Here is a 57671-nt window from a genome sequence, read left to right on the forward strand (position 1 = left end):
CGAAATTTGGGCAAGGGGTTTGGAACGAACCTCTTTAGTCGTCGATGGGTCTAGCTCTACTTCCTGCGGAAGCATGAAGCAACTAGCCCAAGCGAAGCGACAGAAACTCCGGGCTCAACGAAGTAGCGCGGAGTAGTTCATCCAGCGATGTCAAAGAAAAGCCGCTACTCATGGCCCAAGCCCTCCAAGAACTGCCCCCAGCCATCGAGACCTGGATGGTTGGCGATACCGAGGCAGATATTGTGGCGGCTCAAACCTATGGAGTTAAGGTGATGGCTGTCCTCAGTGGCATTCGCGATCGCGCCCAGCTAGAGCGATACCAGCCTAACTTAATTGTCAACAATCTAAGTGAAGCCGTAGAAGTGATTCTGGATCAGTTTTGGCAGCAAACGGGACACATGAGCATTGCTTAGCGCAAAAAGCTGCTGATCAGCCACAGTAGCACCAAAGTAATCCAAGACGCAAAAGCATTGCCATCAATGTTGAGCGGGATTAGTTGAGCTTGTAAGAAGGGGAAAAGTTGCAAGCCTAGAACAATGCCTAAAGTAGAGCCAACCAGTGCCAGGAGGAAAACCCGGAAAAACTTATGCTCCTTGCGGTTGAGGAAGTACAAACTCACGCCAACGCCCAGTGCTATTGCTAATCCAGGGCTATACAGACTCAACCCACCCAAACCCAAAAATAAGGTAGCAGGCCACAGCACATCCGAGCGGCTGGGAGTATCTAAAACCAGAATATTCCGCAACCAAGCTGGAGCTTTAGATGCAGGTGCAGGCGTTGCCGCAGGTGGAGCGGGCACAATTTTCTCAGGAAACCGAATCCGATCGGGCACTTTGATCCGACCTTCTTGGCGCATCCGTAAGCGATCCATCAAAATCGCATCGTAGGCCGCCTCAATCATTTCTACTTGCTTGCGATCGCTGGCATGTTCTTCTACCAAGCGATTACGAGCATCTTGGATTTCATCAAACGAAGCGCTCTCATTCAACCCAAGCGTTTCGTAGGAATTGTGATCACTCATCTCAAACCTCCGAGACCCCCACTATACTCAATTATGATTGGCAATAGGAAAAATAAAATTAGCGAGCAGACAGTGCAAGCCCCGATTGCCCCCGTAGGAACTCCCTAGAAACAAGTGTAACCGCCAATCCCTATTCTCTGGCTAGAGTCCCCCCGGATAGCACTGACAAATCGTCAGTTTAACTTTATTAATAGAGACAGAGTCACTCGTAGACTTAAACAAGTAGCAAAAACATCCCCCAAAAATGTCACAAATTAAAACATGAACCCCAGAAGGCAAAAAGATCAGTTAATTTGAGGTGTCCTCATGACTGCTGATTTAGCTCAAATGATTGGCAGCCAGCCATTCCCTTTAGATAATTGTCTAAGAATGCTAGTTGCATGATCTACTGTGAGTTGATGTCAGTCCCATGTCTTGAGTAGTTCCTTAATTCCTATCCTAATTGCTCCGGTAATTTGTTCTCTGTAGATCTACAGTTTTAGTGCAAAGTTATGGCAATGGCCCCAGCCAACAAAATTCTGGTTGTTGATGATGATCCTGCGGTTCGTAATTTAATTCACCGCTTCTTGGCAAAACAAAACTACCAAATGGAATCGGCAGAAGATGGTAAGACTGCCCTCACTCTCTTTGAACAGTTTGACCCAGACTTAGTCATCCTAGATGTCAATCTGCCTGATGCAAATGGCTACAACCTTTGCCAGGAGATGCAGGGCCGAACGAATGTGTTTGTTTTAATGCTAACAAGTCGTACGGATGAAGCGGATAAAATTAGAGGCTTTTCTCAAGGAGCCGACGACTACATCACTAAACCCTTCAGTTTGGGTGAGCTAGGAGTCCGAGTCGAGGCACTTTTGCGGCGAATTCGGGAGCGCACTCCAGCAGAACAGCAGTGTCTCGTGTTTGACAAACTCATGATTGACCCTGTACGGCGCGAAGTCACGCTCAATAGCGATATTGTGCCTCTGACTGCTTTGGAATTTGACTTGCTACATTTTTTAGCCAGTCATCCGGGTCGAGTTTGGCGGCGGGCAGAACTGATCCAAGAAGTTTGGGACTATGAATATGTAGGAGACCAACGGGTTGTGGATGTCCATATTGGTCAAATTCGCAAAAAGATTGAAGTGGACACCAGCCAACCTAATCTGATTCAGACGGTGCGGGGTGTAGGCTACAAGTTTGAAGCACCATTGGCTGAAAAAGCGGGAAGCGCTTAACCTGTTGTCCAAACATGAATCAGGGTGTATCCCTCCTAATCTCTATCACCTGACATCACCCCTGCCTCTGAAGCAAACGGCTGAGGCAGTTCTTCTGGTAAGTGGAGGGTAAAACAACTACCTTGGCCCAATTCAGACTGTAGCGTAATGTCCCCTTCATGTAATTGCGCCAACTTTCTAGATAAGGCGAGACCCAGACCTGTGCCTTCGTATTTACGGTTCAACCCTGCATCTAATTGTCGAAAGGGTTGAAAGAGGAGAGCTTGATCTGCGGCTGAAATACCAATTCCTGTATCAATCACGGAAAACTGGAGCATCACGCGATCGCCCGCCTCCGTTGCTGTTAGTTCCTTCGTCACTTGCAAGGTAATAGAGCCTGCTTCGGTAAACTTGACGGCATTGGCAAGCAGATTAAATAAAATTTGCTTCAGGCGGCGGTGGTCGGCCACACAGGTACTTACATCTGGAGCGATCGCTAAGATCAACTGCAACTGCCGATTGTAGGCTCGTTCTCGAATTAGAGACAGACAAGCTTGGCAAACATCTTCAACCACCAATGTTTCTAAGACTAATTCTTCTTTTCCAGCTTCAATTTTTGACAAATCTAGCAAATCGTTAATCAGTTCCAACAGGTGCTCACCACAAGAGGCGATCCCCGTAATGTACTGTTGTTGCCTCTCATTCAAAGGACCAAAAATTTCTTTGATTAAAAGATTGGAGAACCCCAAAATTCCGGTTAAAGGTGTGCGGAGTTCATGACTCATGGTGGCAAGAAACTCGCTTTTAGCACGGTTAGCTGCCTCCGAAATCAGTTTTTCTGCCTCTAGCTCCTGAGTACGTACTTGCACCAATTGTTCTAGGCGCTCATAGCTCTGGGCATTGTAGAGAGCGATCGCGCATTGGTCAGCAATTGCTTGTACCAAAGCCACTTCATTGGGGGTCCAGGAACGTTCGCGATCGCACTGGTGTAGAGCAATTGCCCCTAAACATTCCTGTTGATAAATCAGCGGCATCATCAACAGCGATCGAATTCCAAATTGTTCTGCTAAAGCACAAGCCTCAGGCAGCGCAATTTGAGCTAGGGAATTGGCTTGCAGCAGTTGTCCCTGCAAAAAAGACTCCCGATAAGACCAAGAAATCGGACAGGTATAACCTAAAATCTCTTCTCTATGGACCGTCGCAGTGCTGACATATTGCGCCGTCATGACACCATTAGAGTCAGGTTGCACGATTAAACAACGATCGGCCTGGAGGGCTGTGTGCAATTGATCTGCCGTCGTTTGCAGCACTTCTGACAAGACCAGCGTGCCTCGCATGGCTTGCCCAATCCGATTAATCATGGCTTCGCGCTGAGCTTGCTGCTGGATCTGGGCCATTGCAGCTTGCTGCTGTCGCCGGAGGGCAAGTTCTTGCAGCGATCGCGTCAAGACAGTCGGCAAGCGAAACAAGCGCTCCTTCAGCACATAATCCGTCATGCCTGACTTGATACAGCCCACCGCCGATTCTTCGCCCAAGCTGCCTGTGACCAAAATAAACGGGATTTCTGGCTGAGCTTGTTGCCATATTGGCAGCACCTGATAGGCCGTGAAACCAGGCATGCGGTAGTCGGAGAGCAGGGCATCAAAGGGTTGAGTAGCGAGCAGATGCTGACAAGCCTCAAGAGTGTCGGCGGCCTCGTAAGTAAAAATAATTCCTGCCGATTTCAGAGTCAGGACGATCAGCTGTAGATCTGCACTCTCATCCTCCATAATTAGCAAACGCAGGGGAGAAGGCTGAGGCAAATCGGGTTGAGGCATCGCTTGAGCACAGTCGAGCATACAGCCGCAGAAAGGTAAAATCGCAACGGGGTTAAACTACCATCAGTTTAGTAACAATCAGACCTGTTTTAGCGCGATCGGGATATCTGTATTACTGATGCTTAATTATTTTTCTATGTCCAGTTCTAACGAAAACCAGCGGTGGTTCATTAAAACTGTTGCAGTTAGCAATAAAAATTTAGTTTAAGTAGAAAGGCACAGGTACACGTGCCTCCTACTTCAGGGTGAGTTGCCATAGAGGGTGGCATTGGTAGTGATGAGTTGCGGAACTCATCCAAGAAATTATTAGGACTGGAGTCATATCTTTGCAGCCTCGACCTGGGCTATTTAAATTTGGCGATCGCAGCTTAAGCTTGACTCTCATTGCGATTCCGCATCTGCCAAGCAAGTTCTAGCATTTGGTACCAGCGCTTCTGAACTTGTTTGAGGGTGCACTTGAGCGCTTGGGCGATCGCTTGATCATTAGCTTGCTCACGCTTGAATTGCAGAAGCTGCCGCTGCTCAGCCGAGAGTTGTGCCATAAATGCTTCCCACTGTTGCGAAGACAAGCCCAAGTTAGCATCCAGATCAGCGCCTAACCACTGGTGTACCAATTGCCAGTTATTAGAACGGGAGAACTTCTCTAGATGATACTTAAAGCGCTGTTGCAGGTAATCGCGTTGACGCGGAGAAAGCCCTAGCACCTCATCAATTTCGGGCACGGACATATCTTGCAACTTCAGGACTAAATAATCCACACAATCTGATTGACCTTGAGCATCCAAGTACTCGACCAACTCAGCAATGACGCGATCGCGTAACACCGCTTCTGAGGGGTCTACGGTATCTGCCACCATTTGCTCGCGCACCTGATGCATCGCAGCTGAACGACTATGGGCTTCAGCTTCTTCGCTCTTCGCCGACTCCACTGCCATCTCAATGTCGAGGGCCGTTTCGGGGGGTTGGCGCTTAGCAAAGCCTTGCGCCCGCAGCACAACCAGTTGTTGATTGCGCCGACCCGGAAGCGTGATCCGTCGCTTGGCATACTGCTCACTGAACGCCATATACTCGGCTAGTTCTAGCTGTGTCCGGGGAGTATAGTCTGCTGGCAACTCGTTTTCCCGGCGAAACGCTTTGAGCGATTCAATGTAAAACTGTTGGAGAAAATCTTCAATCAAGTTGTAGCGGGCTTGAAAGCCTAACTGAGTTCTAGCCGCAGCCACATGGCGATACACCATCGCGCTCAGCGTCCCGTGCAGCTCTACCCGACCCTGCCGAGAGCCTAAGCGGTAGTAAGAAAGGCACTTACGCAGACGATGTTGAGCTAGAGCCACCTGCCAAGACTGCACCCGACCCGAAGTTTGGATGCGATCGCTCTTTTGGCAAATGCGTTCTGCCTCACGCACAATCCGATCCACTACCGCTTGAGCAGTCGCGCTAGCCGTCTTAATTTCTGGTCGCAGTTCTTTCAGCAGCAGGTGAGACAAGCTTTGAGTATCCATACCACCCAAAGCATCAGACTCAGCTTGGAAGCCGTTAGAATCGGCATGGAAATGAGAGTTAGTGAATTTTTCTGAAGCGTAATAAGTTCTAGATGCAGGTTGGCTGAAGGGGCTGAAGGAGTTTGTAGATTCGGCGTTCATGGTATTTGACCCTGGTGATGCACAGCAGCGAAATGTAGCCCAACCTTTGAGAGCAACTGGGGATAGCTTCTAGGTAGCTTGTGTCCCGATCGCGTCTCAACGTTGTCTACACCTTGACTTTAAGAAGTCACAGTGAGTCGTAGATAGATGAATGTGTCACTCTTTCAAGTAACTGCTTGCTGTCTTGCACCCTGATATAGCAGCGGTCGTCTAGTCCATGCGTGCGAGCCCTGATTCCATCAGCAACAGAGGGATTTTGAGCTGTGGCGATCGCCTTGGATGATGAAGAGTGTCATCTACTACATCCAGTGGACAATTCGTTAACTGGTTTGCCGAAGCTGAGGGAAAACTCTAACTCACTTCCGCTGCCCAAGCAGTTACCGCTTCCCATCCCAGACCTTTACGCACTAAGATTGGTTCCTCTGATGTCAAATCTAAAATGCTGGAAACCTGGTACCCTGGTTCCGACCCATCATCGACAATGACATCAACCAACTTGTCGAGTTGATCAAATAGCTCAAACCGCGAAATCCCTGGGTTAGTCTTGCTTTTCGCCTGACCGTCTGTTTCCTCATCGATCAAGTGAGCAGAGGTCGAAATAATGGGATTGCCTAACGCCTTGAGCATCGCAGAACAAATCGGATGATCGGGCACTCGAATCCCCGTTGTCTTGCGCTTCGGGCTCATAACTAGTCGGGGCACCAATTTGGTCGCTGGCAGCAAGAAGGTATAAGGCCCAGGAATGAATCGCCGCATCATCCGGTACGCCGGATCACTGACATACGCATAGTCAGCAATATTAGAGAGAGAAGAGCACAAAAAGGTCAAAGGCTTATCGTTGGATAATTGTTTGATGCGCCTCACCCGTTCCACTGCCGATTTCGCGTTCAAATCACAGCCAATTGCATAAACTGTATCGGTGGGGTAAAGCACCACTGCCCCTCGTTGTAACGCCTCCCTAATTTCTTCTATTCGCCTTGCTTGAGGTGTATCCGGATGGACGTTGTAGATTGTGGCCATAAACTCTTCTCTATAACTTCTCTATAGATTTATCTCTCTCGAACCCTACAGTCCTCACAGCTTGCTGCTAGATGGAGACTGGGTTTTAATAATCTTGCTGATTGGGGTTGATTAAAGTAGTGGAACTGGAATTGGTGGTGTATGAGTAAGCTAGCTTACCTAGAATGCCCGACCGGAATTGCGGGAGACATGTGCTTAGGAGCGCTGATCCACGCAGGCGTGCCCTTGGAGTATTTGGTCGAGCAACTCAACCGTTTAGGCATCTCCGATGAATTTCGGTTGCGGGTGGAGTCAGTGCAACGAAATGGGCAGCAAGCCACCAAAGTTCACGTCGATTTGAGGCCCAACTACAATTCAGAGTTTGTACCTGAACCAGTGGATCAACCGTACATGACGTTCCTTCATTCCCATTCTGCTACAGAATCTGCTCAAGCTGCCACGCATCACCACGCTGACAATCATAATCATGCGGGTCATTCTCATTCGGACCCTTCCCATCACCACCCAGAAACCCATCAACTCAACGGTAGCGAGCCGCAAGCAGAAACTTCCCACAGACAGGCTCGCCACTTACCAGAAATTGAACACCTGATTAAAGCCGCTCAGTTGCCAACGAGAGCAGAAGCTTGGAGTTTAGCGGTGTTTCGCGCTTTGGCGGCAGCGGAAGGGGCAGTTCATGGCATTGCTCCAGAGCAAGTACATTTCCATGAAGTCGGTGCCACCGATGCCATTGTCGATATTGTTGGCACTTGTCTGGGCTTAGATTGGCTTGGTATTGACCAGCTTTACTGCTCACCGATGCCTACGGGTGGGGGCATCATTCGGGCGGCTCATGGTCGGCTACCTGTACCTACTCCCGCCGTACTGAAGCTGTGGGAAATGCGCCAAGTGCCGATTTACAGCAACGGCATCGATCGCGAACTGGTTACTCCCACTGGAGCCGCGATCGCCGTCACTCTAGCCACTCGATTCGGCCCACCTCCCACCATGACACTTCAAAAAGTGGGCTTAGGCGCTGGTTCGCGTGAGCTCTCTATCCCAAATATGCTGCGGCTCTGGTTAGGAGAAGGAGAAGCTGACCAAACACCTGCATTCAGCAAAAGCCAACCCTCACCCCGCCTACGGCACCCCTCTCCTGCGGGAGAGGGGTTGGGGGAGAGGTCAACACTGCCCCTAGAAACCGTTGAAGTACTAGAAACTCAAATTGATGACTTGAACCCCCAGGCGATCGGTTATGTCTTTAATGCTTTATTAGCAGCGGGTGCCTTGGATGTGTTTACTCAGGCGATCGCAATGAAGAAATCGCGGCCCGGAGTGCTATTAAGCGTAATCTGCCATCCAGAGCAAGTAGCGGCTTGTGAAGCGGTAATGTTTCGGGAAACGAGCACCTTAGGCATTCGCCGCTCGACTCAACAACGCCGGATTTTGGCTCGCGAAATTCAGCAAATCCAAACCGATTACGGCCCAGTAAGGATTAAAGTTGCATGGGCAGGGCCAAGGAAGGAAGGAGCGATCGCCAATGTCCAGCCTGAATACGAAGACTGCGCCCAGATTGCTCAACAGCAAAATCTCCCCTGGCGGGAAGTTCACCGAGTCGCGCTGCAAGCTTGGTATCTCCAACAAAAGAAGGCCGCATCAGGTGGTACAACCCATACCTCACCTGACCGACCTTACACCTAAATTGAATGAAGAAAAGCAGCTAAGGTGAATTAAGCGCGATCGCGTTTTGCACCACCCTTAACTAGCCTTATTACTAGCTAGCCTTATCTAGAGCCCGCTGAGTGCTATGAGCAGCTTCACTAGTTTTGTCTTGGACATAGCTAGAAGTCTTGTCTACCGCTTGCTTGGCGTTACCTGTTAGATCCCGACTTGCACCTTGGGTACTGTCTTTCATGTTTTCAGTAGCTTGGCGAGCACTTCTGCTGGCACTCTTGGCATCATCACGAATATTAGCTGCTTGGTTTTGCAGCTTATCGGTCGCCCGATCAGCCTTTCTGTCAAAAGATTTGCTGTCTCGCTTGAGGTTGTCACCTAGCTGTTCTAGGTTCTCGCCTTTTTTATCGAGAATTCGCTTGCTATTGGTGCCTACGTCATCAGTTTGGTCAATCACATTGCGCTCAGCATTATCTACCAAACCTTTGGCCTGAGACGTACTTCTAGATTGCACACTCTTGTTGTAGCGAGTATCTGTATCACTGTAGCCGTTCATGCCACCTTGGTAGTTTTGCTGGCGATGTCCAGGGATACCTTGAGCAGCACTGTTACTGTCTCTACCTTGGCCACCACTGCTCTCTCTCGCTTGAGCACCACCTGAGCAGGCAGCAGTAGAAATCATTAGAACGCCTGCCAAAAATACGGCTAAAATTTGGCTCAAACGAACCTTTTTAAGTGCAGAAATCAATCTTTTCATAGAAGTACTCCGTTGTATTTTCTTGAGTGGGTATTAAATTTTGAGAACTCCAACTCGCAACTCAGCTATTTTTTATTGGCGGTCAAAGTTGCTTCTTAACCCACTTTGAGTGTGTTTTGAGTGGGAAAGCATTGTCTCTTTTTAAGGAAAAATTCTGTTTTTCCCAATCAGTTTTTCACTGCTATCTCACTGCTATATTTTGACTGCCCTAGTTGTTGAAGTTGGAGCCTCAGAATGAGAACTGTTAGCGTCGCTCTGCGGGGTTAGGTGCCAACTCTGGTTTTTCTAATGCAGAATCACCCGTTTCTTTCACGAAAGCAGAAGCGTCTTTGAACTGCTCACCAACTCTTTCGAGGATCTTTTCGCCCGGATCACTGCGATCGATCACAGGCTGGCGCTCTTTGGGAAACTGTTTCACTTGGGCTTGCAGTTCTTTCTGAGCTCTAGTTCCGATCGCCGGATTGTTCGTACCACTAGCGTTGGCACTAGGGTAAAGCATGTCTGATGGATTACTTTGAACATCACCGATGCTGTTAGCAGCGATCAACTGAGGAGCAACGAGTTGCAGATCCGCCCGATTGCCTCGGACTGCCTTGGCATCAGTAGATGCCTTGTAGTTGGTGTAACCATCCCCACCACTCTTGTGTGGATTGTTGTTACCACCCATTTGCACAGGAGGATTGTTAGGACGAGCGCCATTCACATCTCCGTTGTTACAAGCAGTACTGATTACCAGTAGCACGCCTGCTAAAAAGACAGTTAAAATTTGACGTATTCGCACTTTTTCGAGAAAAGCAATTAAATTCTTCACAGAAGACTCCTTATTAGCTCAGTGCATAAGGGCCAATGCTTCGTTAAAAGTGGCCCTGGTCGGCGAAATGCCAGCCTAAAGTTCCTACAGGCTGGCGCAGTAGGATAATCGCTAGGGAGTAGGAGTTAGGCTGAAAACTTTTTCACTGATACTTGTTCAGCTTACGCAGAGGGTCCGATCGCATCCTCTAGCCGAGGTCACATTCTCAGCATCCGATCTCAGCTATTTTCTCTAACTCTAGAGAGAGCAATTAAGGGGCGATCGCAACTCAGCGTATTGATTGACACATTCAAGACCTGATTCGCTGGGGTGAAGACTCAGCCGCAGAAGGTTTTTATGCTGTGGTCACTAGGTCACAGCTAGAAGTGTTGTGCAAACAGACAAACAGATCGGAGTAATTCTGGATCATGACCTTTGACTACGATCTATTCGTCATTGGGGCGGGTTCTGGTGGTTTGGCGGCGGCTGAGCGAGCAACTACGTACGGAGCGCGGGTGGCGATCGCGGAATCAGCCACAGTGGGGGGAACCTGCGTCAATCATGGCTGTGTCCCGGAAAAGCTGCTGAACTACGCTGCTAGCTTTGCCGATGTTTTTTTGGATACAGTGGGATATGGCTGGAGTGTCCCACCCAGCCAATTTGATTGGCCAAAGTTTGTGCAGGCCAAAGACCAGCAAATTGAAAAGCTCCATCAAGTACATCAGCAGCATCTCGACTCTGGAAAAGTAGCGATCATTCCCGGTCAGGCCGTTTTTACGGATGCTCATACCTTACAGGTGGGGGAGCAGTCGATTACGGCAGCCAGAATTTTGATTGCGGTGGGAGCCAAGTGGGAGCAACTACCCATTCCAGGTGCAGAACATTTGATCACTTCCCGTGAGTTGTTTAACTTACCAGAGCTACCTCAACGGCTCGCCATCATCGGGGATACTTATATTGCGGTGAAGTCAGCTAGTAGCTTGAATAGCTTGGGTTCACAGGTAGTCCAAGTCGTTGCCCAAGATTCAATCTTGGCAGACTGCGATCACGATTTGGCTACAGCAGTGCAGACAGGTTTGGCTCAGCGCGGGGTCAGCTTTCGCTGTCAAAGTCAGCTATTAAAAGTAGAGCACAGTTCCACAGGTTTAGATCTGACCCTCTCCGATCGCAATGAAACCCTAACCGTTGATGCTGTAGTTGTCGCAACTCAACGCCACCCCAAAATTCAAGGCTTGAACCTGGAAGCAGCGGGAATTCAGCTCACACCTCAAGGCACGATCGCAGTAGACGCCTACAGTCGCACGACCCAACCCAATATCTTTGCGATCGGAGATTGCACGCCTAGAACTAGCCTCACACCCGTGGCGATCGCCTCTGGACGAGCGATGGCAGATACTGAATTTGGGCCACAACCTCACGCAGTCGATTACAACTTAATTCCGGTTTCAGTGGGTTTTCAGCCAGAGGCGGCAACGGTAGGGTTGAGTGAAGCTCAGGCACGAGCACGATTCGGTGAAGCGGTGCAGTGCTACCGAACCGAGATCCGACCCCTATCGCAGAAATTAATCCCTCGTCCTGAACCAGGACTGCTGAAACTAGTGATTGAAGGTCAATCCCAGCGAGTGGTGGGAGCACACTTAGTCAGTGAACATGCGACCGAAATCATTCAATGCCTAGCGATCGCCATGCGGATGGGGGTCACGAAATCCCAACTCAGTCAAACCGTAGGTCTACATCCCTCGATCGCTGAAGAATTGGTTATGTAAGAACTCCAAGAATAAGAACTTTACAAGAAGGATGAAGGTGACTCGGTAGGGTGGCAGCGATTAAGATATGGCTGACTACGCCTAAATCGCCTAGATCTAAATCGCCTAGATCTAAATCGCCTAGATAAAGAGCGATCGCTCCCTCTCACCAAAATCACACACCATGAAGCAAATTGGTGCCCGCCTCAAGCCTTACCTGCGTTGGGTTGTCCTAGGTGGTACCCTGATTTTTCTAGCCAAAGCCCTAAAGGATCATTGGGCAGATGTGGTCGCCATTCGCATAGAAGCCACAGGTTGGCTATATTTGGCGATCGCACTCAGTGTGACCTTAATAGCCCATGTTTGGTCAGGCTGGGTTTGGGGTTGGATTTTGCGCGAACTGAATCAGCCAGTCAATGACCTCTGGGCGATCGCGGTTTATCTACGAACCAATATTGCCAAGTACCTTCCCGGCAATATCTGGCATTTTTATGGACGCATGCAAGCGGCAACTGCGGCAGGCATTTCTCTGGGTGCAGCAACTTTAAGCGTCTTACTAGAGCCTCTCTTAATGGCGGCGGCAGCTCTACTCATTGCTTTAGCAGGAAATCGCACCCCTAATTGGGGTTGGCAAATCGTCAGCCTAGGGGTGGTGCTGGCAAGTGTTCACCCTAGAATTCTCAATTTAGGAATTCAATTACTTAGCCGCTTAAAAGGTAAAGCCACCAATTCAGCAGCTACTTCCTCTAGTCTCACCATTACTCGTTACCCGCTGCGACCGTTATTAGGAGAGATAGTTTTTGTGGGGATTCGAGGGCTGGGTTTCCTCTTTACCTTTTTCGCCATCAGTCCCCTGACTAGCAGCCAAATTCCTCCACTTTTCAGTGCCTTTGCTTTAGCTTGGCTGTTAGGGTTAGTCGTACCAGGGGCACCGGGAGGGATTGGCGTGTTTGAAGCCACGGCGATCGCTTTGCTAAATCGGCAATTTTCTCCAGGGATAATCTTGAGTGTGGTCGCTCTCTATCGGCTCATTAGTATCTTAGCTGAATCTATTGGAGCTGGATTTGCCTATCTTCAAAAAACCCAGAAGCCAGGATTGTAAGTCTCTCTTCACCCCTAGAAGCGAACTTAGAAGCAGCCTTAAAGAAGAACTCCCATAGCTATTTTAGTTCGTATCAGGCAACATATCAGGATCGAAGCCATCAAGCCCAGGTTCAGCCTCAGTCATTGAGCCTAAAATGTCATCATTTTTTAGCTGCGAGAATATAACGTAAGTATCTAGATGAGTCGAGGATGAGCCAGAGGGTTTGTTCATCTTGATCAAGTTGTATTCCACATTTTCGGCATAAATAGCAAAAGTAATGTTGAACACTTCCATAAACGTAATGACCCACTCGCACTCTTCTTCCGAAAAGTTTTCATAGTAGCGGACTAATTCAGCGATACAAGCTTCTAGATGAGTACGAGTATGACCACAGATTAAAACAATTTTAAGTAAGACAATCACCAAAGTCAGGGGGTTGCCTTGAGATAAAAGCAAGACAAACAAAGGCGAGGGTTCTTTTTGGCCTTCAATCGTTAAATATTCAATTACACGATTACAAGTTCTGAGTAAAAGAGCGCTACTCAAAGCTTCATCATGGTAGCTTTCATACAGTGATGCAAACTTTTCAGATAGCTTTTTACGGAGCGTTTCAACAAATTCTTGGTTTTCTAGCGAAAAAGCTAAGTACTCCTGCAAGCTAGCCTTAAATTCTTTGTACGTCAGATGCTGAGTTTGCTTGAGAAAAATATTGGCTACATTAGCATAGTTAAACGGGCCTCGTCGGGCAACAATAGCCTTGGTTAAGCGCAGCACCTCATCGCCCAACGCAGTCGGATTTCTATGGGTTTTTCCGCCTACATTACCCGATTGGGATCTAGCAATATACATTGCCAAATCAAACTTAAATCGATCTTTTAATTGTTTAGAAAGGGTTCTAGCAGCTTCTCGTTGCTCAATTGGATTCTTTAAATCAACATATTGAGGAACTAATAGAAACGCAGTATACCTTTGAGTCCAATGACTTCCCTGATCATCATACCTAGAAACAAATAACTTAAGCTCTTCAAAATCCTGACTATTAACAAAGCTTAAAATCCAACCTCTTAAACGCTTTAAAGTTGGAGAAACTGTGTAACGAGTAATTGATGAATCAGAGAAAATCTGAATTAAATCTTGAATTGCTTTATGGTGTCGCTTGGTTCCCCAGTTGTTAACCAGAATGTAGCAAGAGCGCTTAAGAGTGTTTCTAAATTCTTCTTCGTTATTCGCAAAAACAATTTCGTATAGAGCAGGCACGACCGCAGAACTACTAGAATCTGCGTGATGAATAAATAGACGTTTGAATTCTAAAAGAACATCCTCAGGAGCCCAGGTATTGACAATTTCCAACAAGAAATTGAACAAAACTTCCTGAGCTTGTTGTGTACTACGCTTCGGTTTATGAGATTTGTTGGAGGAGTCGGTATGGCGATCGCTTGTCAAAACGTCCCCAATCATTATTACAGAACTCAAACAGGATTCACGGTAAAAGGATTATTGGCTTAAAGTGCAACAATGTTACCCTTATGACTAGCTAATCAGCCTTACTTCTGGCAACATCTCACTTCATCGCAAATAACAGCTAATGACGAGATTCAAAGAAAATATCAGCTTACTCTAAAGTTTTTTGTTTGCCCATTCTTTCCCCCAAAAGTAGTGCCACCTGTGAACTTAAGACTAAAAAACCAGAGCTACAGCACACAATTGCAGGGTTTTAGCTCCAAAGTTGGCGATCGCCTGCCACCAGCAGCGATCAAGGCTGTATTTTTTAGTACTCACTTATTGTAAGTAAAACTAAACCAGCTAATTTACCAGTCATCATAGGGGAGAGCATCAGGGAAATAGTTCACCCCTTCGGATTAAGTTCTATAGTTTCAGGCATGCCTCCTTTGAGGGTAACGCTAGAGCCTCAAAAGATACAAGTCGAGGGCTGAGGAGTGCAGAAATTACGGGTATAGCCAAACTCGTTCTCTAGAGCATCTAGGGCGATCGCCACCTTCAGGCCCACCACAAAAAAGTTGACAGCCAAATCGGCGGCAGGAATTCTACCGAGCAAGTTAATTCAGAGAATTCCTCGTTTATCAGCTTAAACGCTTATTGGCTGATTACATGGGGGTGGAGGGACTTGAACCCTCACGACCTTGCGGTCAACGGATTTTCATTCTCCTGTAGCTTTCGCTACTACCTTCTGCTAGTACTGATGACCACAGAAATTTGGCTTTGAGAATTGGACCCTCCCTTTACCCTCGACTTAACGTTAGGGTAGCTCCCGTCGGGCCTCTGCACCTTCCGATCAGGTTGGACAAATGAGTACAGGGTTGAATTGCAACTCATTGTGGTCTGAATCGGCTTGGCTCAGGATTGCCATGTCTGCCGCTATAACGGCCAGATTTAGGTTTCCCTGAGTTTGAGAGCATCCACTTATCAAATTTCTCTGATAAGGCTCAATTTTTTAAGTCCGTAGCGTCTGCCATTCCGCCACACCCCCGTTAAATGTGCCTTGAACTCACTACATAGTCAGTAAAGAGCTGCTAAGTATTGTGGATGGCATGCTCCACCTCAGCAGACCTGCAATTGTTTTTTGCAGGGCACCTTGTTTATTGGACATCAAATAGGGAATTTATGCAAGATTTCTGGAAAAAATTGCTTGAGGAAGTGTGGCTAGAGGGCAAGTGACAGGGGTAGAGGGCAGAAATCAGGAATAAACAAGCGTGGTTGAGTGGAGATCAATCCAGAGATCAACAGCAAATGATGACTCCACGTAGAATAATGGAAGAGATGCATGTTGCAGCCTTCGTTGAGCTGATGCCGCTTAGGTCAACACCTATTGTTCAGTAGTTTCCTTCAACCTCTATGCTGACTGCACTTTCTTCAAACACTATCTTGTCTTTGGTTCTGTACGCAGCCCTAGGCGGTGCTTACCTGCTGGTTGTGCCCTTGGCCTTGTTTTTCTACTTGCAGAAACGTTGGTATATTGCTAGCTCTTTCGAGCGGGCTTTCATGTACTTCCTAGTTTTCTTCTTCTTCCCTGGCCTTTTGCTTTTAGCGCCGTTTCTCAATTTTCGGCCCCAGAAGCGCCAGATTGAAGCATAAATGGGTTTTTATTGGCAGGCATAGATGCGGCGCATTGACGTTTTCGGAATTGGTCTAGCCATTTTTGTGGCGGGCGGCTTGATGTACTTGCTACTCCAGTTCGTCGGGCTAGATAGCGTAGAGGCCGGCATCTGGAGTCAGGCGGTGCTTGTGGCTGGGTTGGTGGGCTGGTTGCTCACCTATCTGGCAAGAGCACTGACCCAAAAGATGACATACAACCAGCAGGTACAGGATTATCGAGAAGCAGTCTTGCAAAAACGGCTAGAGGAACTGACGCCAGAAGAGTTGGCGAAAATTCAAGCAGAAATTGAGCAGGAGCAGCAATCTTCTACTCAAGACTCAACGCCAACGCAGATCTAAAATCTCGCAGGCTCTGGGAAACTTAGTTGCTGATTCAATGCTGATCAAATTAGGTAACTTACCTAAAATCAGCTAGTTTTTATATTGAGTTAACTCGTAGATAAATTATTCGGATGACATCGGTTTCTCAGTGTTTTGAATCCCTCCGCGATCGCGGTCAATGTGCTCTGATCCCCTTCATCACAGCCGGAGATCCCGATTTAGCGACAACGGCGGAAGCGCTCCGGATCTTGGACCGTAGTGGGGCCGACTTAATTGAGTTGGGGGTGCCTTACTCAGACCCTCTCGCGGATGGGCCTGTCATCCAAGCGGCTGCGACTCGCGCTTTGCAACGGGGCACTCGGCTAGAGGCAGTGCTCGAAATGGTGCGGCAAGTCAGCCCAGAACTCAGAGCGCCGATTGTTCTGTTTACTTATTACAACCCGATCCTGAATCAAGGCATTGAGAACTTCCTCAAGCAGATTGCCGATGCTGGGGTCAAAGGCTTAGTCGTGCCAGATTTACCGCTGGAAGAATCGGAGATCTTAATTCAAACAGCAGCCAATTTAGGGGTTGAAGTCGTGTTGTTGGTGGCTCCGACCAGCCCCAAAGAGCGAATTGAGGCGATCGCTCGGCAAGCCGAAGGCTTTATTTACTTGGTGAGTGTTACGGGTGTGACTGGAATCCGCACTCAACTGGAAGCTCGCGCCCAAGACATCTTGATGGATTTACGCACCATTACCGATAAGCCAATTGGAGTGGGGTTTGGGATTTCTCAACCAGAGCACGCGCGGCAAGTAATGGATTGGGGTGCAGATGCAGTAATTGTGGGCAGTGCCTTTGTCAAGCGTCTAGCCGATGGTACTCCAGCTCAAGGTTTGCAAGCGATCGAAGAATTCTGTCGCAGCCTCAAAATCGCGATTACTTCCGATTAGAACCTACTGGCTTCAGGATATCTGACTGAGGGAGCGATTTGGAGTAACTGTGGCTTCAGAGAAGCGTTAGCTTGCACCTACTGTAATCTTGCGGTAGGTTGAGGAAATTTGTAGCGATCGCCTTCCCCACCTCAGGGACTCTACTAGGAAATCACTTCAACATCTACGAGTTAGAACAAAGCGAATGAAAGGGCTGATACCGCTGTGGCAACACAGATTCTGGCTTGTAACCCTGCTTCTACCCGGAGTTGGGTTACTTCAGGTTCTACCAGGCGTAACTCAGGAGACGCTACAAATTTCCAACACGGGTTCTGTGATTTTCAGAGCACCCAACAGTGACACGCCTAGGACGGTGCCATCTAACCCCACTACGTTTACGGCTGTGACGGATGTAGCAGATTTGGAGGTAGTAAAAACGGGCGATCGCTCTGCCGCCGAACCCGGAGATACCGTTACCTACCGCTTGCTCGTCCGCAATACAGGTACAGCCGCTATCAACAGCTTAGTCGTGCAAGATGTGTTGCCCTTAGGCATGCAATTCACTCCTAAGTCTCTGCAAGGTACAGTGGGCAGTAGCACAACTACAACCCCAGTCGCTCTGCCAGAGCCAACCCTTAATAACCGTACGATCGCGATCGCCGTTCCCAACGGTCTGGCACCCCAACAAACCCTCAGCCTCACCTACTCCGTGGTCTTGACCCCTGACGCGATTCGAGGCAGTGGTCGCAACTTAGCTTCTGCGATCGGCAACACTGGCACCCGTGAGATCAGAAGCAACACCGCTAGTTTCCTAGTCCGGATTCGCCCTGGTATTTTGTCTGATTGCGGCACCATTCTGGGACGAGTCTTTGTGGATAAAAACTTTGACGGCGAACAGCAACCCGGAGAACCAGGAGTTCCCAATGCTGTAGTCTTTATGGATGACGGCAACCGTATTGTTACTGATGCTAACGGCTTGTTCTCAGTTGCCAACGTCATCGCTGGAAATCGCACAGGAGCGCTGGATCTCACTAGTCTACCAGGGTATACCCTCGCACCGAACCTTTACCGCATTGAGGCCAACAGCCAATCTCGTCTGGTTCGTTTGGCACCAGGTAGCTTAGCCCGAATGAATTTTGCAGTAACTCCAGCCTTTGGAGAGCAGTCAACTCGGTAATCTAGCTTTGATTCAATAATGATTTCCTGAGTAGCACCTGTAAGGTTTGACAGCTGCCTATAGAGACTGATAGTCTATTGCCTTTGCTACATCTCTCCGTAGATGTACTTGGACAAAAGCTCCGTCTTAGCCAGGACTACTGCCCGGACTGCTTCTGCCTACTGCCATCGGGTGTTCCTTTATCTCATGCTCGGCTCCGGTTTCGGAGCATTATTTTTAGCGATTCGCTGATTGGCGGACCAAATATATGAGAGGGACAGCTCTTTCGAGCCAGACGATCATTCGTCTAAGTTTATTGACAAGCACTATAGGAACACTGGGGATTACGGCTCCTGTTCATAGCACAGAGGTTTTCCAGCCTTCAAACTTACAATCTCAATTTCTGTTACAACCACCAGAGTCTCCGAAAACAACATCTGGGGTTGCGTTTACCTTTACGGATGCTCACCCGCTCCATCCGGACAAAGTCAATTTTGCGATCGCGAATTCTTCTGGACTGGCATTTAATAGTGAACCTACCTCAAGCCTCAGTGACACTGAAGCTCCGACTGTAGTTGCCCCTGTTTCTAGCGTAGCGCTGCCCTCGACCACCTCATCCCTAACAGCTCAGGCACCTGAAAATTCTCAAGAATCTCAAAGTCCCGAAGCCTCGGAAGCACCCACTAATAACAATCCAACCAGCGGTAACACTGAGACCACGGCTCCGACGCTTCCAGCAGCTAGAATTTCTCAGAGCCGCACGATTCGCCTAGAAATCTCACCTGTGGACGATCCCCGTGTGGTTGCCGATGGTCGCTCTACCGTCACACTTCAAGGCCGCCTTCTAAATCAGCAAGGTGAGTTGCTTTCGGTCAATGCGATCGCCACGCTCACTGCTAGTGCGGGTCAATTCGTTGGAGCTGATCAAGACCCAGATCGCCTTGGTTTCCAGGTGGTGGTGCAGCAAGGGCAATTCACCGCTCAACTGCAATCCACCCTAGAAGCCCAGAAAGTCAGAGTCCGAGCCGCTGTAGACCTGGAAGACGAGTCAGATTCGTCAGCGCCAACCGAAACTTTACTACAACCCAGCGGAGGAATTGCCACTCCTACCGGGCAAATAGAAGAAATTGAAGCCTACACCCAAGTTGAGTTTATTACCAACCTGCGGCCTTCGTTGGTGACTGGCTCAGTTAACCTGCGGATTGGCCCAGGGGGCACCGACTTTTACGATAGTTTTCGCGACTTTTTAGACCCAGAACTGCTCGATGATGACACTCGCGTTGATGTGAATGCGGCGGTGTTTGGCATTGGTGCAGTTGGGGAGTGGTTGTTTACTGGAGCCTATAACAGCCAGCGATCGCTAAACGAAACTTGTGACGGCACCAATCGGCTGTTCCGAGATATCCAGTTTTGCGAGCAGAATTATCCGGTTTACGGCGACAGTTCCACCTCTACTTACCTCACGCCTTCTACTGATAGCGTCTACCTCCGCTTCGAGCGCACGTCTCCCGTGGCAGGAGCAGAGCCAGACTATGGCATGTGGGGCGATTACAACACTCTAGAGTTTGCCCGGACTTCGCAGTTATTTACAGCGACCAATCGCCAGTTGCATGGTTTTAAGGGCAACTACAACCTGGGCAATCTGCAAGCCACCCTGTTGTACGGCAACAACATTCAAGGATTTCAGCGAGACACCCTGGTGCCCGATGGGACAAGTGGTTACTACTTCCTATCTCGTCGCTTAGTCATCCCTGGCAGCGAAAACGTTTTTCTCGAAACTGAAGAAATTAATCGTCCAGGCACCGTCCTAGAGCGGAAAGCCTTAAATCGCGGCCCTGATTACGAAATTGACTACGATCGCGGCTCTTTGATATTCCGTCGTCCGATTCTAGCGGTAGAGCTGAACCCCCTAGGCCAAAGCTTAGTCCGTCGCATTGTCATCACTTACCAGCACGAAACCGCTGGCGACGGCGACACCAATCTCTACGCCGGACGGCTCCAGTACAACTTCTCCCGTAAGTTCGATCGCGAAAGTTGGACAGGGTTCAGCTATTTACGCGAAGATCAAGGCGCTCAAGACTTTGAACTGTACGGCCTCGACTTCTTCTTCCCCCTTGGCACTGATGGACAACTGATGGGGGAGGTGGCGCGTTCCAGTTATGACTCGCTATTTCGCGGCAACCTCACAGGTTCGGCCTACCGCCTAGAACTCTCCGGCAAGATCACTTCGGCGATCGCAGGCCAAGCTTACTATCGATCAGTAGATGAAGGCTTCAACAACAACGCGACTGTTAGCTTTACACCAGGGCAAACCCGTTATGGCGCAGCGCTAGCAACTGCTCTCAGTGACACCACTAAACTTAGCTTCTTGTTCGATCGCGAGACTAACTACGGTATTGCGCCGCTGGTACGCACCACCATCCCGGATTTGTTTAACCCTGCGCCTGAGCCAATTCCGGGCAGCGCCGTCAACAATACCTTAACTACATTCAGCGCTGGGGTTCAGCAAAAGCTCGGCTCAGCAGACTTAAGTCTGGAATGGGTGAACCGCGATCGCGAAGACCGAGCCACCCCAGAACTGTTTGAAGGTGATGCTAGCCAATTGGTCTCCCGCTTTGCCCTGCCTTTAACAGAAAGTCTGACGTTCAAAGCCCAAAATGAACTGAATCTAGGCGAAATCGACCCGCTTTATCCCGATCGCACCACCTTTGGTTTAGATTGGGCAGCTTATCCAGGTGTGACGGTTCGCTTAGCGCACCAATTGTCGTCAGGTGGCTTGTTGGGGGATACCTCCATTACCAGCCTCGATACGATTCTGGAGCATTACTTATCAGAAAATACCAGCATCACAGGGCGCTACTCAGTCCTAAGCGGATTCAATGGCTTCACCGGACAAGGGGCTGTTGGCTTAAATCATCGCTGGGCGATCGCACCGGGACTGCGCTTAAACCTGAGTTATGAGCATATCTTTAGCAATTTGCTCGGACGCACCGCCGCAGGAGAACGATTTGCTCAACCCTTTGCCACCGGGCAAGGTGCAGCGGCGTTAGGCTTGCTTTCTGGAGATAGCTACGGCGTGGGTCTGGAATATACCGATAATCCTAACTTCAAGGCCAGTGCTCGGTTTGAGCATCGTACCTCCTCAGCGGGCAGCAATACGGTTATTTCGGCAGCCGCAGCGGGCAAAGTTTCTCCTGCCCTCACAGCGTTGGCCCGTTACCAACAAGCGAGTGCTTCCAATCAGCTCCTAGCAGTTTTGGGCGATACTGCAAATTTCAAGCTGGGACTTGCCTACCGCGATCCTCGTAGCGATCGCTTTAATGCCCTGTTGCGCTATGAGTACCGCCTCAACCCTGCCACTTCCCCGGAAACCTTTCTGTTTGGGCGACGCGATGACGACGCGACCGATCATTTATTTGCCGCAGAAGCGATCTACGCCCCAGATTGGCGCTGGGAGTTCTACGGCAAGTATGCACTGCGAAACAGCACCTCCTACCGCGCCCAAGACCTATCCAACACCAACACCATTTCTTTGGCGCAATTACGCACCACCTACCGCTTGGGCTACCGGATGGATGTAGCCGGGGAGGTACGTTGGCTCACTCAACCCGCCACCGACTACAGCGAACTGGGTTGGGTGGTGGAAGCGGGCTACTATCTCACCCCAAATCTGCGACTCGCTGCTGGTTATAGTTTCGGAGATGTAGACGATCGCGACTTCAACGGCGATCGCTCCCGTGGTGGCTTGTACTTGGGCTTGAACCTAAAACTGAATGAGCTGTTTGATGGCTTTGGTCTGCAAAAAACAACTCCCCGTCAGCAACAGGAATCGCAAGTTAACCCTACTGCCTTCGCTCCCGTTGCCCCTACACCAAATACAACTCCATAGCACCGCCAGCAATCAGTCAGAGGAGTGAATTAATTTAGCTATGTCTGCCATACCAGCGTTGCACCGCCTAACTCGCGTAGCCCTCATCATCCCCTTCGTTGTGGCTAGCCTCGAACCTTTTTCAAAAAAAGCGATCGCCCAAGTACCTTCCCTGGGAGCCAAATGTCCAGTGGGTACCACGCTAGCGGCTGACAACCTAGTTTTCAACGGTAACTACAACATCTTAGGCGGGGGATCTGAACCAAACATTAACCCAGCCGCAGGCTTTAGCAGCGATTTGCCGTACCGAGGCGATGCAGTTTACCCCGATGACCGAGGGGTCAACGGTCCATTGGGACCACGGGGTCCGCGAGGTGGCATCTCAATTCAGACTGGCCCTGTCACTTATGCAAATGGGGTCGTGGTCAGTAGGCAAGCAACGCCTGTTTTTCCAGGAGATCCTGAGAATGGAGCACCTCCATCCAACACGTTTCTTTATTCCAACCCTAACCAGGATTTGCAGGGGAACGAGATTTCACCCAATCCTGGGCCTGGAGAATTTTCTGATCCTGCGATTTGGCAGCAAACAGTTACTGTTAGTCCCAGCACCACCTACAACTTTATTGCCTATTTTGACAATCTCCTGAGCGCTACTGCTGACCCCAACGCCGCTGATCCTCAAATTCAATTACAGATTAGACGGGGGAACACTGCCTCTAACCTGGGCCCCCAGATTGCCGTACCTCGTAGTGTTCCCAATGGTCTAGGCGGTGAATGGCTACCTGTACAATTCTCATTTACGACGCTGCCCACCGATACAAACATTACTCTGGCGATCGTGGATCGCGCCAATACAGTCAGCGGTGATGATTTCGGTCATACCGCGATCGGCCTGCGGCAGTGCATTCCTAATGTTGGAATTGCCAAACAAGCGGGAACAGCTGTTAGTAATCCCGATGGCACCTTTACTGTGCCTTACAGCCTTACTGTCCGCAACTATGGGGTCGATGCCATTACAAATGTGCAAGTGACGGACGACTTAGCCGCTACTTTTGCCAATGCAGCTGGCTTTGCCGTTTCTGGAGTTCAAAGCCCAACCTTAAGCGTTAACCCTAACTTTAATGGCAGCAGCGATCGCAATATCCTCGCTCCTGGCAATACACTCGCTGCAACTGGGCAACCAGGTGACAGTGCCACCATTACCTTCAACATCACTATCACGCCCGGAACAGGACCCGAAGGACTTGGTCCCTTCAACAACAGTGCGATCGTTACCGGAAATGCAGGCGATGTCACGGTTCAAGATACTTCTGATGCAGGGACTAATCCAGACCCCAATAGCAACGGCATCCCAAATGAGTCAGGAGAAAATGACCCTACCCCAGTGACTCTAGTTGCAGCCCCTAAGCTGGGTGTTGCGAAGCAAGCAGGGGCAGTCGTTGACAACGGGAATGGCGTCTTCACTGTGCCCTATACCGTCACAGTTAGCAACTTGGGCAATGTCCCAATCAATAGCCTACAACTGGCCGAAAACCTCACTACAACGTTTGGGCCTCCTAGTACTTTCACCATTGCTACGGCACCGACTAGTCCCACTCTGGCAGTCAACCCTGCCTTTAATGGCAACAGTGACCCTAACCTCTTAGCGGGCACCACGGCCTTAGCAGTCGGACAAACTGCCACTGTCACTTTTAGTGTGCAAGTAACACCTAATGGTCAGCCCGGTCCCTTCCCCAACACGGTTCTAGGCACTGGCCAAGGACCAGGAGGTACAGACATTCGTGACGAATCCACCAATGGCATTAACCCTGACCCCAATGGCGACACTAATCCAGATGAAAACCAGCCTACACTTGTCAGCTTCACTGAAACACCCAAGCTCGGTGTTGCCAAGCAAGCAGGAGGAGTTATCAGTAACAGCAATGGCGTCTTCACCGTGCCCTACAGCGTCACCGTCAGCAACCTGGGCAATGTCCCGATCAACAACTTACGACTGGTAGAGAACTTAACAACGACCTTTGGACCTCCTACTACCTTCAGCATTGCTACTGCTCCCAGCAGTGCAACTCTGGCTGTTAATCCTGCCTTTAACGGTAACAGTGACCCCAACCTCCTGCCTATCAACACGACCTTAGCAGTTGGGCAAACTGCCACTGTCACTTTTAGTGTTCAAGTCACAGCCAATGGCCAGCTCGGTCCCTTCCCCAACACAGTTCTAGGCACTGGCGAAGGGCCAGGAGGTACAGACACCCAAGACGAATCCACCAATGGCATTAACCCTGACCCCAATGGTGACGGTAATCCAGATGAAAACCAGCCAACTGTGGTTCAGCCAGAACCACTTCCTGTAGGAGAACCGCAGCTAAGATTACTAAAGCGGATTACAGCTGTGGAACAGCGTGGCAGAACTCAAACCTTCGATCGCTTTTTTGATGATCCGACCGACCCCAACGACACGGCAGCGGGCTGGACTCAATTAACTCCTATTGGAAATGTCAATTTACCTAGCACACTTTCTTTACGGAGTGGAGATTTAGTCGAGTACACACTCTACTTCCTCTCAGACGGAACAGCACCCGCCACGGCTACTAGCCTCTGTGACCCAATTCCCGTCGGCACCACCTTTGCTCGCGATAGCTTTGGGGTAGGTAATGGGTTACGACTCAACCAAGCGAGTGCTGAGAAGGCACTGACCAATAGTGTAGATACGGATGAAGGCAATTTCTTCACACCTCTAGCGCCTCTCCCCAACGGCAATGCTTGTCCTGCCAGTGCTCAAAATAACGCTAATGGGTCTGTCATTGTCAACTTAGGAGAAATTTCTAGCACTCCTGGCCAAAATTTTGGTTTTGTGCGCTTTCGAGTCAGGATTGATTGAGGATAGAGAGCGATCGCCCAACCCCAACACCCCAGCAAAATCTTTAACAAGTGTATTCTTTACAATCCTTGTAAAAGATGTAACAGCCTAGCTGTAGTGATACGGTAACAACTGGGCATGATCAGAGAATAGCTAGTGTTAACTTCTGCACTGGCGATATTGAGCTGTACAAACAACATCGAACCAATCTGATAGCCTGAGGGACCATTGCTCGGTTCGATGTCGTCAACAACGTCAATAAGCTGAACACTGAGGAACTGGCTTTGAAACGGACTTGGGTGCAATCACTTCTCCTATTTGTATTAGGAATCAGTCTGCTAACAATGGCTGACCTAGCGATCGCTCAATCCTTAAAAGTCCGCGTGAATCGCTGGCTAGAGGTACGGCAGATTCAAGGAACCGTCAGTCTGTACCAAGGTCAAAAATTGCAACCAGCTAAAAATGGCAGTCGCATCCAAGCGGTAGGTGATGGGGTTCAAACGGCTGCTAAATCCAGCGCTGTTTTAGCCGTAGATACTGGGATTGGCTTTATTAAAGTTTCCGAAAATACCAATATCCGAGTTTTACAACTAGAACGGCTAGCTAGTGGCGGCCAAGTGACGCGGCTACAGGTGACAGGGGGACAAGCCCGCCTACAAGTAAGACCCTTCACCAATCCTAATTCGCGCTTAGAAATTCTCTCACCTGCGGGTCTGAGTGCAGTGCGTGGCACTGAATTTGGCGTGAGTGTGCAGCCAGATGGCAAAACTGGGGTCGCCACCTTAGAAGGCAAAGTAGCCGCGATCGCTCAAGGAGCCAGCGTCCCCATTCAAGCTGGGTTCCAAAGTTTGGTCATCCCTGGAGAAGCACCCTTACCTCCCACCCCATTACGAGAAGATACTCGATTGCAACTCCAAGTCTTGGAGGCCGTAGGCAATAACCAAGCGCGAATTGCTGGACAAGTGGATGTTGTTAATCTGGTATTAGTGAACGATCAACCCCTCAGCCTCGATCGCGAAGGTCAATTTGATGTCAGAGTTGCACTGCCGCGCCAGCGGCGGATTCGGGCTGTAGTCAGAACTCCCTTGGGAAAACAGCAAATTTATGAATTGGCAGTTCCGTGAATGGGGATGGCGGCTGCTACCTGGTGGCATCACTGCCCTCATTGTGGTTGGGCTGCTCAAGGTAGGAGCCTGGCAACCTTTAGAACAGTTGTCCTATCGGCTGTTATTTCGGCTGCGGGGAGACCAAGCTTGGGATGAGCGAGTGGTGGTTGTTGCCATTGATGAACCCAGTCTCAAAAAATATGGTCTGTTTCCTTGGCCCCGACAGTACCACACCCAGCTATTGCAGCGCTTAACCAAAGCAGAACCGAGCGCGATCGCCTTTGATGTCATTCTGTCAGAACCCACTCCTCAAGATGCCAAATTAGCAGCAGCAATGCAGCAGCAAGGCCATGTCGTGTTAGCCCAAGCATGGGACTATCTCGGCACTCCTTTACACATCAGCCCACCCCTAAAAACTGCCGCAGTTGACGTTGGCCATGTGGCCAAACAGGAGGACGCAGATGGCGTGACTCGCAGCATCCAACCCCAAGTGAAAGGCGTAGCAGCTCTCGGATTAGTGGCGGTGCAAGTGTATTCCTTAGTTCAGGAACCCGTTCAACTACCACCGCTGAATCAACCGCTATGGGTCAATTGGCCGGGTTCAGCCCAGCGAATTCAGCAATATTCTTATGCTGCCGTATTGCAAGGGCAAGTACCTAACACTGCCTTTAAGAACAAAATTGTTTTAGTGGGCATGACAGCGATTGGGTTTGATCCACTGCCTACCCCTTTTAATCGCAATCCCTCTGCCAGTGGGGTGCATCTCCACGCAGCAGTCATTAGCAATCTCTTGCAGCAGAATTGGTTGCGCCGTCCCCCGCAAAGTTGGAGTTGGCTATTGCTGTTAGCTGGCCCTGGTTTGAGCTGGGTGCTGAGCCGTTGGAATACCAGCCAGCAAATTGGCCTCTGGATCGGCATCTGTCTGGGCTGGAGTCTGGTCAGCTTGCTGGTGTTTAAGGCGGGCTATTGGGTACCCGTCGCTGCCCCTTTGATCTTAACCACGGTCACCACAGGGGTTGTAGTTCTGCACGATCGCCTTCGGGTCAACTCTTTACTCCAAGCGAGAAGTGAGTTTCTAGCGACCATGAGTCACGAAATCCGCACGCCCATGAATGCAGTCATTGGCATGACAGGATTGTTACTTGATACCCCTCTTAGCGAGCAGCAGCGAGACTTTGTAGAGACGATTCGCAGCAGTGGAGATGCGTTGCTGACCATTATTAATGACATTCTAGATTTCTCTAAAATTGAATCTGGCAAGCTAGAGCTAGAGGAGCAACCCTTTGAATTACGAACCTGTGTGGAGGAGTGTTTAGACCTACTCGCTTCCAGGGCTTCTGAGAAAAATCTAGAGCTAACTTATTGGATTGATCCAGCCGTACCACAGCAACTGATCGGAGATATTACCCGGATTCGGCAGATTTTGGTCAACTTGCTGAGTAATGCAGTGAAATTTACCCATGCTGGAGAGGTCGTGGTTTCTGTTAAGGCGGGTTTCGCCCCTAACCAACGATTGCAAAGGATTGAGCCACCATCCAGCTTGAAAGACGGGGGCAAGGTCTACGAAATTTGTTTTGCGGTCAAAGATACCGGGATTGGTATCCCACTCGATCGCCTCGATCGCTTGTTTAAATCTTTCAGCCAAGCCGACTCTTCTACGACTCGGCAGTATGGTGGCACGGGTCTGGGGTTGGTCATTAGTCAACGCCTCAGCCAGATGATGGGCGGTCGGATGTGGGTAGAAACTCAATTGGATCAAGGCTCAACGTTTTATTTCACAGTTTTAGCGCCAGCCGCACCAGACTTAGCCCCCTTGAATCTAGCCAGCTCTCAAGCCCAATTAACTGGGAAGCGGCTGTTAATCGTCGATGACAACGCCACGAACCGACGAATTTTGTGTCTGCAAGCGCAGTCCTGGCAGATGCAGCCTGAAACTGTAGATTCCGGTACTGCTGCTTTGGCATGTTTACAAGAGCAGCCATCGTTCGACCTGGTGATTTTAGATATGCAAATGCCAGGGATGAATGGCCTGACTTTGGCAGATGCGATTCGCCAGTTGCCAGGGTGCCAAACCTTGCCCTTAGTGATGCTCACGTCTCTAGGCCGACCGGAAGTGAATGCTCAGGCGATCGCCGCTAAGTTTGCCGCCTTTCTGACTAAGCCTGTCAAACAAACCCAGCTTTACAATGCGCTCTTGCAAGTCATGGGAGCCCAACCGATTCTAACTAGCCATGCTCAGCCTCTCCCTAAGTTTGATCAAGGCTTAGGCGATCGCCATCCCCTCCGCCTGTTGCTGGCTGAAGACAATGTGGTGAATCAGAAAGTGGCCTTACGCCTGCTAGAGAAAATGGGCTATCGCGCAGATGTGGCAGGGAATGGCCTGGAAGTGCTGGATGCCTTACAGCGCCAAACCTATGATGTGGTACTGATGGATGTACAAATGCCAGAAATGGATGGCTTGACGGCGACTCGACAGATTCATCAGCATTGGTCTCCCAGCCAGCGTCCCCGACTGGTTGCGATGACCGCAAATGCGATGCAGGGCGATCGCGAAGCTTGCCTAAAAGCAGGCATGGACGACTATATCAGCAAACCCATTCGCACCGAAGAATTGATGCAAGCGCTCTTGCGTTGTCCCTCTCACATAGTTTCTGCGGTGGCTAGCTCCACATCGGCTACCGCAGTCGTGATCGATCCCCAAGCGCTAGAGGCTTTGCGAGAGTTGGGAGGGGAGGAAGCAGACGCGCTTTTACAAGAAATTATTGATACTTATTTAGAAGACACTCCTAAACTGCTACAAGCGATCGCCGCCGCTTTAGAGAGTCAAGACGCGATCGCCCTGAAGCATGCCATCCATACCTTGCAAGTGACGAGCACCCATATCGGTGCAGTAACCCTCTGTGAAGTGTGCCAAGACTTACAGGCTACTCAAAACGCTGAAGACCTGAATCCTGGGGAATGGTTGGCTCGCCTAGAAGCAGAATATCGAAAAGTAGTCGTCGCTTTGCAAGCAGAGCATCCACAAGTGCGAGCCTAATAAGAGACAATAAGGGGTCTGGATTCTGTGCTAAATTTTCGTGCCTTATCGTTACCTGCTGTTCTATAAGCCGTACGACGTGCTGACGCAATTTACAGACAATAGTGCTGAAACCCCTCGTCAGACTCTCAAAAACTATATTCCAGTCCCCGGAATTTACCCAGTCGGTCGCTTGGATCGAGACAGCGAAGGCTTGCTCCTACTGACCAATCACGGTCAACTACAACACCGCCTCAGTGACCCGCAATTTCAACATCCGCGTACTTATTGGGTGCAGGTAGAGCGAGTCCCCGATGCCGCCGCTTTAGCTCAATTGCGCCAAGGCGTGACGATTCAAGGCTACCAAACTCGCCCTGCCCAAGTGACATTACTGCCAACGGAGCCTAATTTGCCCCCCCGCGAGCCACCCATTCGGTTTCGTAAAAATGTCCCGACTGCTTGGTTGGACATGACCTTAACAGAAGGCAAAAATCGTCAAGTGCGTCGCATGACCGCAGCGGTGGGGTTTCCGACTCTGCGCCTGGTACGAGTTGCGATCGCCCACCTCCAATTGGCAGGGCTAGAGCCAGGTCAATGGCGGGACCTCACTCCGCCAGAGCAGACATGCTTACAACAGCTTTGCTTTCCGAGAGCAAAACTTAATTAACCAGAAACCAAGGTCGGCAGTTAAATAGATACAATGGGGCATCCGTAGAAATATCGTTAAACTGCTTTATAACCACTCAAATCTAGAACTCGTATTGCAGGATTTGAGTATGTTGATGTCCCCGACCACCAAACTCCGTCACCCTGATTATCCGTAACCCTGATTAACAGTCCGCCTGGCGGGTGCAAGACCTCAACCCAGTGGATCTAAGGCTAAGTAGCCATTGTGAGGGACTGTGAGTCAGAAGTCGCTCAGGATAGTTCTCGATTGGCGTTGCTAAGTATATATAACTAAGCATTTTGATCAAATAGTTTTGTCGTTTTAGTCTCACCTCATCATTCGCTCTGCACTTCATCCGTCAGTTGAACCAATGACTTCTGATCCACAACCGTACTGGTGCCAGTTTTCGTCTAGATCAGCCGCTTCAGGTGAGTTGCCATCCCCTAACTTAGGTGCTAAGTATCAAGTATTTTCAGCCAACTCGCACCCAATTAGTGTGGAAGTGCAGCAATATCGCCCGTCATACAAACAAAGCTCCTCAATTCAGCTTGCTTTAGACGCCACAGGCACCATTGCGACGGTGAACCCGCTAGGTGCAGCCTGTCTGGGTTACACCGTACAGGAGTTGATTGGCAGCTCAGTTTTTCACCTATTCCACCCGGAGGATCAGGATTTTCTGCGGATAAAGTTAAATGAGTGTTTGCAAAATGTCAGACCTCCGTCAGCAGGAGTAAAGACAGAGATTGCTCACAATCACTACTGGGAATTGCGGCAGATTTGTAAAAATGGACGGGTGATATGGGTGAAAGCTTTTGTACAACCAGAAGCTTTTGCGCAACCAGAGGCTTTTGGACAACCAGCTATAGAACCAACTATCAACCTTGAGGGTAGCTGCCCTAGCGATTTGCTTGGGGCGACCGTGCAACTATTGTGTGAAGACATTACTGAGTGGAAGCAAGCCGAGGCAGGACTGCAACAAGAACGCAACTTCATTGCGGCTGTGCTCGATACTGTCGCCAACTTAATTGTCGTCCTAGACCCTCAAGGACAGATCATTCGCTTCAATCGAGCCTGCCAACGCGTAACTGGATACACATTTGCTGAAGTCAAAGGCATTCCTTTCTGGGATATTCTGCTGTTGCCAGAAGAAATCGCAGGTGTCAAAGCTGGCTTTAGTCAGTTACAAGCTGGGTTGTTTCCTAACGAGTACGAAAATCACTGGGTTACGAAGACAGGTATCCCTCGCTTAATTGCTTGGTCTAATACAGCGATCGTAGATGGTGACGGCAAAGTTGAATACATGATTGGCACTGGCCTGGATATTACGGAGCGGCGACAAACAGAATTGGCCTTGCAGCGATCGCAACAGCAGCAATACCAGCATCTGGTGGATTCAGTAGAGGGTATTGTTTGGGAAGGCGAAGCTGACAGTCTCCAGTTCTCCTTTGTCAGTCCCAAAGCCGAACGAATTCTAGGCTATCCCCTCGCCGATTGGTTAAGAGATCCGCAATTTTGGCTCAATCATATTCACCCAGACGATCGCACCTGGGTAGTCGAGACTTGTCATCGGGAAACTCAAGCGCGACGAAACCACACGCTAGAATACCGCATGATCGCCCAGAATGGGCAATTGGTATGGTTCAGAGACATGATTACGCTCGTACCTGACACCCAGCCTTTACAATTGCGCGGAGTCATGCTCGATATCACTGAGCGCCGCCAAGCAGAAATTGCTTTGCAAATGAGTGAGGCCCGCTATCGAGCAGTGGTCGAGCAAGCTACAGAAGGAATCTTCTTGGTTGATGTGGAAACCAAACGGTTACTAGAAACCAACGCCGCCTGCCAAGGCTTATTGGGCTATAGCGCCGAGGAACTGTCAGCCTTGACTCTCTACGATGTAGTCGCTCACGATCGCGCGGACATTGAGCGAAATATTCAACAAGTTTTGGCTCAAAAGCGTTATTTCATCGGGGAGCGGCAATATCGTCGTAAAGACGGCTCCTTGATTGAAGTGGAAGTGAGTGCCCATGTCGTCAGCAACCACTACTGGTCATTTTTGTGTGTCGTCGTTCATGATGTCACAGCTTATAAGCAAGCAGGAGCAGCCTTAGAGCAATCCCTGGCATTGCTACGTGCCACCCTGGAGTCTACTGCCGACGGCATCATGGCCATTGGAGCAGATTGTCAAGTGTTGTGTGCCAACCGCAAACTGATAGAAATGTGGGGAATTTCGGAGGAGTTGATGGCCCCCTCGCGGGGTGAAGAGCGCTTGCAATTCTTGGCCGCTCAAATAAAAGATCCCAATATCTTCTTAACCAAGATTCAAGCTGTACAAAGGCAACCTGATGCAGAAGTGCAGGACTTGATCGAATTTAAAGATGGCAGAGTGGTCGAGCGCTACTCTAAACCGCAACGCTTAGGCGATCAAATCGTCGGTCGAGTGTGGAGTTTTCGAGATATTACTCAGCGGCAGCAAGCAGAAACGGCGTTGGCCCAAAGTGAAGCCAAATGGCGATCGCTGATTCAAAACAGTTCCGATATTATTGCCATTCTGGAAGCTGATGGAACGGTGCGCTATCAAAGCCCCGCAGTTGAACGCGTCATGGGGCACTCGCCGCAGGAATTAGTGGGCAGGAACGCGCTAGAACTGATTCACCCCGAAGATGTGGAATATGTGGCTCAAGCCTTTAGAGACTTGATCGCAGGCGTATTACCCTCACTCTCCATTGAGTTTCGCTTTATGCACCAAGACGGCACTTGGCGCTTTGTGCAGTCCACTGGGATGAATCTGCTAGACGATCCGTCTGTCATGGGCATTGTCACCAACTCACGAGACATTACCGAACGGAAACGAGCTGAGCGAGCTTTGCAAAAGCAGACCGATCGCGAACGCTTAATGCGATTAATTGCCCAACGCATCCACCAGTCATTGAACTTAGAAGAAATTCTCAATACGACCGTTGCCGAGGTGCGGCAGTTTCTCAAAACCGATCGAGCGATTATTTTTCGATTTAACCCGGATGGTAGCGGGGTCGTGAGTGTGGAGTCGGTGACAGAAGGGTGGAAACCTATCCTGGGTCGGGTGATTCACGATCGCTGTTTTGCTCCCATTGCTGGCCGAGCAACACGTCGCCACACCATCCGAGCGATCGCTGATCTCGACGCTGCTGAGGTTGCTCCTTGCTATGTCGAGATGTTGGCTCCCTTACAGATAAAAGCCAGCTTGGTGGTGCCAATCTTGCAAGGTGAGCAGTTGTGGGGCTTATTGATTGCCCATCACTGTAGTGCGCCTCGGCAGTGGTTGCCACCAGAAGTGAATTTCCTAGAAGAGTTAGCGACTCAAGTAGCGATCGCGATTCAACAGTCGGAGCTATATCAGCAAGTGCAACGACTCAATTCGGCCTTGGAGTCGCAAGTGGAGGAACGAACTGTCCAGCTCCAGCAAGCGCTCAACTTTGAAGCCATGCTAAAGCGGATTACGGACAAAGTGCGCGACAGCCTAGACGAAAGCCAAATTTTGCAGACAGCGGTGCGGGAACTGGCCTTGGTGTTGCAAGTCGCCTGTTGTGATACAGCACTCTACGACGCTAACTACACCACTTCCACGATCTGCTATGAGTACACCACTTCTCTCCCCGCATCCTGGGGGCGAGTGTTGAAAATGGCAGATTTCCCTGAACTGTATAGCCAACTCTTGCAAGGACAATATTTCCAATTTTGCGAAATCGTGCCCAATCCTTGCCGGGATCGCGTATCAATGTTGGCTTGCCCGATTTTTGATGACCAAGGAGCGATCGGGGATTTGTGGCTGTTCCGCTCTAGAGAAGCAGCATTTAGTGAACTAGAAATTCGCTTAGTCCAGCAAGTGACCAATCAATGCGCGATCGCCATTCGCCAAGCCCGACTCTATCAAGAAGCACAAGCTCAAGTCCGAGAGCTAGAGAAGTTAAATCGGCTTAAAGATGATTTTCTCAGTACGGTTTCTCACGAATTGAGAACTCCGGTTTGCAACATTAAAATGGCGATCCAAATGCTGGAGTTGAGCCTCCAACGCGAAACCTTTCTCCCTCAGGCATCCAGTAAAACTGCTCGCTATTTGCAGGTCTTGAAAGATGAGTGCAACCGGGAGATTAGCCTGATCAACGACTTGCTCGATTTGCAGCGTTTGGAGGTAGGCAGCCAACCACTAACTCTAGAAATTATCCAGCCCCAAGAGTGGATTCGAGGCGTTGTCCAACCCTTTTATGACCGAGCTAGAGGGCGGGAGCAGCGCTTGCGACTAGAATTACCAACGCGCTTACCTCCTATTCTTTCCCATGCTTCCAGCTTGACCCGAATTCTGGCGGAGTTGTTGAACAACGCCTGTAAGTACACCCCGCCCGGTGAAGAGATTGTAGTCTCTGTCCATGCAGCGCCGGGGCAGGTGCAACTCAAGGTCACTAACTTTGGCGTCGAAATTCCGGCGGCGGAGCTACCTTATATTTTTGACAAGTTCTACCGAGTGCCAAGCACAGACCCGTGGAAACAAGGTGGAACAGGCTTAGGACTGGCTTTGGTCCAAAAACTCGCTGAACATTTGGGAGGCACCATTGCAGTAGAAAGTGCAGCGAGACAAACCTGCTTCATCGTAGAACTGCCTCTGACTCCTACCCAAGTGGGTTAAAGATAAGCCCGAACAAAAATTTTGCCGTAGTTCATAATCAGAGAAAGAGAGGTGGCTTGAACTCAGGTCACTGCAATTGACGCAACAGGAGGTCAGCATGGGTCTGGGTATGTTGGTGAAAGGCCAATGGATGACAGAGAGGGAACAAGAAGACACTCAAGGCCGCTTTTTAAGACCCTCCACCACCTTCCGCCATCAAATTACTGCTGATGGGTCTAGTGGATTCAAGGCCGAATCCGATCGCTACCATCTCTATATTTGTTGGGCTTGTCCTTGGGCACACCGTACCGCTATCATGCGCCAACTGAAGGGCTTAGAGCCTGCGATTACCCTCTCAGTCGTTGATCCAATCATGGGAGAAGAGGGCTGGTTTTTTTCGGATTATCCTGGCTCTATTCCTGACACGGTAAATCAGACAAAATATTTGCGCGAGGTCTATCTCAAAGTAGAACCTGATTATACGGGACGAGTCACAGTTCCGGTGTTGTGGGATAAGCATACTAACACCATCGTCAACAACGAATCCCGCGAAATCATTCGCATGTTAGATACAGAGTTCGGGGCGATCGCTCAAAAAGAGACGAGCTATTATCCAGAAAATCTGCGATCGCAAATCGAGCAAACCATTGATGCCATTTACCAACCAATTAACAACGGGGTGTATCGAGCTGGGTTTGCCACTCAACAGTCAGCCTACGAGGAAGCCGTCACGGAATTGTTTGACGCCCTCGACCATTGGGAGCAAGTCCTGAGTCAGCAACGGTATCTCTGTGGCGATCGCCTGACGGAAGCAGACATTTGCATGTTCACAACGTTGCTACGGTTTGATGCGGTTTACTACAGCCACTTCAAATGCAATCTGCGACGGATTGCCGACTATCCCAACTTGTGGAACTACCTCAAAGACATTTACCAATACCCAGAAGTCAAACCTACCTGCTACTTAGACCACATTAAGCTGCACTATTATAAGAGCCATCCCAAGGTAAACCCCACTGGCATCGTCCCCAAAGGCCCCATTATTGACTTTGATGCGCCTCACGATCGCGATCGTTTTTCGTAGAGAATCAATGCAAAAATTTTCCGCAGGTGGAAGAACGCGGTAGGGGTTTAGCATTTGGACATAGATGGAGGCACAAAAAACATCATATATCGCTCCAAATGCTAAACCCTTCAAGGGATAGCGTGGCTAGTTGATTGCATGAACTTTGCACTGGGCATAACATTCAGGTTAAAATCTAGTACTAACGTTGTACTTTGATAGCTGAATGCTATGCCCCTACAGGTTGCTAGAGGATATACATCCTGCTGAGGAACTGCGGAATGAGGAATTGATTGCCTACACTTGCGGCTACTTCTGAGCAAGATCGATGGGTTCGAGGGCGGAGAACTGCACCAAGGGTTCTCTAGTGACGCGATCGAGACCAGCGGATCTTAATAGATTAACCCAATCCTTAGCTAAAGCGGCATCGCGAGGAGCAGAGCGGCGCAACTGGGCCAAGGTATTCAACGCTTCGTACCAAAAACCCGATTGCTGGTAGAGAGCAACGCGATCGCGAGGGCTGGCCTGCCGCAACTGCTGCACCAAAGCAGGATTGGGGTTGACATGTTTGATCCATCCCATCACAAAAGGATTGCCTGATTTATCGGGTGCCACCTCATCGCAAATGACTGAGAAAAACCAACGATAGCTTTTGCCCGCTTCTAGCCCGGAGGTAGCAACAGGGGGCAGTTTGAAGCTCGTAACACCTGGTTGCCCAGCGAGCCGCAGTTTCGTTCTGTAGACCTGTTGTTTGTTTTCGTTTTGCAAAACGAATTCAGCGGTTTTAGCAGCGGTAGGCGGAACGTGGAAAAAGAGCGTGGGAAAGCGCTCTGTGGTGAGACCTTTAGTTTGTGCCGCCGGAATCAGAGCCGTAATCGAGTTGCGTCCCAGGCAAGTTCCAGGTCGAGAACCACCCGAAGTACGACCTCCTGGCCCATCTTTGACGGATGGCCTGACTGAGTTGGCGATCGCTGACATAGGCAGGGCCAGCGGTGCTAAGGATGAAATGAGAGCTACACAAACGGCTGTGAGGGTTGCATACGATTTTGTCCGGTACATATATAGTGCTCTCCCTGGATGACAACATGACAGCAGCGATACTAAATGACGGACAACGAATTAAATCCCTTTCACTTCTCCGAAGGTTTACAAAAGTCTTACGAGAGAAAAGTGAATCATCCGGATTTCTGACCCAAAAAAGACAAAATCCGGATAGCAGGAATTTGGGCGATCGCTGCTGAGTTCGCTTAGAGGTAGCATTCACTGTTTTACTGCTCTAACCAACACCTCTTCTAAGATTGAGCCGCAAATTTATCGGTAGCCTCCAGCAAAGCGGTGCGAATTCCTGGTTCCATCATCGAGTGTCCTGCATCTGGCACCACAATAAACTCTGCTTCTGGCCAAACTTGATGCAATTCCCAAGCCGAAATCATCGGGCAGACTACATCATAGCGACCTTGCACAATCACCGCCGGGATATGGCGAATTCGACCGACATTCTGAAGCAGCTGATCTTCTGGTTCAAAGAAACCGCGATTAACAAAGTAATGGCATTCAATCCGAGCAAAGGCATCGGCAAAGTCGGACTCTGCAAATCTGGCTTGCAGGTCTGAATCGGGATAGAGCTTACTCGTAGTCGCTTCCCACACCGACCAAGCCCGAGCCGCTTCAAGACGCACCTGTAGATCTGGACTAGTCAAACGCCGATGATAAGCCGCGATCAGATCATGCCGTTCTGCTGGCGGAATGGGTTGCAGATAGGCTTCCCAGGCATCGGGAAAGATATAGCTGGCTCCCTCTTGATAAAACCATTGCAACTCTTTTTGACGCAGCATAAAGATACCGCGCAAAATCAGACCCAGACAGCGTTCTGGATAGGTTTGGCTGTAAGCCAGGGAGAGAGTACTGCCCCAACTACCACCAAACACAACCCATTGCTCAATGCCCAAATGCGATCGCAGTTTTTCAATATCCTCGACGAGATCCCAAGTGGTGTTCTCTCTCAGTTCGGCATGTGGCTTGCTGCGACCACAGCCTCGTTGATCAAACACAACAAGCCGCCACTGATCAGCATCAAAATATTGGCGATAGCGAGCAATACTGCCACCCCCTGGCCCCCCATGTAGAAACACAACTGGCTTGCCTTGTGGGTTGCCAGACTCTTCAAAATAAAGCGTATGCAGCTCGGAGACTTGTAGTGTTCCGGTACGATAGGGTGCGATCGCGGGATAGAGGTCACGAATTTGAGCGGACATGAAACTATGCTCTTGCTGGACGTTCCCTAGGGTAAGAGCGATCGCTCTCTAACCACAAGCCGCCACAAGTTCAGCATTCGATCAAGCCGCTCCCTAGGTGGCTAAATTACTGTCGCCCCCTTCCAAAATCGTGCCTTCTAAATTTGTTTCCTCTAGATTCGCACCGCTCAGGTTGGCTTCCTCTAAAGAGGCTTGATGTAAATTAGCTTGGTGGAGGTCTGCGATCGCCAAATCCGCCCCACTCAAGTCTGCCCCTTCCAAATTCGCGCCACTCAAATCTGCTTGTTGTAACCGCGCATGACTCAGATCGGCTTGGACAATATTGGCAACTTTTAGGTCAGCCTGACTTAAGTTCGCACCGTCTAGAATCGCGCCTTCCAAGGTAGCTCCGTCTAAGATGGCATCCCTGAGATCGGCTCCGCTCAAGTCTGCTTGAGTTAAATCTGCGCCGTTGAGGTCGGCTCCACTTAAATCCGCATGACTGAGGTTGGCTCGGCGTAAGTTGGCCCCATCTAAGGATGCACCCGCCAGCAGGACTCCGTTGAGATCAACCCCTTCTAGGACTGCCTCACTGAGAGCGATCGCACTAAAGTCTCTTTCCCCCGCTGCATATCTCTGCATCAGTTCTTCAGCACTCATATCTCCCTCCTTTCGCTATACCAGCAAAGACCCTAGCCACCCTAGAAAGGATATTTTCGCTTTCTCAAGCGATTCAATCCACAAAATGTCGTACTGCTTGAGCCGTTGCTTCCACCCTAAAACAAGCTCAGGGAAGAAACATCAGACCCAAGACACAGCCCAGCCATAACGCTTTCAGCGGTTTCAGACTCAGGCGATCGTAGCGCCGTACACTTAAATGAACCATTATGTAAAGCCATCAACTACTTCTCTAGAGTGACGCCAAAAATGCTTTAGCTTAACAAGCGCAAACTAGAAACGCTCAATGTCAAACTTACTAAGCCTAGACAGGAGTTGGAGGCAAGGGCAGCTAAGCGTTCATCTTCAGGAAGAGGCTAGGACACATCTAGACTCAGCTAGCTCTCATCCTTAGTTAGAGAGACTGACTCAACCATCGACGGACGAATAGCCAACCTGAAATGATTTAAGTTGTAAGAGAACCTAAAGGTTCCAAGCTATTAATGTTCATTTTGCTGTAGCTTTTACTGTACGTTAAGTCGGTAGAAGCTACATTTCTGTTAATTTCTACTTGTTAATTTCTACCTGTTAGTTTCTATTGGGCCTATATGCACTTCTAGACATAGCAAAAGCCCCTGTATTAAACAGAGGCTTGATTAGCTATCGATTATTCAAGAAGGTTGTGTCTTCTGATCATTTCAGAACTGAGTGAATTTAGTGAACACTGCTACGGCTAGTGACAGCGTAGTAGATGAACAGAGCCACAATTGCACCTAAGACGGAGACCACAATACCACCAATACTCAAGCCAGCAGCTCCTAAGGCCAGGCTCCCCGTGGTTAGGAAGGTATAGAGCGATCCACCCAAGAATGCACCGATGATTCCTAAGATCATGGTGCCAAGAATGCCACCACCTTGACGGCCAGGATAGATAGCTTTTGCAATAGCACCCGCAATCAAACCTAATACGATCCAAGCCAAAATATTCATTGTTATGTCCTCTTCAGTAAACAAGTGTTGTGCAACAAAGCGTTAAAAATCTTTCTTGATTTCGCATTGCGCGTTCTTATTGCTCTTAGATTAGCGGTTTGGCTAGGGCTGATGGCACTATCAGAAGGCTGAACCCCTGTCATGCTTGAGTGATAGTCTGAGACTGTTGAGGCTCTACCTATACGTAGAGTGAGTGTGAGTAAAGTGCTTAAAAAGCTCTAAGCTTCACCAGAAATTTGACAGGATACTGTGCGATCGCGGGGACCATCCAATTCAAAAAACAGGATTGATTGGTAAGTGCCCAAAGCCAACTTCCCCTCTACCACTGGAATCACCTCACTCGTGCTCAGAGTCAGGGCCATGAGGTGAGAGTGCGCATTCAGGGGTTCGTCTTCCGGAATGTTGGGTCGTAAATGCAAATCATTATGCAAGTAGCGATCGCCCACTGGTGCTAATTTTTCGAGATAGGTTTTGATGTCTTCTAGCAATCTAGCTTCATATTCGTTAATAGCTAGAGCCGTAGTGGTGTGGCGAGAAAATAATAATACTTGCCCATTTTGAATCGGGGTTTCTGCTAATAGAGCGGCGATTTGCGGAGTAATGCTGTGGATGTTGATGCCCTGACTGGTTCTTACTTCAATCAGTTTGTGGATGATTGGCATTTGCTCTCCTTTGGATGCAACCACTCTATATTGAAGAGGATTGGGGCACGCACACTCTCAGTCCCCTCTAAAGGGTTGATCGATTGTGCTGTAAAGCCTTAGTGACAGGGAGGAGATAATATGACCACTGTGAATTTGGAACCAGACGTTTATCAAGGCCAGTTTGGGGAATTTACGATTACGGAGAGCGATCGCCAGGGTGTAGTGATTTATCGAGCAGGACTGACAGTGGCGGCTTGTTGTTTCGCGCTTGGGACTGCCTTGGTGCTGCGCTTTGGCGATGAACCAGGAGTTGTGTTGTGGCTAACGCCGCTCTATGCTGGCTTTTCGCTGGCATTAGCAGTTAGCTTGCTAACCATTCATATCTATCTAGCGCCGCTGCATCGAGCTTTGCAAGCATTCTGGGTCATTGGCAGCCTCAGTGCGATCGCATTAGCTTTGCGGGCAGAGGAACCGCTGGCTAGTTTTGTTTATAGTCAGCCCCTGAGCTTATTGGGCATTGGCTTCACGTTTGCGGCTTTGACTGGGATCTTTTTCAAAGAAGCCTTTTGCTTTAATCGCACTGAGACAAAGGTCTTGACCCCACTGATACCGATTCTGCTACTAGGGCATATGGTGGGAATTCTGCCACCTCAGGGAGAACAAGTCCTGTTGGCTGTGTGGGCTGCGTTATTTCTGGTGTTCGCCTGTCGCAAAACCATCCAGCCCATTCCACCCGATATCGGAGATAAATCTGTCTTTGATTATCTCCATCAGCAGCAGTTGGCAAAAGCCGAAAATTAGTCTGGCTAGTTAAATTTTTTCTTTACGCTCTGCATCTGCGTCTCTTTGCTGCCCTGGCATCTCTGGCATAACCGCTGGGCTGTTGAGGAGACGTTCGTTATAAACAACGTTGTCATCGGTGATCTGTAAATCATCTAAATCGGCATCAACGCCGCTGTCCATCTGCTTAGTGTTGAGGTTGGCCGACTGCTCTGACATATGGCTGGAATTCTGGCGATCGTCTGCGGAGTTCATAGAACTTAGCCTCTCAAGCAACAACTGATATGCCCAGCGTAATTAGTTGATGGTAATCTACCCCCTATCTGAAGACCTATTCGCCTAATAGTCCTAATCAAGCCTGATTTGATGAAGTTCAAAGGTTACTTAATCCAGCGGCGAGAAGTTTGGTTGCCAACGATTCTAGGCTGGGGTGTGATCTTAGGGAGCTTATGGCTAGGGCTCACCCTCACGATCGCGAATATCCATCCTTTTCTCGCGGTTACTGCCCCGATTCCAGCCAATATTTTAGTTGTGGAAGGTTGGTTGCCAGACTATGCCATAGAAGAGGCGATCGCGGAATATGAGCGTGGCCCATACGAGAAACTCATCACCACAGGTACGCCTTTATCAAGGGGATACTATCTAGCTGAGTACAAAAACTTTGCGGAACTGACAGCCGCTACCTTTCTAGCCCTAGGATTTGACCCCAACCAATTGGTAGCAGTCCCAACTCCCAAAGTCGAAACAGACCGCACCTATACTTCAGCCGTCACTTTGCAGCAATGGGTGTCCACATCGGGGTTACGGGTGACAGGCGTAAATCTTTTCACCTTAGGCACTCATGCTCGTCGTAGTTGGCTGATTTTTCGGCAAGCATTGGCCCCAAGTGTACCTGTAGGTGCGATCGCCGTTGAGCCACGGGCTTATGAGGTAAAGCATTGGTGGCGATCGAGTGAAGGAGTGCGAACGGTGATCTCTGAAGTCATTGCTTACCTATATGCTCGGCTAGTGAGCTGGAAAAGCTAAAACGCCATCCCAGCCAGTAATAGTGAGGGTTGGCAGCCAGCAAAGTCAGCATTAAGCCAAAATTGGGGCATACTGAGATCCGCTGACTTGAGGGTGAATGATTGGTCTCAGAACGCGCATTGTGGTTAGCTTGGTCCCGCATTCCAGGTATTGGCCCCATTTTGCTCAAACGGCTGCAACAGCACTTCCAGACTTTAGAAGCCGCTTGGGAAGCAAGCCCTCATGAGCTGGGGGCGGTGGAAGGCATTGGACCGCAAACCCTAGAAGTGATGGTGGCGGCGCGGGCTAAAATTTATCCAGAGCAGTTGCTGGAAACTCATGAGCGGGAAAACCCTTGTTTCTGGACTCCCGCCGATCCGGGCTATCCTCACTTGCTACTAGAAATTCCGGACCCACCCCCTGTTCTATATTACAAAGGCCAAGTTCAGTCGCAGGAGCAACAAGCTACGACACCCGCGATCGCGATTGTGGGCACCCGTGACCCCTCGGAGTACGGGCGGCGCTGGGCGCGTAAACTCAGTTCTTCTTTAGCCCATCAAAGCTTTACGGTGGTTTCAGGCTTGGCTTACGGTATTGATACTGAAGCCCATCAAAGTTGCCTGGATGTAGGCGGCTATACGATCGCAGTCTTGGGAACTGGGGTGGATATGGTCTATCCCTGGAAGAACCAGAAACTTTATGACCAAATTGCCGAGCAGGGCTTGCTAGTGAGTGAGTATCCCGCTGGCACCCAACCCGATCGCAGCCATTTCCCCCGGCGCAACCGCATCATCGCAGGCTTGAGTCGAGCCATTTTGGTGATGGAAGCACCCGGTAAATCTGGCGCGTTAATTACCGCTCACCTCGCGAACGATTATGGTCGAGATGTTTACGTTTTGCCTGGTTCCCTAGACAATCCTCGCTCTATGGGTTGCTTAAAATTGCTGAGTGTAGGAGCCCAAGCGATTCTGAGCGAAATTCATCTGCTAGAAATGCTAGGGACAATGCCCCGATTGCAAGTGGTAGAACCAGCACCTCAAAACTCTCAAGCTGCTTCTAGCAATCCCAGCCATGCTTTAATCCCAGATTTAGCGCCAGAGCTACGAACCGTTTTGCAAGCATTGACGGCTGAGCCTACAACGTTTGATGTCATTGTGCAGCAGGTAGGACTAGCAGCCGCAGCAGTCTCCAGTGCGCTATTGCAGTTGGAGTTGTTGGGTTTAGTGTCTCAAGCACCAGGGATGCGCTACCAGCTTTCCTAAACCAACCTGCGCTCAACCCGCCAAAAATTCTTCCAGCTCTGGCACTTCTACCCAAGTTCCGGCGCTGTGAGATTGGTGGGTTAAATCCATCAATAATTGTGAGTAAACTCCTTCGCGCAAGGAAGGTGCGATCGCGTTTCCTCGGTCTATGCCTTGCACCCAGCGATCGACCACACCCATAAATGGGGCAATGCGACCATCTAGGTAAGTTTTAGGAAACTCTAGGCGTTTGGGAATTTCTACTAAGCTCAGGGGTTGTCCGCCTTGACTGGCCCAAAGCTGAAATCCATGCACGTAGTCTTTTTGGTTGTTGCTGCCCAAGACTAAAGTGCCGCGATCGCCATACACTTCTAGCCAGTGCCCACGACCTTGATAAGTGACAGAGCTGAGGCAAACTTGGCAAGGCACACCGTTGGCTAGTTCTAGCATCAGCATGCAAGTGTCATCAGCATCGACGGTTTTGTGTTCTCCGGTACTCGGATCAGGACGCGCCGGGATGGAGGTGCTGAGTCGAGCAGACAAGCGTTGGATGGGGCTGAACAGCCAAGCGATGTAGTCAAAGGCATGGGAGCCGATCGCACCTAAGGCACCGCCTCCCTTTTCCCGCTGGGCGTACCAGTTCCAAGGACGAGTAGCATCGGCTCGACTGGAAACCAGCCAATCGATTTTGATCAGGCGAGTCTCACCCACGTAACCTTCTGCTAATAGTTCAGCTAAGTGTTGCCAGGCAGGGACACAACGAAACTCAAAATCGAGGGCCGCGATCGCTTGTTTCTTTGCGGCTAGACGATATAAGTCTTTGGCTTCTGTGGCGGAGAGGGTCGTCGGCTTTTCTAGCAAGATGTGTTTGCCTGCTTGCAACACAGTTTTAGCCATGTCGTAGTGCAGAAAGGGCGGGGTGGAAATGCTGACTGCTTGGACTTCTGGCAAGGCGGCAATTTCTTCGACACTGCTGCAAGCATAGGGAATCTGGTGGGCTGCGGCGATCGCTTGAGCTTGAGCTAAATCCCGGTGATACACTGCCACGACTTGCGTGCGATCGTGGGCTTGCAACCCTGGTATGTGAACTTTCTGCCCGAAACCCGTACCAATGACTGCAACGCCAACTTGTGATCGGGGGCTGGGTTTTGAGGAGTTGGGGTTCACGTTGGGAGAAACCATAGAGAAGGGACTACTGAAAAGGTTGCAGGGTTTTCTGAAGCAAGGGCTAGTTATTTATAGTACTGGGTGCAGGCGCAGGTCTCTGGGGCGATCGCATCTCTACTAGTAGGTTTGATGCTCTTTGGCGAATCCGAGCCTTGAGGGCACCTGCCCTCAAACTCCCGCTGAAGGACGGCTGCGTCCTCCAGACCTCCTCCAGACGAGTTTAATTGTATGAAGCTCGAAGTGATTGCTCGAAGTGATTGCTCGAAGTGAATTGATTTTTGGTTCAATCGACTTGCATTACGAGTACTTCTGCGCCTGCGGCGATCGCGGTTTGGCCGACGGGTAAGACGGCTAAGCTATTGGTTTGGGCTAGGTTGATCAAGTTGCCAGAGCTATGGCTGCCTCCGGCAAGGCGAAATTCGTACTCGCCGTTTACGAGTTGCAGATGGCCCCAGAGATAGCTCTCGCGTTTGCCATCGGAGCGCAGATTCTGGTGGGTGCGGGCTTTAATGAATGTGGGTTCCCAGCCTGACGCTAACCCGGAGAGTTTGCGGAGCGCAGGTTGGACGAAACGCCAGAAGGTCACTAGGGCGGAGACGGGGTTTCCGGGTAAGCCAAAGTACAACACAGAACGCGGCTGGGCTGACTCAGAGATGGCAGTGGCAACTGTCAGAGGCTTTCCTGGCTTCACGGCTACGGCTCGGATGTGAATTTCGGCTCCGAGTGCGGCTAAAATTTCATCGACGTAGTCGTAGTCCCCCACAGAAACGCCACCGGAGGAAAGCACGACATCCACAGTGGCAATGGCTTGAGCGATCGCTTGCTTCAAGGCTTCTGGTTCATCTGGGACGACTCCCAACAGTACTGGCTCCGCTCCCATTTGCTTCACAAGGGCTGCTAGAGCGTACTGGTTAGAGTCCACAATTTGCCCAGGTTGCAGAGGTTGGTCTGGGGCTACCAATTCGCTACCTGTGGATAAAATTGCTACCCGAAGCTGACGATAAACCGTGACTTGAGCGCATTGAGCCGCTGCCAGCACCGCAATTTCAGGGGCATTCAGAGAAATACCGGGTTGCAGTAGAGGAGTCCCCGCTTGATAAAAGGCTGCTCGCTGCCGCACAAATGCCTGAAATTCTGGAGCTTCTAGGATGGTGACGCGATCGCCTTGACGCTGGGTTCGCTCCTGCATGACGACGGTATCGGCTCCCGCTGGCATCATGGCTCCGGTGAGAATGCGAGCAGCTTGACCGGGTTGTACGAGTTTCTGCGGTTGATATCCGGCGGGAATTTCCTCCACAATCTCTAGTGTCACGGGTTGCTCGGCACTGCACGAGCGCACATCAGCAAAGCGAACGGCATAGCCATCCATCGCTGAGTTGTCCCAATGGGGAAAATCAAGCGCACTGGTAACAGGGGCAGCCAAAATCCGACCAGAGGCACTCAGCAAATCTAAAACTTCTGTGGTCTGATGAGGATTGTGAGTCGATAACGGACTGACCAAATCGAGAATTAGCGCTTCTGCTTGCTTAACGGGCAGCATGATCCGAAATTTTTGGAACTTGTTTGCCAGTTTATCGTTCGTTAGCAGTCAGCAGAATAATTCGCTTCAAATACCTAGGCTTGCTCATTCCTCACGCCGCTCACAAATCCGGATTCAATCAAATCCAAACGCCATCCCCATTCATGCTTCACTCTAAAACGTCCACAATATATGCGCAGTGACATTGGGGCGACTCGCCTTCCTAGAGCCCCTATTTGGCGGCGTGCCTCTGCTTTCGGCATTGACTTTTTCTGTGCTTGGTTTATGGGCTCGCTGGTGTTGGGTAGCGGGGCAATGGTGCAATTATTGCGATCGCTCTTGTTCCTAATTGTTTGGTTGGGAATTCGGGTCTTTTGGTCTTATCGCAACCAGGGACAGAGTTTAGGACGCTGGATTTTTGATCTCAAGGTGGTCGATTCCAGACTGCTGCGCTCAGCCGATCTACTGGCACTCCTGAAGCGAGAAGGCTATTTAGCATTCAGTGCGCTGTTTTTAGCGATCGGGCTGAGTAGCTGGCGGATGATTCGTGAGGGGTGGATTGTTTTACTAGTGGTGCCTTTAGCCTTAGATTTGGGATTGGCGATCGCGGACTCCTTAAACCAACAAGCGCTACACGATCGCTTGGCAAGTACCAGTGTGGTTCAAAGTAGCCGAGGTTACTCTTTAGATTTAAAACTAAAGCGTTTACTTGCCGAAGTGAGCCGTCGTGTGAAAAAATAGGAGATTGTGTCTAATTCGCATTTTTGAGCTGCTGGAATTATGGCTAAGGGCGTCCGTATCATCATCACGCTAGAGTGCACTGAGTGCCGCACAAATGCTGCAAAGCGCTCAGCGGGAGTCTCTCGGTACACCACCACCAAGAACCGTCGCAACACCACTGCCCGGTTAGAACTCAACAAGTTCTGCACCCACTGCAACAAGCACACGTCTCATAAAGAAATTAAATAGATTGCGGTCCTAACAATCCTGAAAAGCTAACTTTTCTGAATTCTAGGGCTGAGTAGTCGCTTGGCTACGAATGGCAATTGACCGACTGTTTTTCTGAAGATTTTCGACTCTTAAACTACTGCTATGACTTACTTCCGCCGTCGCGTTTCTCCCATCAAGCCCGAAGACCCCATCGATTACAAAGATGTTGACCTGCTTCGGAAGTTCATCACCGAGCGTGGCAAAATTCTGCCTCGTCGGATTACAGGCTTGACTGCCAAGCAACAGCGCGATCTCACCGTCGCCATTAAGCGGGCTCGCCTGATTGCCTTGCTGCCCTTCGTCAACCAAGAAGGTTAGAATTACCTCTCCCCTCGGAGGGGTTTTCTTATCGTTAGCTGATCAGTAAACCGCAAAAGCCACACTAGGGTTAGCAAAAGCTGGTGGAGAAGGGAACTCTCGTTGAATTTCGACTGCATAGCGATCGTCGGCTGGCAGTTCTAGAGCGTCCAGAGGGTAAAAAACACTGGATTGTAGTGGATGAACGTGGCCAGTCGCACACCCTTCATCCTCGGCAAATCACCTACACTGTCGTAGGCCAGAGTTACAAGCCAGCCGAGATTCCTCAATTTCTGAAGGAAGTCGAAAACTATCTTGATCCCTCCAGTCTAGAGGTGGCTTGGGAGCTGCTGGTGGAAGACAGTGAGAATGTTGATCCCGCTGGCATGGCTTTGCTGCTGTTCTCAGACCAAAGCCCACCTCTGTGCTACGCGGCTTATTACTTACTCTCAGAAGACAAGCTTTACTTTAAACAGAAGGGAGACCATTACGAGCCTCGCTCAGCCACTCAGGTAGCGGAGTTAAAGCATCAGCTAACAGTGGCGGATCAAAAGCAGCGAGAATGGCAAGAATTTTTGGCTCGGATGCATCAAGGTCTAGCGAATCAAACCGTAGAATGGCAGAACAGCGATCGCAGTCGTCTCGAAGCCATAGAACGGTTTGCTACCTTAGGAGAGGAGGCTTCTCACCGGACGCCAGCTCTCGAAACCTTGGCTGCTTTGGGCAGACCTGAAACTCCTCAAGCGGGTTTTCAACTCTTGGTGGATTTAGGGTTGTGGAGCGTCCACGAGAATCTGTTTGTACGCCGCAGTCAAATCCCCACTCAATTTTCTACCAAAGTGCTGGAACTCGCAAAACAATGCTTGGAATCTCCACCCCCCGATCTCGATGTTGAGGGGCGGCTTGATTTAACGGGTCTGAAGGTCTACACCATCGACGATGAGAGTACGCGTGAAATTGACGATGGCGTCAGCTTGGAATACCTAGAAGATGGCCGTCAGAAGCTCTGGATTCACATTGCTGATCCGACGCGCTGGATTGTGCCTGGAGACGACTTAGATCTAGAAGCACGCCGACGCAGTACCACGATTTATCTACCAACTGGCATCATCCCGATGTTTCCGCCAGAACTGGCAACAGGCCCCATGAGCTTGATTCAGGGAAAAATCTGTTACGCCTTGAGTTTTGGAGTGATTTTAGATGAATCAGGGGCGATCGCAGACTACCAAATTCAGACCAGCCTAATTAAGCCCACTTATCGCCTCACCTACGAAGATGTGGATGAGATGCTGGAGTTGGGGATTCTAGCTGAACCCGAACTCCAAGCGATCGCGATCTGGGCAAAACGTCGGCAGACTTGGCGACACTCTCAAGGTGCCATCAGCATCAACATGCCCGAGTGTTCAATCAAGGTTCACAATGACGAGATCACAATTGAAGTTCTAGAAGTGTCTCAGTCGCGGCAACTGGTGGCTGAAATGATGATTTTGGCTGGGGAAGTGGCGGCCCGCTACGGTCAAGCGCACAACTTGGCAATTCCCTTCCGCAACCAAACTCAACCAGAGCTACCACCCGAAGAAGAGTTATTGCAGCTGCCTGCTGGCCCAGTGCGCTCCTGTGCAATTCGTCGCTGTATGCCTCGCAGTGAAATGAGCATTACCCCAGCGCGACACGCTAGTCTGGGCTTAGACACTTATACCCAAGTCACTTCACCCATTCGGCGCTATACAGATTTGCTGGCGCATTTCCAGATCAAGGCTCATCTACGAGGCACCCCGCTACCCTTCCCAGCGGAAGAAATGAAAGAGTTATTGATGAGCGTGAGTGCGGTGGCTCAAGAAGCAACTTCGGTAGAGCGCCAAACCAACCGCTATTGGGGGCTGGAATACCTGCGACGTCATACTCACGAGGTATGGCAAGCTTTGGTGTTGCGTTGGCTGCGAGAGCACGAAAACTTGGCGCTAATCTTGCTAGAGGACTTAGGTCTGGAATTGGCAATACGGCTCACAAAAGCCGTGTCACCTGGCGATCGCATGGAAGTCAAAGTCACCTACGCCGATCCACGCCAAGACACGATCCAGTTTCAGCAACTGCTCGATCGAGAAGCACAACCCGCCGTTTCCTAAATCTTCCTAGGTTTAGGCTCTACATCATAAAAAACCCTCCTATCTGCAAGAAAAGGAGGGTGGGATGGAGTTGGAAACGTATCTCAAGAAAAGCAGACAGACCTGGTTCGCTAGTCAAAGCTTAATCTGAATTCTTAATGATGGGTAGCAGTTGCTTCGTTGACCTCAGGACTTAGGCGATCGCCTGTAGACGCAAAAAACTCTACACATAGAGAGCCTAACTTAATTAAGTCACCATCTTGCAACAGGTGGCGCTCTAGACGGTTTAAACGACGGCCATTAACCCAAGTGCCATTACTACTACCCACATCTGCAATATAAAAGTCACGGCTGGGATAGTAACCAATCACGGCATGGCAACGGGAGATCGAGCGATGGGCCACTGTAATGGCACAGGTAGCATTGCGCCCAACCAACCAATTAGCAGCTTTTTCAGTCACCTGAAGGTCTTGGGCAGAACCAAGATTTGTCGCCAAAATGGTGGTTTCCTCAGTCGCGATCGCCTGAATGTACAACGGGGTAACGCTACAACGTTGAGGAGCTTGCAGAATAGGCTCAATAATCGTTGCCATCTCCTCCTCATTCCTGGGTTGAGCGGTAAATATCAAACGAGAAAGAGCAGGATTTTGTTTCAGAGCATTCAGAGTTACGTGATCAAAACTACTATTAGGCTTCAGGTGCGACATGATACCCATCAGAAAAACGACTGTTGGTTTACGCTAGACACAATCAGTTGAATCGCTAGATCTCCGAGCCACAGTCACTCAACTGTCAGCGTCCTACCGTTATCTGTTTAGAAGCGCTACATCCCCCAAGAATCAACGGCAATATTCTAAACACCAACTTCTCAACACTATTTCTAGAGCACCCTATTCCTGGTAGCTGTACCGCTACCCAACTATTGCTTTTTGTAGCTTGTTTAAGTATTTCTACGGAAATAAAGCTTTAGCAAAGTCTCGATTTAGTAAATCCTACAGATTGAATAGTTGACAATCGTATAAGTAAAAAAATTTGCTTGAGCTTTACGAAGTTGCAACAATTTATCTCTTTTATAAATTTTCGCTAAAGCTTTTTCCTGTTTTCACCCTTTTAGAGGAAGACATCTACGGAAAGACCGCATGAGCCTGATTAGGCTTCGCTCAGATAAAAGCACCCTTATACTCTGGCTCCCGACTCCTAGCTCCTGCTGCCAGAATCGCTATAAGCTGTTAGGGAAAATTTGGAGTTTTTAAGGCAGCCAGCATGACTCGTAAACGATTAGTCATTGAAATGGGCATGGGAGTCGATCAGCATGGGCAAGAACCAACCGTTGCCGCTGCGAGAGCGGTACGTAATGCGATCGCTCACAATGCCTTACCCGGAGTGTGGGAGGTTGCAGGGCTGAGCGATCCTAATGACATGATTGTAGAAGTGCAGGTAGCGGTTCCCTATCCAGAACAAGTGCGAGAAGCAGAGGTGCTGTCAGTACTGCCCTTTGGCCGCAAGAGCCTCAAGGTTGAGTCGGGTGGCATGGTGGTGCAAGGTCGTGCGATTCCCCAGCTCAATGATAAGAATGACGACATGTTTGTCGCGATCGCAGCCGTGACCGTTTTGATCGAAACTGAGTAGAGTCAGGTCTAAATAGATACATCACTATATAACTATTGTTTACTCGCTGCCTCTATCTAATTGGTTTGGCTGAGCGAATGAGAGCGCGATCGCCAAGTAACCGACTGAGATAGTCTCCTGGTTCACTGCTGAAATAAGCATGAGTTTCTCCCTCCGGTGCCATTTCAACAATTTCTCCCTTCAGCAATTCCACCCGCCGATGCTCCAAGATACCCGCTGCGATCATGTGGTGGTACTTATCAATTGTCCACTTGGCGATGGTGACGCTCATAAGCGATCGCTTGATTCTCACGTTATTTCACATCGTAGCTTAGCCAGGAATGTGTATCTAAAATAGGGCGATCGCACATGACCGAAACTGAGGAGGGGCAATCGCTTTATGTTTAGTCTTTTACCCATCCATAAGGTTGAACTTCAAACTCCAAGACTTTTTTGAAATCGTAAATGCTCGATCGCATGGCCTCAATGCTGGTGCCTGGTGATTGTTGTCCTTTTTTCCAAGCGGCGCGATCGACTGTCCCAATTACGAGGTAATCATTGCCAATTAAATCCGGTTTGCGTAGTTGCATACACATTGCGGCCAATAGCTCCTCCAACTCATCTTGATGGAGAATAATCAGATCGCAGGAGGGGCAATAACGACAGGTCTTATTGAGTACGAGCGGTTGCATGGGTTCCAAAAACACAAAGAGAGGGAACGGGAGCATGTCAGGTTTGCGATGAGTAGGAATGCTTAAGCCAACTGCATGACTGGTCAATAAAGATGATATGAGTGAGGATTAGAGTAGCCTCCCTCTAGTACAAAGCCATGACTCCTGAACAAGCACAGGCGCTCAAAGTTCACCTCCAAGCCATTGCTCAAATCCTATATGACGAAAGCGACCCGGCTGCAATGAAAACGCTAGAAGGGATTGAGATGACGGTGCGGCAGCAGATCCAAGCTCATGTCAGTCCAGAATTAGGGAGTTTTTTATCCAAACGGTTACAGGAACGCAAGCAGGCAAACTCAGAAGACTCAAAAGCACCTTGGGAGAGTTAGACATCACCTCAAAGCAAGCCGAGAAACTGGCAGTTGCTCCCTATCGTCAGTTGAGTCCGCATCTGGAGAACTGCTGCCTACGCATAAGTGCCAACGTGTCCTATAAGCAGGCAGAACAGGATGTGGCTTATTTGACGGGGATTCGCATTCCTGCCAAAACTCAGCAGCGCTTGGTGCATCAGCAGAGCTTTGAGGTGCCAACGGCACAGCCACCGATTGCAGAACTGAGTGTGGATGGTGGCAAGGTACGCCTGAGAACGCCGCTGGGAGAGCCATGTCAATGGCGAGATTACAAAGCCATTGCCACGGCACAAGGACTCGTTGCCAACTTTCAAAACAACGCTAACTGATTGCTTGGGTCAATGCTCAAGCTTTGGAGAATCCGTTGAGTTGTTTAGGCGATGGACATGATGGAGTTTGGAACATCATTAGTCAAATCGCGATCGCAGCGCAGCGTCGAGAGATCCTCGATTGGTATCATCTCAAGGAGAATCTCTACAAGGTCGGTGGTTCGCTCAAGCGTCTCCACCAAGCCGAAGCCCTACTGTGGACGGGGAAAGTGGATGAGACCGTGATCCTGTTTGAGCCCTGTCAGAAGAAACAGGCCCAGAATTTCTGTCAGTATTTACGCAAACATCGTCATCGCCTTGTCAATTACGATTATTTCCAGGCGGAAGGGCTTTGTTCCATTGGTTCGGGTGCGGTTGAGTCTGCCATCAAACAGATTGACCGTCGCATTCAGATCTCAGGAGCCCAGTGGAGGAGTGAGAATGTTCCGCAGGTGCTAGCTCATCGCTGCGCTTACCTCAATGGGCTCATCGGCTTGCAAAAGTGACATGCTCCCGAGGGAACTTCCGCAGCTTGGTTTTAGCCGTACATTTGGGGCAGGAAGTAAACCGCGCATCCTTGTAAGGATTTAGGAAGAATTTATGGCGAGGTGACTGCTTACCAAACTGTTTCATTATCCTCTCCTGCTCGAAAATGCAATCTTTCAGAGTTAGCTGCTAGCGATCGCGACTGTAGGCCGACTTTTAGACGCAGTTTTTGATCTTTTTTAACGGTATCTATACATGCCTAGGATTTAAGCTGTTAGTACAGAGGGTTATACCGTGAGAGATTGCCCCCATGTCTACCACATCAACTCTACCTCGCCTGAGTGAAGCACAAATTAAGCAGCTTGCAACCGCACAGAGTTTCGAGCGGGGCGATCGCCGAAGATTTGGCAGATCTCGAACAAGCCGCAGATCAGTTATTCCAGCAAGGAGATTGGTTGAATGCTGGCATGCTCTACCAAATGTTGCTTGAAGAATCAACCAACCACTACGACTACGAGGTGCAAGATATTGACTATGACGGTGAGGTTGGGGTTGTTATTCAAGAGATTGCCGAAGGCTTAGACAATTGCTTGGCAGCCGCTCAAAATCTAGATGCTGCCATCCGAAAAAGTTGGCTGACCACTTGTTTAGAAGCTTATTTGAAAGATTTAGAACTGGGTGGCATTGACTTTGCTGCGGGTGCTATTGATGCAGTACTAAGCTGGGCCACCGAGGCCGACTGGGTTTGGCTAGAGCAGCGGATTCGTGAAGAAATCAGCCAGCTTGGACCTCGCGATCGCTGGGCTAAAGATTCACTGGTTAAACTGTTAGCCGCACAGCACAGCCAAGACGGAGACAACCAAACCGCTAATGCGATCATTCATGAATTAGGTAGTGCTGAACAACGGGCTTTCGTTTTGATTGAGGAAGGAAAGTTTACCGAAGCGATCGCCTTGGCTGAGGAGAACTTCACACATTTAACCAGGGTTGGTGATCCAGCTGGCAGATGCTCTTGTGCAAGCAGGCGCACATCAGCAAGCGTGTCAGTTTGTGAGTAAACAAAATCCGCAGAAGGCTCATTGGAGCTATCAAGATTGGTTGGCTACATATCATGAGACATACAGCGATCCACAAACGGCTCTAGAATCTTACCGACAGCTTTTTCAAGTCTCTCCGTCATTAGAGCGCTACAAAAAACTGCAAGAGTTAGCGAAACAGGCGCAAGCGACCTGGGAACCTTTACGTAAAGACATCTCGAAGAGTTTTGAGCAGCAAAAACAATGGCCAATGTTGATAGAAATTTCGCTGTATGAACAAGACATTGAACGAGCTTTAGAATTGGTGTCTAAATATCCTAGTGGCAACTACAAGGCAAAAGTGGCACAGGCTACCGAGCAGACAAAACCTGAAGCTGCGATCGCGCTGTATCAACAGTTAGTGGGACAAGCGATCGCCGGACGCAGCCGACCCACTTACCAAACAGCAGCTCAATATCTGAAGCGGATACAACCTCTCTTTGCAGCAACGAACGCTCAAGATGAGTGGCAAGTGTATCTCAGAAAGATCCGCTCGGAATATGTCAGATTGCCAGCATTACAAGATGAACTAAACAAAGCAGGATTACCAAAATGAAGCTCCCTGAGAAACAGCGATCGCGGCTCAAGTTATAGGCCTAGCGCTGCTACTGCCTTACTATAGTCCTCTGGTCGGACGTAGATGACATAGCCAAAGCTGCTGCCACTGTTTGCTATGCCACTAGAAGCGTAGACATTGACGTTGGCTTCGTAGAGCTGCATATGCACTTCAGCAAAGGCACCCAGCTTGTCATCTCCCTGAACAAATAGGGCTGGATGCGGTCCATCTATAACTAGACCAGCCTTTTGCGCCTCACTCACCAACTTGCCTGTATCCTCTGGAAAAATCGTCAGTTGAGTGTGCGTGGGTCCGATGGGCAGAGCATTAAAGGCGAGGAGATTGATGCCCAAACTGGCTAGAATTGCGAGCAATTTATAAGCTTCTCCAGGTTGGTCAGCAACGCTGGTATAGAAGTAGTCGATGCGACGGATGGTATATGCCATAGCCTTCTCCTGATTGGATTTTGGCCTACCATTTATGGTATCGAACTTGGACGGTCACAAGCGATCGCCTTAGCAATTGGAAACAAGAGCGATCGCTTGTGGAAGTTTTATTGCCTAAATATCATTATCTGGTTAGGCAGACATCACCCAACTCTGGAGCTTAGAACTAAATTGAGCGAGGTCTACGTTTTTCACAATGGCGACAGTTTGAGCAGAACTAGTCTGGAACAGAATATCTGCCCCTTGAGGAATTGCTACACTAATGCTGCTACCAGAAGTCACAATCGAGTCGGTGCCAATCTGGAAATCTGTAATCACATGAGGCGTGCCAGGAATGACGGACTCGTTAATCCAGAACTGGTCTCGGCCTGCTCCTCCCGTCATGGTGCTGCCTCTACTGCCACCGAATAACAAGTCATCACCATCACCACCTAAGAGTTGGTCTGCGCCACCAAGTGCGCCTACTCTACCTTCTGATTTGCCATACTGCATGTAGTGAGCAAACCCACTGGTGAAAACTCCCTGAGTCACTGCTGCTGCGACATCTGAGTTGCTTCCGAGATAGTAGCTTTCACTATAGAAAGTGCTAGGGTTGCGGCCCTCTTGGTGACCGTGCTGAGTGAAGTGATTAAATCCGCTGGCAAAGACTCCTTGAGCTACTGCTGCCGCGACATCCGAGTTGGTAGAAAGGTAGTATCTCTCGTTGAACAGCAAGTCATCACTACGGCCTTCAAATTGTCCATGACTCAGGAAATGTTGCAAGCCGCTGCCAAGGACGCCCTGAGCCACAGCCACAGCCACATCTGGGTTCTCGCCCAGATAAACTACTTCATCAAAGGAGTGACTAGCGACTCGACCTTCATACAGACCGTGGTTTACAAAGTGAACGAGACCACTGCTAAAGACACCCTGATCAACCGCAGCAGCGACATCTGGGTTCTCCGCTAAATAGAGGGCTTCATCGTAGAGTTCGCTGGGATTACGGCCCTCATAGAGACCGTGTTGAGTAAAATGGTCAAAGCCATTGCGAAATACGCCCAGAGCTACAGCCGCTGACACATCTGAGTTCTGCTCTAGATAAAAAGATTCATCAAACAGCTGAGTGAGGATGTCTCCATCAGGTGCTCCAGTGAAACGAGCTTGCTGAGCGAGGGTGAGAATACCTTCAGAGGTAGACTCAGCAATGAGGGTGTCATTCCCTGCTCCTCCAGAGAGGATATTGCTGCCGCGATTGCCAATGATGATGTTATCGAGGGCATTCCCTGTGCCATTCGTGTTTTGATGACCTGTGAGAGTCAAGTTTTCTAAGTTAGGACCCAAAGTCCAAGAGACACTCGATCGCACAGAATCTACACTGACTGGAATATCACCACCAAAGTCTTCCGATCGAATAGAATCACCAAGGCTATCAACAATGAAAATATTATTACCTGTGCCACCGCCACCATATAGGAAATCATCTCCATTTCCACCATTGAAGACAAAGGTGCTCCCATCTGATGGCCCTAAATTATAAGACACAATAGAGTCATTACCTGCGCCACCAAACAGGAAACCACCGCCGTCAGAAGCTTCTATAGTGTCATTTCCCTCACCTCCATTCACGATATTAAAACCTTCGTAGGCATATAGAAAATCGCTACCTGTACCGCCGAGAAGAAGGTTGTCACCAGCTCCATATATTTCATCATCTCCGCCTTGGCCATCCAAAATATCAAAAGAATCCTTATTTCCGAAATCATCCAAATAGTTGTTCTGCTCGTTGCCAGGAATGTAAGCCATGTTAGATGTCCTTGAAATTTGTGAGTGTTGAATCTTGTCGGCAAAGCAATTCCAACTGCCTGCGATCGCGCAGTAAGAAGCCTCACTTTGGCTCTGGTATCTTTGGAGCATAGAGGCCAGATGCCATCTGAATGCAAAATGTAGATTGCTTGGAAAATGTTTGTAGAGAGAGTAGAAAGGGAGGCTAGGAATCTAGAGAAACATACCTGGCATCATGACTGGAGTCGCTGCCTAGAACGCTATGCTCATTAACTAAATAGTTCTTACTGTTGGTATCCGAAATGTATGCCATCAATGATTCCTCAACGAAGCTGGTAGCTATGTATTCCCTGTGGTATCTATCGTAAATTTAGCTACCACTTTGTAACTTCCTCCAGCAGATTCACCCAGAAGCAGGATTTGGTGGATTTACTGAGCTGCTGACTGCCATTAGTATCAATTTCAGTAATGCCTCTATTTCGATTTCTGAGCTACTGGAATCTGGGGCGAGCCTAAAAGGGCGATCGCGTTGTCCAATTCACCCCGACATGAGCTAAAACTTTAGGGATAGAAACCTTGAATTTGCTTGACTATTAATATTGCGCAGTCATCTAGTCACGCTCTTTGAGGGATCGCATTACGCTCAAGCTGATGTGTTGCGTCAAACTGCCAAGCGGCCTGCCGATCTAGCGGCTCGTTATGGGGGTGAGGAGTTTGCCATCCTGTTACCTAATACAGAAGCAGCATGTTTGGTACCGCAGTCTGATATGGCTCCCACTTTTTTGATTGCTGCGGCTGACAAAGCTCTATATCAGGCAGATGGCGGGACGCGATCGCCACTTGGTCTACAAATAAGGGTTTTGCAAATTAAGGATTAACAAAAACCTGATTACCAGAAACTCAATTTCTCATTGGCATTTCGACACCGAATCTGTCAAAGTATTTCACAAAGCACTGTTGCCCAGGCAGGCCCATGCTATCAGCTCGTTTTATTCGCTTTTTTCAACACCTAAACTGGACAACGATTAAACAAGTGATTGATTCTGCTGGCAAGCAGCGGTTACCAGGTCTCTCGGCAGAAATGGCCTACAGTGCCATGCTGGGAATGTTTCCAGCGATTCTAGCTCTACTGACCGCGATCGGATTGTTTGAATCTCTGCAAGGGACGCTGCAAACCCTAGCTTCTCAGCTCAGTCAAGTCGCCCCTGAAGAGGTGCAAGCTTTAATTGAAAACTTTGTGAAGGGTATTAGCCAAACCCGCAACCGCAGTTTATTT

49 protein-coding genes and 1 pseudogene (1 of these 50 running past the window's edge) are annotated in these 57671 nt (G+C 49.5%); 29 read left to right on the forward strand and 21 right to left on the reverse strand.

Annotated elements, in window-relative coordinates:
• Positions 1-170: 170 nt before the first annotated feature.
• The gene (locus tag KME12_12985) at positions 171-413 is read left to right on the forward strand and encodes an HAD hydrolase-like protein (GenBank protein ID MBW4488696.1); all 243 of its coding nucleotides are present in this window, start codon (positions 171-173) and stop codon (positions 411-413) included.
• On the opposite strand, the gene KME12_12990 is transcribed toward KME12_12985, so the two are convergent.
• The gene (locus tag KME12_12990; GenBank protein MBW4488697.1) at positions 410-1021 is read right to left on the reverse strand and encodes a CPP1-like family protein; all 612 of its coding nucleotides are present in this window, start codon (positions 1019-1021) and stop codon (positions 410-412) included. The genes KME12_12985 and KME12_12990 overlap by 4 nt on opposite strands.
• Before the next feature lie 497 nt (positions 1022-1518).
• Between KME12_12990 and KME12_12995 the strand changes: the two genes are divergently transcribed.
• Positions 1519-2235: a response regulator transcription factor gene (locus KME12_12995; protein MBW4488698.1), complete on the forward strand. Its 717-nt coding sequence runs from the start codon at positions 1519-1521 to the stop codon at positions 2233-2235.
• A gap of 35 nt (positions 2236-2270) precedes the next feature.
• Here KME12_12995 and KME12_13000 read toward each other — a convergent pair whose 3' ends face one another.
• The 3 genes from KME12_13000 to KME12_13010 form a co-directional block, all read right to left on the reverse strand.
• Complete coding sequence (locus tag KME12_13000) at positions 2271-4052, reverse strand: GAF domain-containing protein (GenBank protein MBW4488699.1); 1782 nt, start codon at positions 4050-4052, stop codon at positions 2271-2273.
• A gap of 347 nt (positions 4053-4399) precedes the next feature.
• Positions 4400-5674 (reverse strand): HetZ-related protein, encoded by a 1275-nt coding sequence (locus KME12_13005; GenBank protein ID MBW4488700.1) that lies wholly within the window; start codon positions 5672-5674, stop codon positions 4400-4402.
• A 351-nt stretch (positions 5675-6025) separates the two neighbouring features.
• Positions 6026-6694: a threonylcarbamoyl-AMP synthase gene (locus KME12_13010; protein MBW4488701.1), complete on the reverse strand. Its 669-nt coding sequence runs from the start codon at positions 6692-6694 to the stop codon at positions 6026-6028.
• A 141-nt stretch (positions 6695-6835) separates the two neighbouring features.
• Here KME12_13010 and larC point away from each other — a divergent pair, with 141 nt between their 5' ends.
• Positions 6836-8374: a nickel pincer cofactor biosynthesis protein LarC gene (gene larC / locus KME12_13015; protein ID MBW4488702.1), complete on the forward strand. Its 1539-nt coding sequence runs from the start codon at positions 6836-6838 to the stop codon at positions 8372-8374.
• 73 nt (positions 8375-8447) lie between these two features.
• On the opposite strand, the gene KME12_13020 is transcribed toward larC, so the two are convergent.
• Positions 8448-9104, reverse strand: coding sequence for a hypothetical protein (locus KME12_13020; GenBank protein MBW4488703.1), 657 nt, complete (start codon positions 9102-9104; stop codon positions 8448-8450).
• 244 nt (positions 9105-9348) lie between these two features.
• On the reverse strand, positions 9349-9915 hold the full coding sequence (locus KME12_13025; protein ID MBW4488704.1) for a hypothetical protein: 567 nt from the start codon (positions 9913-9915) through the stop codon (positions 9349-9351).
• Positions 9916-10322: 407 nt separating this feature from the next.
• Here KME12_13025 and gorA point away from each other — a divergent pair, with 407 nt between their 5' ends.
• Both gorA and KME12_13035 read left to right on the forward strand, forming a co-directional pair.
• Entirely contained in the window at positions 10323-11660 is a 1338-nt protein-coding gene (gene gorA / locus KME12_13030) for a glutathione-disulfide reductase (GenBank protein MBW4488705.1), read from the forward strand.
• A gap of 163 nt (positions 11661-11823) precedes the next feature.
• Entirely contained in the window at positions 11824-12741 is a 918-nt protein-coding gene (locus KME12_13035) for a flippase-like domain-containing protein (protein ID MBW4488706.1), read from the forward strand.
• A 63-nt stretch (positions 12742-12804) separates the two neighbouring features.
• On the opposite strand, the gene KME12_13040 is transcribed toward KME12_13035, so the two are convergent.
• Both KME12_13040 and KME12_13045 read right to left on the reverse strand, forming a co-directional pair.
• Positions 12805-14181, reverse strand: a complete 1377-nt coding sequence (locus tag KME12_13040) for a hypothetical protein (GenBank protein ID MBW4488707.1) — start codon at positions 14179-14181, stop codon at positions 12805-12807.
• 451 nt (positions 14182-14632) lie between these two features.
• Complete coding sequence (locus KME12_13045) at positions 14633-14779, reverse strand: hypothetical protein (GenBank protein ID MBW4488708.1); 147 nt, start codon at positions 14777-14779, stop codon at positions 14633-14635.
• A gap of 797 nt (positions 14780-15576) precedes the next feature.
• On the opposite strand from KME12_13045, the gene KME12_13050 reads away from it, so the two are divergent.
• The 11 genes from KME12_13050 to KME12_13100 all read left to right on the forward strand — a co-directional run bounded on the left by KME12_13050 (position 15577) and on the right by KME12_13100 (position 35465).
• Positions 15577-15816 (forward strand): NAD(P)H-quinone oxidoreductase subunit L, encoded by a 240-nt coding sequence (locus tag KME12_13050; GenBank protein MBW4488709.1) that lies wholly within the window; start codon positions 15577-15579, stop codon positions 15814-15816.
• 24 nt (positions 15817-15840) lie between these two features.
• A complete protein-coding gene (locus KME12_13055) occupies positions 15841-16176 on the forward strand; it encodes a DUF3007 family protein (protein ID MBW4488710.1) in 336 nt (111 codons plus the stop codon).
• Positions 16177-16289: 113 nt separating this feature from the next.
• Positions 16290-17090 (forward strand): tryptophan synthase subunit alpha, encoded by an 801-nt coding sequence (gene trpA / locus KME12_13060; GenBank protein MBW4488711.1) that lies wholly within the window; start codon positions 16290-16292, stop codon positions 17088-17090.
• Between the two features lie 184 nt (positions 17091-17274).
• Complete coding sequence (locus KME12_13065) at positions 17275-18246, forward strand: DUF11 domain-containing protein (protein MBW4488712.1); 972 nt, start codon at positions 17275-17277, stop codon at positions 18244-18246.
• A 295-nt stretch (positions 18247-18541) separates the two neighbouring features.
• The gene (locus KME12_13070) at positions 18542-22114 is read left to right on the forward strand and encodes an OprO/OprP family phosphate-selective porin (protein MBW4488713.1); all 3573 of its coding nucleotides are present in this window, start codon (positions 18542-18544) and stop codon (positions 22112-22114) included.
• Between the two features lie 40 nt (positions 22115-22154).
• A complete protein-coding gene (locus KME12_13075) occupies positions 22155-24971 on the forward strand; it encodes a DUF11 domain-containing protein (protein ID MBW4488714.1) in 2817 nt (938 codons plus the stop codon).
• Positions 24972-25234: 263 nt separating this feature from the next.
• Positions 25235-26074, forward strand: a complete 840-nt coding sequence (locus KME12_13080; GenBank protein MBW4488715.1) for a FecR domain-containing protein — start codon at positions 25235-25237, stop codon at positions 26072-26074.
• On the forward strand, positions 26055-29093 hold the full coding sequence (locus KME12_13085; protein MBW4488716.1) for a CHASE2 domain-containing protein: 3039 nt from the start codon (positions 26055-26057) through the stop codon (positions 29091-29093). Before KME12_13080 ends, KME12_13085 begins: the two co-directional genes overlap by 20 nt.
• Before the next feature lie 40 nt (positions 29094-29133).
• On the forward strand, positions 29134-29739 hold the full coding sequence (locus KME12_13090; protein MBW4488717.1) for a pseudouridine synthase: 606 nt from the start codon (positions 29134-29136) through the stop codon (positions 29737-29739).
• Between the two features lie 370 nt (positions 29740-30109).
• A complete protein-coding gene (locus tag KME12_13095; GenBank protein ID MBW4488718.1) occupies positions 30110-34402 on the forward strand; it encodes a PAS domain S-box protein in 4293 nt (1430 codons plus the stop codon).
• 103 nt (positions 34403-34505) lie between these two features.
• On the forward strand, positions 34506-35465 hold the full coding sequence (locus KME12_13100) for a glutathione S-transferase family protein (GenBank protein ID MBW4488719.1): 960 nt from the start codon (positions 34506-34508) through the stop codon (positions 35463-35465).
• Positions 35466-35753: 288 nt separating this feature from the next.
• On the opposite strand, the gene KME12_13105 is transcribed toward KME12_13100, so the two are convergent.
• The 5 genes from KME12_13105 to KME12_13125 form a co-directional block, all read right to left on the reverse strand.
• Positions 35754-36503 carry a DUF928 domain-containing protein gene (locus KME12_13105; GenBank protein MBW4488720.1) on the reverse strand — a complete coding sequence of 250 codons (750 nt, stop codon included), beginning with the start codon at positions 36501-36503 and terminating at the stop codon, positions 35754-35756.
• 233 nt (positions 36504-36736) lie between these two features.
• Complete coding sequence (gene pip / locus KME12_13110) at positions 36737-37687, reverse strand: prolyl aminopeptidase (protein MBW4488721.1); 951 nt, start codon at positions 37685-37687, stop codon at positions 36737-36739.
• A gap of 105 nt (positions 37688-37792) precedes the next feature.
• A complete protein-coding gene (locus tag KME12_13115) occupies positions 37793-38338 on the reverse strand; it encodes a pentapeptide repeat-containing protein (GenBank protein ID MBW4488722.1) in 546 nt (181 codons plus the stop codon).
• A gap of 711 nt (positions 38339-39049) precedes the next feature.
• Positions 39050-39325, reverse strand: a complete 276-nt coding sequence (locus KME12_13120; GenBank protein MBW4488723.1) for a GlsB/YeaQ/YmgE family stress response membrane protein — start codon at positions 39323-39325, stop codon at positions 39050-39052.
• Between the two features lie 218 nt (positions 39326-39543).
• On the reverse strand, positions 39544-39987 hold the full coding sequence (locus tag KME12_13125) for a secondary thiamine-phosphate synthase enzyme YjbQ (protein MBW4488724.1): 444 nt from the start codon (positions 39985-39987) through the stop codon (positions 39544-39546).
• A 120-nt stretch (positions 39988-40107) separates the two neighbouring features.
• Between KME12_13125 and KME12_13130 the strand changes: the two genes are divergently transcribed.
• Positions 40108-40770, forward strand: a complete 663-nt coding sequence (locus tag KME12_13130; protein ID MBW4488725.1) for a DUF2301 domain-containing membrane protein — start codon at positions 40108-40110, stop codon at positions 40768-40770.
• Positions 40771-40779: 9 nt separating this feature from the next.
• Here the strand turns inward: KME12_13130 and KME12_13135 are convergent, their stop codons facing one another.
• Positions 40780-41004, reverse strand: a complete 225-nt coding sequence (locus tag KME12_13135) for a hypothetical protein (GenBank protein MBW4488726.1) — start codon at positions 41002-41004, stop codon at positions 40780-40782.
• A gap of 276 nt (positions 41005-41280) precedes the next feature.
• Between KME12_13135 and KME12_13140 the strand changes: the two genes are divergently transcribed.
• The gene (locus tag KME12_13140; protein MBW4488727.1) at positions 41281-41775 is read left to right on the forward strand and encodes a YdcF family protein; all 495 of its coding nucleotides are present in this window, start codon (positions 41281-41283) and stop codon (positions 41773-41775) included.
• Positions 41776-41876: 101 nt separating this feature from the next.
• Positions 41877-43016 (forward strand): DNA-processing protein DprA, encoded by a 1140-nt coding sequence (gene dprA, locus KME12_13145; GenBank protein ID MBW4488728.1) that lies wholly within the window; start codon positions 41877-41879, stop codon positions 43014-43016.
• A 12-nt stretch (positions 43017-43028) separates the two neighbouring features.
• On the opposite strand, the gene KME12_13150 is transcribed toward dprA, so the two are convergent.
• Complete coding sequence (locus KME12_13150; GenBank protein ID MBW4488729.1) at positions 43029-44177, reverse strand: Gfo/Idh/MocA family oxidoreductase; 1149 nt, start codon at positions 44175-44177, stop codon at positions 43029-43031.
• A 268-nt stretch (positions 44178-44445) separates the two neighbouring features.
• Positions 44446-45702: a molybdopterin molybdotransferase MoeA gene (locus KME12_13155; protein ID MBW4488730.1), complete on the reverse strand. Its 1257-nt coding sequence runs from the start codon at positions 45700-45702 to the stop codon at positions 44446-44448.
• Between the two features lie 171 nt (positions 45703-45873).
• Between KME12_13155 and KME12_13160 the strand changes: the two genes are divergently transcribed.
• The 4 genes from KME12_13160 (at position 45874) to KME12_13175 (ending at position 49094) form a co-directional block, all read left to right on the forward strand.
• Complete coding sequence (locus tag KME12_13160; GenBank protein ID MBW4488731.1) at positions 45874-46422, forward strand: RDD family protein; 549 nt, start codon at positions 45874-45876, stop codon at positions 46420-46422.
• Between the two features lie 39 nt (positions 46423-46461).
• The gene (gene rpmG, locus KME12_13165) at positions 46462-46650 is read left to right on the forward strand and encodes a 50S ribosomal protein L33 (protein ID MBW4488732.1); all 189 of its coding nucleotides are present in this window, start codon (positions 46462-46464) and stop codon (positions 46648-46650) included.
• A 123-nt stretch (positions 46651-46773) separates the two neighbouring features.
• On the forward strand, positions 46774-46989 hold the full coding sequence (rpsR, locus tag KME12_13170; protein ID MBW4488733.1) for a 30S ribosomal protein S18: 216 nt from the start codon (positions 46774-46776) through the stop codon (positions 46987-46989).
• An 83-nt stretch (positions 46990-47072) separates the two neighbouring features.
• The gene (locus KME12_13175; GenBank protein MBW4488734.1) at positions 47073-49094 is read left to right on the forward strand and encodes a ribonuclease R; all 2022 of its coding nucleotides are present in this window, start codon (positions 47073-47075) and stop codon (positions 49092-49094) included.
• Positions 49095-49228: 134 nt separating this feature from the next.
• Here the strand turns inward: KME12_13175 and KME12_13180 are convergent, their stop codons facing one another.
• Entirely contained in the window at positions 49229-49666 is a 438-nt protein-coding gene (locus KME12_13180; protein MBW4488735.1) for an FHA domain-containing protein, read from the reverse strand.
• A gap of 670 nt (positions 49667-50336) precedes the next feature.
• On the opposite strand from KME12_13180, the gene KME12_13185 reads away from it, so the two are divergent.
• Positions 50337-50702, forward strand: a complete 366-nt coding sequence (locus KME12_13185) for a Lin0512 family protein (protein MBW4488736.1) — start codon at positions 50337-50339, stop codon at positions 50700-50702.
• A gap of 52 nt (positions 50703-50754) precedes the next feature.
• On the opposite strand, the gene KME12_13190 is transcribed toward KME12_13185, so the two are convergent.
• Positions 50755-50973 (reverse strand): hypothetical protein, encoded by a 219-nt coding sequence (locus KME12_13190; GenBank protein MBW4488737.1) that lies wholly within the window; start codon positions 50971-50973, stop codon positions 50755-50757.
• 112 nt (positions 50974-51085) lie between these two features.
• Complete coding sequence (locus KME12_13195; protein MBW4488738.1) at positions 51086-51460, reverse strand: hypothetical protein; 375 nt, start codon at positions 51458-51460, stop codon at positions 51086-51088.
• A gap of 50 nt (positions 51461-51510) precedes the next feature.
• Between KME12_13195 and KME12_13200 the strand changes: the two are divergent.
• The 3 genes and pseudogenes from KME12_13200 to KME12_13210 all read left to right on the forward strand — a co-directional run bounded on the left by KME12_13200 (position 51511) and on the right by KME12_13210 (position 54188).
• Positions 51511-52576: pseudogene (locus KME12_13200) on the forward strand (ISKra4 family transposase).
• Between the two features lie 321 nt (positions 52577-52897).
• Entirely contained in the window at positions 52898-53614 is a 717-nt protein-coding gene (locus KME12_13205) for a hypothetical protein (protein MBW4488739.1), read from the forward strand.
• Positions 53607-54188 (forward strand): hypothetical protein, encoded by a 582-nt coding sequence (locus KME12_13210; GenBank protein ID MBW4488740.1) that lies wholly within the window; start codon positions 53607-53609, stop codon positions 54186-54188. Before KME12_13205 ends, KME12_13210 begins: the two co-directional genes overlap by 8 nt.
• Before the next feature lie 32 nt (positions 54189-54220).
• On the opposite strand, the gene KME12_13215 is transcribed toward KME12_13210, so the two are convergent.
• Both KME12_13215 and KME12_13220 read right to left on the reverse strand, forming a co-directional pair.
• Positions 54221-54634 (reverse strand): hypothetical protein, encoded by a 414-nt coding sequence (locus tag KME12_13215; protein ID MBW4488741.1) that lies wholly within the window; start codon positions 54632-54634, stop codon positions 54221-54223.
• A 132-nt stretch (positions 54635-54766) separates the two neighbouring features.
• On the reverse strand, positions 54767-56416 hold the full coding sequence (locus KME12_13220) for a hypothetical protein (GenBank protein ID MBW4488742.1): 1650 nt from the start codon (positions 56414-56416) through the stop codon (positions 54767-54769).
• A 575-nt stretch (positions 56417-56991) separates the two neighbouring features.
• On the opposite strand from KME12_13220, the gene KME12_13225 reads away from it, so the two are divergent.
• Both KME12_13225 and KME12_13230 read left to right on the forward strand, forming a co-directional pair.
• Complete coding sequence (locus tag KME12_13225; GenBank protein ID MBW4488743.1) at positions 56992-57273, forward strand: diguanylate cyclase; 282 nt, start codon at positions 56992-56994, stop codon at positions 57271-57273.
• 95 nt (positions 57274-57368) lie between these two features.
• A protein-coding gene (locus KME12_13230) for a YihY/virulence factor BrkB family protein (protein ID MBW4488744.1) crosses the window boundary here: on the forward strand, positions 57369-57671 show its 5' portion. It continues 645 nt past the right edge of the window; 303 of the gene's 948 nt are visible here — the first part of the coding sequence; it begins with the start codon at positions 57369-57371; the stop codon falls past the right edge of the window.

Source organism: Trichocoleus desertorum ATA4-8-CV12, from assembly GCA_019358975.1.
GTDB classification, from domain to species: Bacteria; Cyanobacteriota; Cyanobacteriia; order FACHB-46; family FACHB-46; genus Trichocoleus; species Trichocoleus desertorum_A.

Excerpts from the sequence above, each read along its gene's own strand:
- KME12_12985 (MBW4488696.1), top strand. The coding sequence starts at position 171 with ATGGCCCAAGCCCTCCAAGAACTGCCCCCAGCCATCGAGACCTGGATG.
- KME12_12990 (MBW4488697.1), bottom strand. The coding sequence starts at position 1,021 with ATGAGTGATCACAATTCCTACGAAACGCTTGGGTTGAATGAGAGCGCT.
- KME12_12995 (MBW4488698.1), top strand. The coding sequence starts at position 1,519 with ATGGCCCCAGCCAACAAAATTCTGGTTGTTGATGATGATCCTGCGGTT.
- KME12_13000 (MBW4488699.1), bottom strand. The coding sequence starts at position 4,052 with ATGCTCGACTGTGCTCAAGCGATGCCTCAACCCGATTTGCCTCAGCCT.
- KME12_13005 (MBW4488700.1), bottom strand. The coding sequence starts at position 5,674 with ATGAACGCCGAATCTACAAACTCCTTCAGCCCCTTCAGCCAACCTGCA.
- KME12_13010 (MBW4488701.1), bottom strand. The coding sequence starts at position 6,694 with ATGGCCACAATCTACAACGTCCATCCGGATACACCTCAAGCAAGGCGA.
- larC (MBW4488702.1), top strand. The coding sequence starts at position 6,836 with ATGAGTAAGCTAGCTTACCTAGAATGCCCGACCGGAATTGCGGGAGAC.
- KME12_13020 (MBW4488703.1), bottom strand. The coding sequence starts at position 9,104 with ATGAAAAGATTGATTTCTGCACTTAAAAAGGTTCGTTTGAGCCAAATT.
- gorA (MBW4488705.1), top strand. The coding sequence starts at position 10,323 with ATGACCTTTGACTACGATCTATTCGTCATTGGGGCGGGTTCTGGTGGT.
- KME12_13035 (MBW4488706.1), top strand. The coding sequence starts at position 11,824 with ATGAAGCAAATTGGTGCCCGCCTCAAGCCTTACCTGCGTTGGGTTGTC.
- KME12_13040 (MBW4488707.1), bottom strand. The coding sequence starts at position 14,181 with ATGATTGGGGACGTTTTGACAAGCGATCGCCATACCGACTCCTCCAAC.
- KME12_13050 (MBW4488709.1), top strand. The coding sequence starts at position 15,577 with ATGCTGACTGCACTTTCTTCAAACACTATCTTGTCTTTGGTTCTGTAC.
- KME12_13055 (MBW4488710.1), top strand. The coding sequence starts at position 15,841 with ATGCGGCGCATTGACGTTTTCGGAATTGGTCTAGCCATTTTTGTGGCG.
- trpA (MBW4488711.1), top strand. The coding sequence starts at position 16,290 with ATGACATCGGTTTCTCAGTGTTTTGAATCCCTCCGCGATCGCGGTCAA.
- KME12_13065 (MBW4488712.1), top strand. The coding sequence starts at position 17,275 with ATGAAAGGGCTGATACCGCTGTGGCAACACAGATTCTGGCTTGTAACC.
- KME12_13075 (MBW4488714.1), top strand. The coding sequence starts at position 22,155 with ATGTCTGCCATACCAGCGTTGCACCGCCTAACTCGCGTAGCCCTCATC.
- KME12_13085 (MBW4488716.1), top strand. The coding sequence starts at position 26,055 with ATGAATTGGCAGTTCCGTGAATGGGGATGGCGGCTGCTACCTGGTGGC.
- KME12_13095 (MBW4488718.1), top strand. The coding sequence starts at position 30,110 with ATGACTTCTGATCCACAACCGTACTGGTGCCAGTTTTCGTCTAGATCA.
- KME12_13105 (MBW4488720.1), bottom strand. The coding sequence starts at position 36,503 with ATGTACCGGACAAAATCGTATGCAACCCTCACAGCCGTTTGTGTAGCT.
- KME12_13115 (MBW4488722.1), bottom strand. The coding sequence starts at position 38,338 with ATGAGTGCTGAAGAACTGATGCAGAGATATGCAGCGGGGGAAAGAGAC.
- KME12_13120 (MBW4488723.1), bottom strand. The coding sequence starts at position 39,325 with ATGAATATTTTGGCTTGGATCGTATTAGGTTTGATTGCGGGTGCTATT.
- KME12_13125 (MBW4488724.1), bottom strand. The coding sequence starts at position 39,987 with ATGCCAATCATCCACAAACTGATTGAAGTAAGAACCAGTCAGGGCATC.
- KME12_13130 (MBW4488725.1), top strand. The coding sequence starts at position 40,108 with ATGACCACTGTGAATTTGGAACCAGACGTTTATCAAGGCCAGTTTGGG.
- KME12_13135 (MBW4488726.1), bottom strand. The coding sequence starts at position 41,004 with ATGAACTCCGCAGACGATCGCCAGAATTCCAGCCATATGTCAGAGCAG.
- KME12_13150 (MBW4488729.1), bottom strand. The coding sequence starts at position 44,177 with ATGGTTTCTCCCAACGTGAACCCCAACTCCTCAAAACCCAGCCCCCGA.
- KME12_13155 (MBW4488730.1), bottom strand. The coding sequence starts at position 45,702 with ATGCTGCCCGTTAAGCAAGCAGAAGCGCTAATTCTCGATTTGGTCAGT.
- KME12_13160 (MBW4488731.1), top strand. The coding sequence starts at position 45,874 with ATGCGCAGTGACATTGGGGCGACTCGCCTTCCTAGAGCCCCTATTTGG.
- rpmG (MBW4488732.1), top strand. The coding sequence starts at position 46,462 with ATGGCTAAGGGCGTCCGTATCATCATCACGCTAGAGTGCACTGAGTGC.
- rpsR (MBW4488733.1), top strand. The coding sequence starts at position 46,774 with ATGACTTACTTCCGCCGTCGCGTTTCTCCCATCAAGCCCGAAGACCCC.
- KME12_13180 (MBW4488735.1), bottom strand. The coding sequence starts at position 49,666 with ATGGCAACGATTATTGAGCCTATTCTGCAAGCTCCTCAACGTTGTAGC.
- KME12_13185 (MBW4488736.1), top strand. The coding sequence starts at position 50,337 with ATGACTCGTAAACGATTAGTCATTGAAATGGGCATGGGAGTCGATCAG.
- KME12_13190 (MBW4488737.1), bottom strand. The coding sequence starts at position 50,973 with ATGAGCGTCACCATCGCCAAGTGGACAATTGATAAGTACCACCACATG.
- KME12_13215 (MBW4488741.1), bottom strand. The coding sequence starts at position 54,634 with ATGGCATATACCATCCGTCGCATCGACTACTTCTATACCAGCGTTGCT.
- KME12_13220 (MBW4488742.1), bottom strand. The coding sequence starts at position 56,416 with ATGGCTTACATTCCTGGCAACGAGCAGAACAACTATTTGGATGATTTC.